The sequence below is a fragment of the Pseudomonas sp. P4_D7 genome, assembly GCF_056401755.1.
The window spans coordinates 1-57,671 of record NZ_JBFUIR010000026.1; the positions used below are offsets into that span (position 1 = coordinate 1).

The window sequence follows — 57,671 nt, forward strand, 5'->3', positions numbered from 1 at the left end:
GCCCTCTCCCCCAGGGGGGCGAGGGGGAAAGGGAGCCGACCGCATGCAGTTCAAAACCTGAGTTCGACTGAAGTCCGACAGTCCCCTCTCCCCAACGGGTCGAAGGGCAAAGGGAGCCGATCTCTATGCTCTTCAAAACCTGAGTTCGGCTCGGTATTGCAAGTCGGCGTACCTCGAACATCCACCACGGTCAGTCCCCTCTCCCCCTGGGAGAGGGTTAGGGTGAGGGGCTCTTGACCTTAGTGCCCGGAAGCCGCTGGCCCTGCCTTGGCAGCAAACGGCGGCTTCGCCAGCCACACAATCAGAATCAACCCCATAAACCCCCAGCCCAGCAGCGTGAAGTAATCCACGGTGGAGAGCATGTACGCCTGACTGGTGAGGATCTGATCCATCTGCGCATAAGCCGACTGACTCGCCCCGCCCAAATGATTCAAGGTCTCGCGAGTCGCCGGCTCGAAGGTGCTGATGCTCTCACTCATATACGCATGATGCTGATCCGCCCGACGAATCCAGATCCACGTGGTCAGCGACGCCGCAAAGCTACCGCCCAACGTCCGCAGGAAAGTCGCAAGACCAGCACCATCGGCAATCTGGCTCGGCGGCAAGTCCGACATGAGGATGCTCAACGTCGGCATGAAGAACAGCGCCACGCCAATACCCATGAACAACTGCACCAAAGCAATGTGCTGGAAGTCCACCTCATTGGTGAAACCCGCCCGCATGAAGCAGCTCAAGCCAATCGCCAGAAACGCCAGCCCGGCCAGTAACCGCAGGTCGAACTTGTTCGCGTACTTGCCGACAAACGGCGACAGCAGCACCGGCAGAATGCCGATCGGCGCCACGGCCAGACCGGCCCAGGTCGCGGTGTAGCCCATTTGCGTCTGCAACCACTGCGGCAGGATCAGGTTGATGCCGAAGAACCCGGCGTAACCGAGCACCAACACTAGCGTGCCGATGCGGAAGTTGCGGTAGGCGAACAGCCGCAGGTTGACCACCGGATGCTGGTCGGTCATTTCCCAGATAACGAACACCGCCAGCGCGATCACCGAAATCGCCGCGCCGATGATGATGAAGTTCGACTCGAACCAATCCAGGTCATTGCCCTTATCGAGGATCACCTGCAACGCACCGACGCCGATGATCAGCGTGATCAGTCCGACGTAATCCATCGGCTGACGGCTGGTTTCCACCGGACGTTTGGCCAGTTGCGAACGCACCACCATCACCGCAAAGATGCCGATCGGTACGTTGATAAAGAAGATCCACGGCCAGCTATAGCTGTCAGTAATCCAGCCGCCGAGAATCGGCCCGGCAATTGGCGCAACCACCGTGACCATCGCCAGTAACGCCAGGGCCATGCCTCGCCTCGCGGGCGGATAGACCGCGATCAACAGGGTTTGCGTCATCGGGTACAGCGGCCCGGCGACCAGACCTTGCAGGACGCGGAAGCCGATCAGTTCCGGCATCGATGTGGAGATACCGCAGAGGAACGAGGCCAGCACGAACAGAATGGTGGCCCAGAGAAACAGCTTCACCTCACCGAAGCGGCGGCTGAGCCAACCGGTCAGCGGCAGCGCAATCGCGTTACTCACGGCGAACGAAGTGATCACCCAGGTGCCCTGCTCCGAACTCACCCCGAGGTTGCCGGAAATCGTCGGCAGCGCCACGTTGGCAATGGTGGTGTCGAGCACTTGCATGAACGTCGCCAGCGACAGGCCGATAGTGCTGAGCAACAGGCTGGGCGGCGTGAAAGAGGCGTTATTGCTCATTGTGAATCCTATGAAACCAGGTTGACGCCTTGCCCCCTGTGGGAGCGAGCTTGCTCGCGAAGGCGGTCAGTCAGACACAGTAGTGCTGAATGACACACCGCTTTCGCGAGCAAGCTCGCTCCCACAGGGTCAGGTGTGATCTCAGCGTTGCGCGGTTTTGCTCACCGCGGCGCTGTTGTCGTGGATCAGCTGCGCAATCATCGCGTCGGCTTCGGCCAGTTGGCGGTCGTAAACATTGGTGCTGAACGAGGCCTTCTGCGGCGGCTGCTGGGCCAATACCGGACCGCTCTGGTCATGCAGATTCACTTCAACATTGGTCGACAGACCGACGCGCAGCGGATGCTTGGCCAATTCTTCGGCGTTGATGTGAATGCGCACCGGCACACGCTGAACGATCTTGATCCAGTTACCGGTGGCGTTCTGCGCTGGCAGCAGAGCGAACGCGCTACCGGTGCCGGCACCGAGGCTGTCGACGGTGCCGCTGTATTTCACGTCGCTGCCGTAGATATCGGATTCGATATCGACCGGCTGACCGATGCGCATGTCACGCAATTGGGTTTCCTTGAAGTTGGCGTCGATCCACAGTTGATCCAGCGGAATCACCGCCATCAACGCCGTGCCCGGTTGCACACGCTGACCGAGTTGCACGGTGCGTTTGGCGACGTAACCGGTGACCGGCGCGATCAAAGTGCTGCGGGCATTGGTCAGGTAAGCCTGACGCAGATCGGCAGCGGCCGACATCACGTCCGGATGCGACGACACCACGGTGTCATCGACCAGCGCGCTGGTGGTTTTCAATTGTTGCTTGGCGTTGGCCAGGGCGTTTTGTGCCGAGGTCAGGTCGTCGCGAGCGTGGGACAGTTCTTCCTGGGAAATCGCGCCGCCCTGCGCCAGGTTCTTCCGGCGGTTGTAGTTGTCCTGGGCTTTCTGCACTTCGGCCTGTTGCGCGTTGACCTGGGCTTTCATGCCGTCAACGTTGCTGTACAGACCACGCACCTGACGCACGGTGCGCGCCAGTTTCGCCTGGGCGCTTTGCAGACCGACTTCAGCGTCGTTCGGGTCGAAGTTGATCAGCACCTGACCTTCGTGAACCAGATCACCATCGTCAGCACCGATGCTGACCACAGTGCCGGTCACCAGCGGGGTGATTTCGACGACGTTGCCGTTGACGTAGGCATCGTCGGTGCTTTCGTTAAAGCGCCCGATGAATTCGTGATACGCCCAGACGCCGGCGCAGGCGAGTGCAACCACAACGGCGAGCACCAGCAGCATGACTTTGCGTTTGCGCGGGTTGCCGGTGTCCGGGGTGTTGCCTTGAGCTTGGGTATTTTCGGCAGTGGCCATGACAAGTACCTTGAATTAGTTGTGCGGCGTGGCTGGGGTGGCGTTGGCTGCGGTCAGGGTGTCACCCTGGAAGCCGCCGCCCAGCGCTTGCATCAGTTGAATCGACAGGTCGATCTGCTCGGCATTGAGGTTGGCCAGTTGACGCTGGGCCTGCAGCAATTGCTGCTCGATGCTGAGCACGTCCAGGTAGTTGCCGATGCCGGAACCGTAACGCTGGACGACGGTGTTGTAAGAATCCTGAGCAATGTCGGTGGCGTGTTGCTGCGCACCGATCTGCCGGCCGATGTCACGCAACTGGTTGACCGTGTCGCTGACATCGCCCAGTGCTTTCACCAGACTTTTGTTGTACTGCGCCACCGCCAGATCGTAATCGGCGTCGCGCGCATCGAGGTTGGCGCGCAGGCGTCCGCCGTCGAAGATCGGCACCGAGATGGTCGGGGCAATGTTGAAGAAGCGACTGGCCGAACCGAACATCGCGTCACCCAACAAAGATTCGGCACCGGCCGAGGCCGTGAGGTTCAAGTTGGGATAAAAGCGGGTTTTCGCCGAGTCGATGTCTTTGCTCGCGGCTTCTACCCGCCAGCGTGCAGCAACCAGATCGGGCCGACGACCGAGCAGTTCCGCCGGCAACACTGACGGCACGGCGACAGCGCTGGCTTGCAGGACGTTCGGTCGGGCAATTTCGTTGCCGCGATCCGGGCCTTTGCCGAGCAGCACGGCCAGGGCGATCTTGGCGCTGTTCAGGCGTTTTTCCGCATCGATCAGGCTGGCTTCGGAACTGGCTTCCAGACTTTGTGTTTGCTGGAACTGGTACTGACTGTCGATCCCGGAACTCAGGCGACGCTGGCTCAGGTCGAGCATCTGTTTGGTGCGCTTGAGGTCTTCGTTCGCCAGGTCATAAACGATGTGCGCCTGACCGAGATCACTGTAGGCACGGGCGACATCGGCAGCAAGCGTCAACTGCGCAGCCTGACGATCAACTTCAGCCGCGCGGGCCTGACCGAGTGCAGCTTCCCAGGCGTCACGCTGGCCGCCCCAGAGGTCGAAGTTGTAATTGAAACCGGCGCTGACGTTACGCACGGTGGCGTAGGCATCACCCTGCCCTCGCGGGTCCTGATCCTTGGCCAGACGCGAACGGCTGATGCCGGCGCTGGCGTCGAGGGTCGGATAGCGTTCGGCGTCGGCGGCATACGCGGCGGCGCTGGCCTGATGCGCGCGGGCTTCAGCGATTTGCATGTCCGGGCTGTCGTGCAGCGCTTCGCGGATCAGGCCGTCGAGTTGCGGATCGCCGAGGCTGGTCCACCAGTCGCTCTTCGGCCATGCGGCCGGCGACAGGGTCACGCCGTTGAGGGATTGGCTGGCGTTGAGGCTTTTCGCATCAAGGCTTTTGCCTTGAGTGTCGAGGCCGCTGTAGTTGGCGCAGCCGGCGAGGATCATCGCCGACAGCACCAGCGTCAGGCTGCTGCGCAAGGTTTTACCGCTCATTGTGTTCACCTAACCGCTGGATGGTGATCGGGTCACCGGCTGCCAGCAGGATTTTCTTGAGGATGTATTCCAGGGTCTTCAACTCGTCCGGAGTGACGGCGCCGGCCAGTTCATTCATTGCGTCGGCGCCGATGTGCGGCAGGCGATCGGCCAGTTGCTGGCCTTGTTCGGTCAGCTTGAGTTGCACCTGACGGCGATCGCCTTCGCTGCGCTGGCGAGCCAGAAAGCCTTTCTGCTCCAGACGATCGAGCATGCGCGTCATCGAACCGCTGTCGAGCGACAGGTGCCGGCAAAGCTCGGCCGGGGTATCGACGCCGAACTGGGCCATGATGATCAACACCTTGAACTGCGCGGCGGTAATGCCGTGGGGTTCCATGTGGGTGTCGATGATCCGGTCCTTGAGCAGCGCAGCACGGCCAAGCAACAGGCCGAGATGGCAATGTTTGAATTCGTCCGGGGTGAAATGCTTCATTTGCTCACCTAATAACTGCCTAGGCAGTGAATGTATGTCGAGATGTTACTGCCTAGGCAGCGAATGTCAACGTAATAGTTAGGAGGCTTGGTAATTAGTTGACCAATGGAGTTGGTTTTTGCGGCGCCCACGCGGACGCTTTCGCGAGCAAGCTCGCTCCCACAGGGTCTTGCGTCAGCCAAACAATATTGGCAACGACACAAAACCTGTGGGAGCGAGCTTGCTCGCGAAGGCCGCGACTCGGTGTGAAGCCAGTCAGGATTCGTCGGAAGGATGCACAGGTGGCGGCTGCACCGGATGCACCTCACGCCCGCGCAACGCAGTGGCCACATACCCAAGCGCACGCTTGCTCACCGCATAAATGCTGTGCCAGCCCGGCGGCGCCGGCTCGATCGCAGCATGCAACGCTCGCGCATAGTCGAGCACCAGTCCGGGCGTCCAGGCCATCGCCTCGGCGCGTTTGCGCACTTGCGCGGCAACCCAGAACTCGGGGCTGAAAATGATTCGAGCGAAATCGAGCATGCTCGAATGCCCCCGGTTCATCGCCCCTTCCAAGGCCGCTTCGAGACTATGGGCGACGGCACTGGAACAGTTGCGACTGGTCAGGTTGTACGTGCTGTTCTGCCGATACTCCGTCCAGAATGCATGCAGACGCCGGGGGTCGTAATGGGCAAAACTGACTTGCACCGAAGACGGACACCAGTCCGCCACCTCACCGGCATAGTCGGGCAGAAACCGGCCGGCAACATCGTTGTTCGGCGTCGCCCGCAGCAAGCGCACAAAATCTCCCGCCGAACGATCGATGTCGTCCTGCGGGTAATGGCTGATGTAAATGTCCGGGCCGCATTCCAGTGCCGCATGGCCGGCGGAGATAACGCCGTTGATGTCGACTGCTGCGATGTAGCGGTTAAGTAGCCGATTGCGCACCAGGGTGTCATCGACGGTGCCGCTGGGGGTCCAGACATGAATCACCAACGCGTCGCTGCTGGCCGGCGCACTCACTGCAGCAGGACTGGTCAACGGCAACTGGTTTTTGAAGCGCACGGATTGCCGCAACAACGCGCAGCCCGAAAGAAACAGGCTCATGCCAATGCAAAACGGCACCGTGCCCTTATACAGCGTCGGATACGGCTCAAGGATAAACACGCCAAAGCCGATTTCGAACAGCCCCGCCAGCAGCGACACTCGCCAACCGACAAAGCGCACCACCAGCGCAGCCGCTAGCCTGAAGCCCCCATCAATGATGAAAGCCCCGCCAAACAGCACTGCCAGAATCAGCCCGGCAGCATGTTGCCGGTCGACGATCAGCAGCCCCAACAAGAGAAAAGCCAGTCCGCGCGCTCTGCGCAGGGCCGCAGCGGTCCCGGCTTGCGGTGCCGGCACCAGCAGCAGGATCAGCGCTTCGAGCAACAACAGATAACCGAAAAGATGCAGCGGGAAATACAGAACACCGTCCAGCGCATCAATGAAGATGCCCACACCGGCCGCGCCCCAGACAATGCCCGTCAACGCCAGCGCGGACCAACGCTTGCGGACAAAGTCGTGACCGAGCAAGACCATACTCAAGCGGACCATATGACCTCTCTGGTAAACCGGGGGACGCACAATCTGCACGGTTTTCAGGCTCAGGTGAGTCTAATACATCGTTGCGTTTGCAGATTCGCGCGAGGGTGTTCTAAGAATCGCCTGATGTCCATCGGTATACACCGCGTTTAACGTACGCCGCTCTTTGGCCAATTACGTAAATCCTCTTCATGAAGCGTTTCAAAGTCCAGCGCCCGCTCCTGTTCTGTATCGCAGCCACCTTGTTTGCCTGCGCCTCGAACGTGATGGCCGGCAGCTGTGTTGCAGTCGACTCAAAGACTGAAACCCTCAATTTTGGCGCCAGTCTCGCCAGTTCCAGTCTGACCATTCCTGCCGACACACCCAATGGCACCGTGGTCTATCAGGACACCGTGCAGTCAACCGCCCATGTCTGGAGTTGCTCGAAGATTTCCCTGTTTGGCATTCAGATGAATCCGAAACTGGGCACTGCCACCGGTACGGACAGTATTTTTCCGCTGGGCAAGAGCGGACTGTCCTACCGCGTCTGGTTCCAAGCCCTGAGCCGTTACGAAACAGCTTTGCAAGCCATCGCCGCCAACTCCGCCTATGGCTTCGGCGCGAACTTCGTGCGTCTGGAAATCATCAAGACCGGCGAGCTGACGTCAAAAGTCAACATCGACGCGGGGTATCTGGGCAGCCTGCAGGACGATGATCTGATCCTGAAGAAACTTAACCTGATGAACCCCATCGTGCTGAACGCCGCCTCCTGCCAGACCCCTTCCGTCCCGGTCGCGATGGGCGATGACTATCAACTCCTGGAGTTTAGCGACGCGGGCGCCAAACCCCGCACCGTGCGCTTCGACATTGCCCTGAATCAGTGCCAGACCGGCATCAAGAAAGTCACCTATTCACTCAAAGCCACCACGCCCGTCATCGACGCGACCAAGGGCATCGTCGCCCTCAACAGCACCTCCACCGCCAGCGGCATCGGCCTGCAATTGATGAACGATGTCGGGCAGCCGATTTCCTTCGATACCACCTACCCGTTCAACGCCTTCACCACCACCGGCACCGATTTCAAGATCCCGTTAACCGCCGCGTACTACCGTCTGCCCACGGGCGAACTCAAGGCCGGCAGCGCCAACACCGAAGTCACCTTCATCGTCAACTACCTATAGCATTCTAAGGATCGTCTGATTTTCCCCGCTCCCGGCCCTGCCTAGAGTGCCGGGATGAGATTGAAGAACTACCTCCATCAGATCAGCCCGCTCCTGTCCTCGCCCGATGCGGCGCGGCGCCTGCTGCGCATTTTTGCCCTGGTGCTGCTGGTGGGCATTCTCGGCGGCGTCTACAGCTTCCTGCTGTTTACCTTCAACAATGAGATTTCTCAGCGGCGCAGCTACATGAGCAGCGCCATCGCCGAAGCGCACACCTTTTTCACCACCCGCGAAGCACTGCTGGAAAGCCTGAGCCTGTCGGCCACGCGCAAGGCGAAAATAAACGTGCCGGTGTCCGAGGAGGAAATCCGTCTGCTGCTGGGGCAAACGCCGGGCAAACAGTGGAGCATCTGGCTGACCCAGCGCATGCGCGATTACCTGAAAGCCAAGCAGCTCAATCTGCTGTATGTCAGCAATGGCGGTCATGTATTGCGGCTATACAACGCGACGCCGCTGGTCGTCGGATTGCCACAGGCCACGCTGGATCAACTGGAGTCGCTCAAGCTCACAGCGACATTATCGGAACTGTGGCTGACCCATGCTGCAGACGGCCACTCGCGGCTGTACATCTTCATCCGCCTGGATGAACGCGACGTCCACTCCGGCTGGCTCGGCCTGGAAATGGACGACCGTGAAGTCTCCAGCGCCTTGAACGACCACAGCGCCGGCGAGTTCACCATGTTCAACTCACAAGGCAAACCGCTGTTCAGCAACAGCCACAAACCACCGCCCGAACAGAACCTGCCATTGCTGCGACAACAGGATTTCTTCGGCTTCGTCGGCAATGGCTGGCTGCCCGAGCAATTGGTGTTGCGCAAGCAGCTGAAATCCTCGGACTGGCAGCTGACTTACTCCATCGACTTGCTGGCGGTACTGCGCGCCCTGTGGCCACAAATGCTCGGCACGCTGCTGTTCTGTGTGTTGAGTATCAGCCTGGTGTGCCTGTTGGTCCGCCGTCTGGAGCATCGTTTCATCACCCCGGCAATCCAGCGCATTCAGGCGCTGGTGGAAAGCGAGCTGTTCAGCCGCGACGTGATTCAGACTGCGCCCGTGGCGTTGTGCGTACTGCGCCGCAGTGACGGCCAAGTGGTGCTGGACAACACCCTCGCGCGGCAATGGCTGGGCCAGTGCAGCGAGCAACTGGGCGCGGGCTGGATCCGTGATGCATTTGACGAAACCACGCCATGCCTGACCGATTACTTCGAGACCGCCGACGGTCGTCACCTATACCTGAGCTGTGCGCCGACCCGCTACAAGGGTGAAGACGTGTTGCTCTGTGCATTTAGCGATATCAGCGCACGGCGACAGATCGAAGCAGCGCTGGAACAGGCACGCCAATCGGCCGATGCTGCCAACGAAGCCAAGACCTTGTTTCTGGCGACCATGAGCCACGAAATCCGCACCCCGCTCTACGGTGTGCTGGGCACGCTGGAACTGCTCGCGCGAACACAGTTGGACACTCAGCAGAAAAGTTACCTGCGGGCGATCGAGGGATCATCGGCGACGTTGCTGCAGTTGATTTGCGACGTGCTCGATGTGTCGAAGATCGAGGCCGGGCAACTGGCGCTGGAGTTGAGCGAGTTTTCCGTCCCGGAACTGGTGCACGAAGTGGTGCAAGGCTATGCCGCCGCCGCGCAAAGCAAAGGCCTGCAACTCTATGCCTGCCTCGATCCGCAACTGCCCGATTGCCTGCTGGGCGATGTCAGCCGCGTACGGCAGATCCTCAATAATCTGCTGAGCAACGCGGTCAAGTTCACCGATTCCGGGCGCGTGGTGTTGCGGGTCAGACTGATCGCTCGCGAAGGCGAACGCGTGTGCCTGCAATGGCAGGTTTCGGACACCGGCAAAGGCATCGCCCATGACGATCAGGCGTTCATTTTCGAGCCGTTCTACCAGACCGCCGGCAACACCAATGTGGTCGCCGGCACGGGCCTCGGTCTGCCCATTTGCCAACGTCTGACGCATTTGATGAACGGCACTCTGCGCATGGTCAGCGAGCCGGGCCTGGGCAGCAGTTTTTCCCTGAGCGTGCCGCTGGAGCAACGTTCCTGCGAGGCGCCAGCCGCCGCTTCGCCACCATTGGCAGCGGATATCGTTTATGTGGTCTCACCGATCCGCGAACTGGCCGACAGCATCAGCGGCTGGCTGCGGCGTTGGGGCGCCCGCCCGCATATCGGCGCACCTGACGGTAGGGAGCCCGATGCGACGGCTGTGCTGCTGGAACTGTACCCCGCAGCCTTCGGACAGCGCCCGAACCTGGCATGGCGTGGCCCGCGTGTACTGGCCAGCGGTGACGGTGCCCATGAGCCGCAGTTCAGCGGCGACGGCTGGCAGGTCAACCTGAATGATCTGCTGGCGATTCAACGCGCCGTGCGCCAGGCCCAGAGCGGCCAGATCGTTCACCGCCCGCAAGACAGTGAACCCCACGCGATGCGTCCGTTGCGCCTGCACATTCTGGTGGCCGAAGACAACGTCATCAATCAGTTGATCCTGCGCGATCAGCTCGAAGAACTGGGCTGCACCGTAGCGCTGGCCAGCGATGGCGAAGAGGCCTTGTCGCTGTGGCCCGACGCTGCGTTCGACATCGTCCTGACTGACGTCAACATGCCCCGCCTCAACGGTTACGAACTGGCCAAAGCGCTGCGGCGCCTCGGTTGCAGCATTCCGATCATCGGCGCGACCGCCAACGCCCTTCGTGGTGAGGATGCGCTGTGTCTGGCTGCGGGCATGAATCACTGCCTGGTCAAACCTTTTACGCTACGAGCCTTGTTCGCTGTCCTGGCTCCCTACGAACGAGTCGCCCATGAAGCCCTGTAGCATTCTGATTGTCGAAGATCACCCCTTCCAGCACCTGTACTTGCAGAACCTGTTCAGCGAGTTGGGCGACTTCGATCTGGCGTGCGCCAAGGACGGAGAAGAAGCACTGGACTGCCTGAAACAACGCGACTTCGATCTGGTGCTCACCGACCTGCTGATGCCGGGCATGGACGGCGTGCAATTCATTCAGGGCCTTGCCGCCCAACGTTCGCGCCCGGCATTGGCGATCATGAGCGCCGCCTCACGGCGCATGTTGATGGGCGCGAGCCTGGTGGCGAGCAACCTGCAAGTGAAAGTCATCGGGCTGATTTCCAAACCAGTGAACGCCGCCGCCCTGCGCTGCCTGATCGATCAATTGCAGGCGCTGCGCCAGAGCGTCCCGGCGGCGATCCATCCCGGCATCGATCGCCAGAGTATTTGCAACGCCCTCGACAACGGTGAACTGCAAGCCTGGTTTCAACCGAAGAAGGCTTTGAACAATGGCCGGATCGTAGCCGCCGAAGCGCTGGTACGCTGGAATCACCCCGAACATGGCACGCTGCTGCCCGGTGTGTTTTTGCCAGCGTTGATTGCGTTCGGTCTCGAAGAGCCGTTGCTCTGGTGCGTGCTGAAACAAGCGATTGCCGCCCAAGCGACCTGGCGCGAACAGGGCTATGACATTCCGGTTTCGGTCAACCTTCCCACGCACCTGCTCAACAGCCACGACCTGCCCGACCGCATTCTCGCCTTCGTTCTCGCCCATCAAGGCCTGCCCGCGCGGATCTGTTTCGAGTTGATGGAGTGCTCGGTGCCCGATGACATCAGCAATTTCTACGCCGGCGCGTGCCGCTTGCGGATCAAGGGGTTCGGTCTGTCGCAGGACGATTTCGGCAAGGGCTACAGCTCATACATGAACCTGGTGTCGGCGCCGTTCACCGAACTGAAAATCGACCGTGCTCTGGTACAAGGCTGCAATGCCAACGCCGAACTCGCGCAAGCACTGACCAGCATTGTCAGCCTCGGTCGCCAATTGGGTCTGACCGTGGTGGCCGAAGGCGTAGAAACCGCACAAGAACTTGCTCTGTTGCGTAAGATCGACTGCACTCAGGTTCAGGGTTTCCTGATTTCCCACGCCGTTTCAGCCGATCAGTTCCAGCACTTGCTGACCCACGACGGGCCGGCGACTGCCTATTGAGCGGCACGTGGCTGTTGTTGAACGTCGCTCGCTACCGAGGTCACTGTGTCCCAAGGCTGTCCCATCACCGCTGGCCAGGCGCTGTAATGCCGCATACCAATGCATTTCTGGACAAACTGGCCAGCAGTTCGCTGCGTTTGAACAAAAGTCTGCTGCTACTCGGCGCCCTGGTGTTGCTGCTGTTGGGCATCAGCTATCTGGGGGTGCAGCGCATGCTCGAAGAGCAGCGCGACACCCTGCAGTTTCACTTCGCCCGGTTGATGGAAAATATCCATGAGCAGGAAGTGTTTCTGCGCGATATCTCCCAGGCCAGTGCCAAGGGCCAATATTTTCCTTTGGTGGTGTTGCCCACTTATTCGCAAAAACCCCTGCCCGAGGAAGGCCCGAATATCTATGAAGGTCGCGGCTTGCCGTTTTCACTGCCGTTCAGTGTAAAGATCGATCCGAACAGAATCGCCGCCGACCAATACCCCAAGGTTTTCGCGCTGGGCAGTTATCTGGCCGCCTACTACAGCGCATTCTGGGCGGCGTCACACTATCAGTCGCCGCAAGTGATCCTGCTCAATGGCCCCGACAACTTCGACGTGGCCGTGCCCTCCGCCGGGCGCTTGCGCGGTGCCGGCCCGATGCAGATCGGCGCGTTTGCCCACGTCATGAGCCAGGTGAACCAGCATGCACGCGAGCAGCCGTCATCAGTCCCGGATCATCAAGTGCATTGGGTGCCCTACCCGCCCACTCAGGACAGCGAGGCAACACCGACGCTGCTGGCCTACGTCAGGATCAATCTGCTGCAGCCAACGCTTACCATTGAGGGCGCCGATTCCTGGGTGGTGGTCGGCACGTTGCTGAAACTGTCTCAGGTCAACAATATCGAGCGCTTGATGGAGTGGTCGATTTACGATGACTTCACCTTGATCACCCCGGCCGGCGTGGTCTTGACCGGCGCACAGAGATCCGACCAGGTACTGGATGAGGGGATAAATTTCGACCGTGACGGTCTGGTGTTCAAGCTCAGCAGCCCCGGCGCACAGCACTGGACCGCGATCTACGTCATCAGCCTGCGCAGTTTTCTCAGCTATGCGCTGTGGCCATTGCTGTGCCTCGTGGCGGTGGTGCTGGCGTTGCTCGGTTGCGGTCGGGTCATCAATCGCTGGTACACCGCGCGCGTGATCATCCCCGCGCAAAGTGCGCACGCGAGCATCGCCGAAAGCGAGGCTTTCAGCCGTGCGGTGATCGACACCGCACCGACCGGCCTCTGTGTGATTCGCCGCAGCGATCACCACGTGCTCCTGGAAAACCAGCGCGCCCAGCAATGGCACGACAGCAGCCGTTTGATGAGCCTGCTCAAGTCACACAGCGAGTCCGGCCATGCTGATCTGGAGATCGACGGGCGTCATCTGCATCTGGCTTTCGTCTCGACGCGCTATCAAGGCCAGGATGCCTGGTTGTGTGCGTTGCATGACGTGACCCGGCATATCGAAGACGCTGCCGCCCTGGAAGAAGCCCGTCAGGCCGCCGACTCGGCCAACCAGGCCAAGAGCCGCTTCCTCGCCACCATGAGCCATGAAATTCGTACCCCGCTCTACGGCGTGCTGGGCACCCTCGAATTGCTCGGCCTGACGCCGCTCGCGCCGCGTCAGCAGGATTATCTGGACACCATCCAGCGTTCCTCCGCCAGCCTGTTCAAGCTGATCAGCGATGTGCTAGATGTGTCGAAGATTGAGGCCGGGCAAATGACCCTTGAGCTTCAGGACTTCTGCCCGCTGGAGCTGACTGAAGATGTCGTGCGTACTTACAGCGCATTTGCCCGCGCCAAAGGCCTGCAACTGTATGCCTGCATCGATTCGACGTTGCCGGACCGACTGCGCGGTGACCCGTTGCGCATCCGCCAGATCCTCAACAACCTGCTGAGCAACGCGATCAAGTTCACCGACAACGGCCGCGTGGTATTGCGCGTGCGGGTGTTGCAAAACGCCGCTGGCAACGCCCAAGTGCAGTGGCAGGTCAGCGATTCGGGCGTGGGGATTTCCCTGGCGCAACAAGCGCAATTGTTCGACCCTTTCTATCAGGTCAACGATGCCGACAGTCAGGCCGGCGCGGGTCTGGGCCTGGCCATTTGCAAATGGTTGTGCGAGTTGATGCACGGCCAGTTGAGCGTTGTCAGTGAACCCGGACTGGGCAGCAGTTTTACCCTGCAACTGGAGTTGGAGAACGTGCTGGGCGCATTGGCCGACTGCCCCGCGTTCGTGGAAGGCAGCGCCGCCGTTTATGTACGTGCGCCGGTCAGCGAACTGGCACTGCACCTCATTGCCTGGCTCAAACGTTTTGGTCTGGATTGCCGCTTGGTGACGACCGAGATGCCACCCTCCTCGGCGCTGCTGGTGGACCTCACCCCTCTCGACAACGCCCCGCACTGGAGCGGGCCTCGGATCGTAGCCGTAGCGGGCGGCCCCAACCCGGCGCAATCAAATGGCTCTGACTGCACGGTCGACGCCGACGATGTGCGCGCGATTGCCTGGGCGATTGATCTGGCACAACACGGCACCAATGCGCAGCGCCCAGCCTCGTTGCAGGCAAAGACCCGCCCACTGAATCTGCAGGTGCTGGTGGCCGAAGACAACGTGATCAACGCTGCGATCATCAAGGAACAACTGGAAGCACTGGGCTGCGCGGTGGTCGTCGTCGCGAACGGCGAACAGGCTCTGGCGCAGTGGGCGCCCGGCCGTTTCGATCTGCTGCTGACCGACGTCAACATGCCGGTCATGAACGGTTACCGACTCGCCGAGGCGGTACGCCAACAGGATGCGATGTTGCCCATTATCGGCGTCACCGCCAACGCCCTGCGCGAAGAAGGCGAACGCTGTGCCGCCGTCGGCATGAACGCGTGGATGGTCAAGCCGCTGAACCTCGCGACGTTGCGCGCGCAACTGGAACAGCATTGCAAAATCGCCCTGGCGCCGGCTATCGACGCCCCGCCGACGCTTTCAGCGAAAATGCGCGAGTTGTTTGTCACCACCCTGCGCCAGGATATTCAGACCACCCTGGCAGCACTGGATGCGGCCGACGCCAACAGCGTGGCGCAGCAACTGCACAGCATGGCGGGAGCGCTGGGTGCGGTGCAGATCAATGCCTTGGCCAGCGCGTTTGTCGAGCTGGAATGTCGCTTGACCGGCATGGCAGTGACGCCCGCTCTGGCCGTGGCGGTGCGACAAAATCTGACGCGGCTGCAAGATCTGCTCGACTCCCTCGAATAACTTCACTCTGGATAAATCACTCATGGAAACCTTCAACGTTGTCATTGCCGATGATCATCCCATCGTGCTGCTGGGGGTACGGGAACTGGTCGAGCGCGACCAACGCTTTCGCGTGGTGGGCGAAGCCGTTGGCTCCGATGAGCTGATCCAACTGCTGGAGACCAAGCCCGTAGATTTGTTGATCACCGACTTCAACATGCCTGCCGATTCGACCTACGGTGACGGCCTGAAACTGGTGGAGTACCTGATAAGGCACTTTCCCAAGGTTCGAGTGCTGGTACTGACCATGATCTCCAACCCCTTGATCCTGACGCGCCTGCAGGAACTGGGTGTGCTGGCAGTCATTCAGAAAAACCAGTTGCACGACGAAATCGAGACCGCACTCAAAGCCATCGCCAAAGGCAACCCGGTGCGCTGGCAGGCACCCGCGCCGACATCGGTAGTGAACGACGGCGCTGATCTGGATGAACGGTTTTCCCGGTTGTCGCCCAAGGAACATGAAATCCTGCGTTTGTTCGTTCAGGGCCAAGGCGTCAACGACATTGCCCGTTACTTGAACAGAAGTGCAAAGACCATCAGTACGCAGAAAATTTCGGCGATGCGCAAACTGGAAGTCGGCAGTGATCAGGAGTTATTGACTTATTGCATCGAGCGCAACTTGTTCAGCTAATAAAACCTGACACTTTTCGACAACTTCCCAACTTCTAGGAATCGTCTGATGTTCCGTCGATAACCCGCGTTTTATTGTGTTGCTTTAACCCCACCAATGGAAAAAGCAACATGAAAAAGTTGTCCCAAACACTTCTCGCCCTTTCGATGTTCGCTGCCGCAGGTAACGCCCTGGCCGCTGACCCGGTCGTGCCAACCAAGGCCGGCAGCGGCACCATCAACTTCACCGGCACCATCAACAATGACGCCTGCTCCGTCGAAGGCGCTGGCAGCAACAAAACCATTTCGGTCAACATGGGCGAAGTGTCGATCAAGGACATGGGCACCGCCACTGCACCTAAAGGCAACGGCACCCTGAGCGCCGAAAACTTCGACATGAAGATCAACTGCAACGCCGGCACAAAAGTGGCGATGATCTTCGAACCGACCAAAGGCGCAGGCTCGGGCATCGTGGCCGGGACCAAAGTGCTGAAGCTGATCGACGGCCTGGGCGCTGCGAAGAACATCGGTATCGCCTTGCTCGACTCCAATGGCGCGTTGATCGACCTGAGCTCGCCATCCACCGCGAAGATCGAAAACACCCTGCAAGACAGCAACACCACGCTGAAATTCTCGGCCGCCTACGTCACCACCGCCGACGTGGCAACTGCCGTTGCCGGTCGCGGCGATGCCACCCTGCCGTTCACCCTGCAATACGAATAACCCGCGCGAATGCTCGAGCCCGGTGCGGGGCCACGCGGCCCCGCGCTTTCAATCACTTGCGCGGTAACCATCATGTTTTATCGTCACTCATTGTCCTTTTGCGCAGGCCTGCTGGGCCTGTTCGTGGTCAATCAGGCCACCGCCGGCATTTCCTTGAGCAGCACCCGCCTGGTCTTCGACGGCCAGCACAAGGAAGCCGGCATCACCGTACGTAACAGCGGTGCAGATGTCCTGGTCCAGTCGTGGATCGACACCGACGCCAGCGAATCCGCTTCCGTGCCGTTTGCGGTTACGCCGCCGTTGGTGCGCGTCAGCGGCGACGAACAGCAAATACTGCGGGTCATCTACGAAGGCACCGGCATGCCGAGCGACCGCGAATCGGTGGTCTGGCTCAACGTGCAGGAAATCCCCCAGAACGCGAAGACCCAGAACACTTTGCAGCTCGCTGTGCGCCAGCGCATCAAGGTGTTCTTCCGCCCGGCCGGTCTGAAAAAAAACGCCTATCTGGCACCGAGCGAATTGACCTGGCGCCTGGCCGAGCGCGCCGGCAAAAGCGTGCTGGTGGTGAACAATCCCGGCCTGTATCACGTGTCGATTGCCGATATCACCTTGCAATCCGGCGCACTCAGCGAGCACCCGTTTGATTCGATGATGATCGCCCCCGGCGAACGCAAAGAGTTCGCCCTCAAGCAACTTCATTCAACTAATGCGGCAAATTTGTTGTTCAGCAGCATTAACGACTATGGAGCCCAAGATCCTTATACCGCGCAACTTTCCAACAGCGCTGACACCAGCGCCAGTCCAAAGAAAGAAACGCCATAACTCGCGAATCGCTCTGATCGCACACTTTCACTGTATTTCTCTTCGCTCCGTTAGTTCGTATCGGAGGTGATATAGGGTTCCTGCATGTTTTTACTCAAACGCGACGGCCTGGCATCGTTGTTGATCGCCTCGGCTATCAGCACGGCGTGCCAGGCTGACGGCGATGAACAGTTCAACACGTCGTTTCTGCAAGGCGCCGCGTCGACCGTTGATGTGCAATCGCTGCTCGCCAGCAACAGCGTCCTCCCTGGCAACTACCGGGTTGACCTCTACAGCAACGACACGCTGGTCGGTCGTCGCGACATCGACTTCCGCCGCCACCCCGGCAATGGCAAGATCCAGGCCTGCCTGACCCTGGAAATGGTCCAGCAGTTGGGCGTCGACATCGCCAAGTTGCATGCCAGCGGCAAACTCAACGCTGACGACCCGAACGCCTGCCTCGACCTGCCGGCATTGATCGAACATGCCAGCGTGCGTTACGACGTGCCGCGCCTGCGCCTGTTGGTCAGCGTGCCGCAAAGTGCCATGGAACGCGGTCGACGGGGTTACGTTGACCCGGCGCTGTGGGACGAAGGCGTGCCTGCTGCATTCATCAACTATCAACTGAGCAGCAACCGTAACAGCACGCAAACGGCCAATACGATTTCCAATAACGTCGGCTTGCGCAACGGTATCAACCTGGGCGGCTGGCGCTTGCGCAACGAGTCGAACTTCAACAGCAGCACCGGTCAGCCGAGCACCTTCAAAAGCAACCGCAGCTATCTGCAACATGACCTGACCGCATTGAAAGGCCAGTTCAGTGCCGGGGATATTTTCTCCGACGCCGACCTGTTCGACAGCGTGCGCTATCGCGGCTTGAAACTGGCCTCCGATGACGGCATGCGCGCCGACAGCGAGCGCGGCTATGCGCCAGTGATTCGCGGGATTGCCCAGTCCAGCGCCACGGTGGAAATTCGTCAGAACAACTACATGCTCTACAGCGCCAACGTGCCACCGGGCCCGTTCGAGATCAGCGATATTTATCCGAGCGGTTCCAACGGCGATTTGGAGGTGACGATTATCGAAGCCGACGGTCAGCGTCGGGTGACGGTGCAGGCGTTTTCCAGCCTGCCGATCATGGTGCGCCAGGGGCAGTTGAAGTACAGCGTCTCGGCCGGCCGCTACAACAGCAACAGCGATGATCAGCAATCGCCGCAGTTCGTCAGCAGCACACTGGCCTATGGCATCAGCAGCAACTTGTCCGGCATCGTCGGCGTGCAAGCGACCGAGAATTTTCAGGCGCTGTCCGTGGGCGCGGGGCGTAATACGCCGATTGGTGCCGTATCGCTCGACGTGACGCATTCCGCCAGCCGCACCTTTGGCCAAGTGGTCAAAGGCAACAGTTTGCGCGCGCTGTACGCCAAGACATTTACCGGCACCGACACCAGCTTCACCCTCGCCGCCTATCGCTATTCGACCGAGGGTTATCGCACCCTCACCGACCACGTCGAGGAACTGAGCCACGAGGGCGAAAAACGCACGGGCAACTCGAAAACCCGCACCGACCTGACCATCAACCAGAGCCTGGGGACGAACCAGCAATATGGCAGCGTTTACCTCAACGCCAGTGACCAGCGTTATTGGGGACGCGGCGGATCGCAAAGCCTGTCGGCGGGTTACAGCAATTACTGGGGCGATGTCAGCTACAACCTCGGCGCGACCTACACCAAAGACGTCGGCAACTATGGGCCGGCGAACAATGACACTCTGGTCAACCTGTCGCTGTCATTCCCGCTGGGTTCGAAACCCCGTGCGCCGAGGGCGTTCGTTTCCGCGAGCACGCAGAAAGCCACCGACAGCACCCAGGTCGGAATCAACGGTTACCTGACGGAAGACAGCGACACTTATTATTCGGTGCAAGGCGGCAACAGCGGCACTGGTGGCAGCAGCGGTTCGGCCAATATCAGCACGCGAACATCGGTGATGGATATCAGCGCCGGTTACAGCCAGGGCCGCGGCTACAACTCGCAGAATCTCAATCTGGCCGGCTCGATCGTCGGCCACGGCGGCGGGATCAACCTCGGGCAAACCGTGGGTGAGACATTTGCGCTGGCGCAGGTCGAAGGGGTTTCCGGGGTGAAAATCGGCAGCTTCTCCGGGGCGAAAACCGGACGTAACGGCTATGCCGTGGTGCCCAATGCGCAGCCCTATCGCGTGAACTGGATCAACCTCGACACCCGCGATCTGGGCGCCGATATCGAAATCGATAATGCGACCCGGCAAGTGGTGCCGCGCCGTGGTGCGGTGGTGCTGGCGCGCTATGCGAGCAAGACTGGGCGGCGGGTGCAATTCGCCTTGTTCGATGCGCAGCACAAGCCGATTCCCTTCGGTGCTTCGCTCGAAGATGGCGCGGGTAAGCAACTGGCGATCTCCGACCCGAGCGGCAAGGCACTGGCGTTGGTCGAGGATGACGCCGGCACGCTGACCATCAACTGGCAGGGCCAGCGTTGTGAAGCACCGTATGCGTTACCTGAACGTGACAAGGCGTTGAACTATGAACGGGCCTCGCTGGTGTGCCGCCCGTCCCCAGTTAATTTGCCGTAAGAAAAAATCCTTGCCCGCCACAGATCAGTGTAGGAGTGAGCCTGCTCGCGATAAGGCCATCAGCCGCACCATTGATATCGACTGAAAAAACGCCATCGCGAGCAGGCTCACTCCTACAGGGGAACGCATTCCAAATGTAGGGGTGAGCCTGCTCGCGATTGAAGCGGCTCGGTTCAGGAGAAAGCGCGATCTAGAAATCGCGCTTGTAGAAGATATCCAGCGAACTCGCGACGCCACTGGCCGCCTCGACATACACCTTCTTGCTCAGCTTATAGCGCAGCGCAATGGTGCTGGCCGGTTCAAACACGCCCACGCCATAACGCAGACTGAGCTTCTCGGTAATATTGCCGCTGGCCACAACACTGGTGGCATCGCCGCTGCCCGCCGTGTCGAGCTGAAAGTCCTGAATGCCCAGATCCTTGGCCAGGCTGCTGGTGACCCCGGAGCTGCCCATCAAGCCCAGACCCAACGCCGCTTGCGCGAGCATGTTGTTGTCTTCGCCGTTGGTGCTCAGCGGGCGACCCAAGACCAGATAGGACAACGCCTGCTCCTGGCTCATCGCCGGCTCGGAGAAGATCTGCGTAGTCGGCTGCTCGGCACTGCCGCTCAGGCGAATACCGGCGATCACGTCGTCGGTCTGGCGGATCGCTTCGATGTCCAGATACGGCTGATCGAGGGGGCCGGCGAACAACAGACGCGCACGGCGCACTTGCAGGCGCTGACCGTAGGCACTGTAGCGACCGTCGTTGAGCCACAGTTCGCCACGGGTGTCCATGTTGTCGCCGATGTGCACATGGCCTTTCACGTTGGCGGTCAGGCCGAAACCGGCGAAAGCCAGTTTGTCTTCGCCGACCACCACGTCGATGTCCATTTTCATCGCCATCGGCGGTTTGCCCTCTTCGGTCTGCGCACCGACGATGATCGTGTCATCGGAGACTTTCACCGTTGATGGCGGCAATTCGCGCACGGTGATTTCGCCTCGCGGAACCTGCACCTTACCGGCAATCGCCAACTCATCGCCGGCCATGGAAATCTTCAGATCCGGGGCCACTTCCAGCTTGGCATACGGCTCGACCGTGACTGGCAATTGCGTGCCCTTGAGCGCCAGATCGACCATCAGTGCCTGGCCCCAGGCGACGTTCCCCGTCAGGCTGCCCTGCCCGGCCTTGCCACTTTTCCAGCCGCCGTCGAGGCGTACCGATTCGCCGGCAATCACAGCGGTGAGTTGCAGATTCTGCAGCTCCATCGGCAACTCGGCGCCGGACACTTCGCCATCGCTGAGCTGCACCGTGCCGTTGACCAGCGGCGCCAGCAGTCCGCCGGAAATCGTCCCGCTGCCGTTCAGGCGCCCGGTGAGTTTTTCAACCATCGGCACAAACGGCCGCGCCACCGACAGGTCCAGCCCGCTGAGGCGGAACGAGCCGCTCAACGGTTTGTTTTTCGGCAGCGGGTTGAGCTGCGCCTGCACCATCAATTCGCCGAGTTTGCCGCCGACGAAATTCAGCTCGGTGTCGACGCGTTTTGGCGTGAGTTTACTGGTGAGTTTCAGGGTCTGGTACGGGAAGTCCAGCCACTGATCCTTTTCCTTCATGCGCAAGGTGCCGCCGCTGGCGTCAATGCTGACAACACCGTTCGGGCCGCTCGCTGGCAGATCCAGTTGCAGATCGGCGTTGAGCTTACCCTTCCAGGCAAAGTCTTTCGGCAACCACTGCGCGAGGCTTTCGATCGGGAATTGCTTGAGGTGGTAGCGCAGTTTCGGCTCCGGCATCAGCCGTTGATCTTCACCGCACAGGCTGGCGTCGCCGGACATCCAGCAATGCGCGCCAAAGTTGATTTTGCCGTCTGCCAGACGTTCGAGCTTGGCCGGGCTTTGCAGTTTCCAGTCCTGGCCACCGGCCTGAATATCGCCACTGCCCAGACGACCACGCCAGTTGCCCTTGTCCAGATTGCCATCCAGACCGAGGGCCAGTTTCAGCTTCGGCCCGATCAGATCGAGGTCGAGTTTCTGCTTTTTGATGTCGCCTTGAGCGCTGGCGGTCAAAACGCCCAAGTTAGTGTCGCCGGCCTGAATGCCGCTGCCTTTCAGATCGATCTTTGCCCGCTGTGCGCTGTCGAGAGTCGCATCGAGGTTGAGGCTTTGCAGGCGATTGTCCTGGAAGGCCAATTGCGAACCTTGCAGATCGAGTTTGCCCTGCGGCGCTTGCAGCGTGCCGGCGACATTGACCTGACCGTTGACCTGCCCGCGCAATTGCGGCCAGAGCTGGGCCAGTCGCGACAGCTTGATATCGATCTGCCCGGTGAGCTTCTGTTGCAGGCTACCCTTGCCGCTGATGCTGTTGTCGCCGAGGCGGATTTGCAGGGCATTCAGATTCCACTGTTCGCCAGCACCGTCAGCCTTGGCCTGGAGGATCGCCGGTTGCCCGCGCAGTTTGCCTTTCAAGTCGAGATCAGCGGTCAGGCTCAGGCGCTCGTTCTTCATTTCGCCTTGGCTTTTCAGCGGCCCGGCCAAGGTGCCCGGCAACTCGGCGACCCAGTACGCCGGATTCAGCGCCGACAGCTCTAGCGCGGTGTCCCAGGCGATGCCATCGGCGAACTGCACATTGACGTGCCCTTCAGCCTTGCCCTGCCCGGCTTGCATTTTCAATTGCGGCAAAGCGATCTGTTTAAGGCTTCCGCTGAACGGACTGCTCAGGGTAAACGCGCCCGCCGGGCCATCCAGTGCGGCGGCGAAGTTGCCGAGGTACTGACCGTCGGTGTAGGAGACTTCGCCCGTGAAGGTACGCAAAGCGACCTCAGGTTCGTCGATTTCGTTGTAGAGCCGATGCCACGGAAAGTCCTGCCAGTTGATGTTGGCTTGGGCGCTGAGGCCTTTGCTCCAGTCAACACTGCCGGTCAGTTTCAGGCTTTGCTTGTCGTTGGCCGTCAGGTCGAGGCCGGCAATCTGCGCGCCACTGGCATCGACTTTGCCTTGCAGCAACAGCGCGACCGGACCTCTGTCGGCAGGCAGCGTGGCGTTGCCGTTGAGCTGGTAACCGCTTTTCAGGTCACCCTCACCGGTCAGCACCAGTTGGTTGAGTTGCAGGGTGTCCGGCAGGTCGGCGCTCGGTTTGAACGCCTCGCTAGTGATGCGCACTTTGGCCGGCAGGTTTTCCGCCAGCGGTTGCAATTCACCACTCAACTGGCCGTCGAGGTAACCCCGGCTGTCGGCGTGCAGGTTGAGGGTTTTCAACAGGTCACCGTCGATCTTCAACGCCAGCGTCCACGGCTCCGTACCCGGCGACGGCAACGTCAGGTCGCCGCTGATGTTCAGCGGCCAGTTGCCGGTCGGCGCGAGTGTGCCGGACAGGTTCAGGCTGAGGTCGTCGCGCTGCAATTTGATGCTTTCAATCTGCATGCCCTGGGCAGTCCAGTGCGCTGCCAGTTGCAAACCCTTGAGCTGTTCGCTGCCGTTGAACAACAGGCTGCCGACCTGCACGTCGCCCAGCTCGATGGCCACCGGCAATTGCAGGTCCGGCAGTTTGATCGGGCCGCTTTCGGTGGTTTCTTCGCTCGGCGGGAATTGCAGAATGACCTGATCAGCCTTGAGCTGTTCGATGCACAGGGTCATGCGCGTCAGGCACAGCGGCGACCAGGCGAAGATTGCCTGGTTCAGTTCGACGCGACTGCTGTCCTGCTGCCACAACAGATGATCGGCGCTCCATTGCCCGCCAAGGCGCCCCTGGAAATTCTCGACGCTGAGCCCCGGCACAAGGCCCAGTACCCAACGGCTGCCAGCCGCCGTGCCGAGTACGGCGGTGACGCTCAATACAATCAACAACACCAGCGCCAGCACCGCCAGCGCCGTAATTTTCAAACCACGCTTCACAGCTCAGGCCCCATGGAAAAGTGCAGCCGGATGCCGCCATCGTCGTCGAGTGCGTGGGCCAGGTCGAGGCGGATCGGCCCCACCGGCGAGACCCAGCGCACACCAATGCCGACCCCGGTCTTGAGGTTCGGCAGTTCGAGTTTATTGAAGGAGTTGCCTTGGTCGACGAAGGTCGCCACGCGCCATTTTTCGGCGATCGAGTATTGATACTCGACGCTGCCGGCGACCATGTAGCGGCCACCGATGCGATCGCCTTTGGAGTTTTCCGGGGACAGGCTCTGGTAGTCGTAACCGCGCACACTTTGATCGCCACCGGCAAAGAAGCGCAGCGACGGCGGCACCGAGTTGTAGCCGTTGGTGGCGCTGCCACCGACCTGCACGCGACCAAGGAAGCGGTGTTTGTCGAACACGGTGGTCAGGCCTTTGACCAGCGCCGTGCCATACAGCAGGTTGTTGTCCGAACCGAGGCCTTCCTTCGCCACTTTGCTTTCGAAGCTCAGGCGATAGCCGTTGTGCGGGTCGATGCGGTTGTCGCTTTTCAGGTACGAGTAACTGATGCCGGGCATCAGCAAGGTACTCAGGCCGGAGTCATCGCCGAGTTCATATTCTTCACGCTGCCATTTCAGCGAGATCACCCGCTGCCAGCCGCTCGGTAATTTGCTGTGCCATTCCGGGCCGAAGGTCAGCAGTTTGCTCAGGGTGTCGGAGCCGTCGATGTCTTCGAACTGATAACCGCCGGCCCAACGCAGTTTGTCGGTCAGTGGCGGGTCGAGCGGGATGTCGTAGAACAGCCCGACGTTTTGCCGGGGCGCCGAGAGTTCGGCTTCCCAGCCATAGCTGTCGCCCTGCGGGTTGACCCAGTGGCGCGTCCAGTTGGCTTTGATGCGCGGGCCGACGTCGGTCGAATAACCGAGGCCCAGGCCCATGGTCCGTGGTTTGCGCGTGTCGAGTTTGACGTCGACCGGGATCACATCGTTCTTCGCGGCGGTCGGTGCGGCATCGACGCGTATGCCTTCGAAATAACCGCTCGATTGCAAATCACGATTCAGCTCTGCGATCAGCTCGGAATCGTACGGCTCGCCTTCCTTGAACGGCACCATGCGTTGCAGCAGGTCTTCGTCGAACGGCGTGTCACCTTCGAATTTGACTTTGCCCAGCGCATAACGCGGGCCGCTGTCGTAGATCAGTTCGATGTCAGCCACCCCGGCGCGCGGGTCGACCATGAGTTTTTGACGGGTGAAATGGCCACTGAAGAAACCGAAGCGCGAGGCCTGATTCTGAATAAGTCTTTTGGCGTCTTCGTAACGCCCATGGTTGAGCACCGCACCGGACTTGAGCGCGTCGCTTTTCGGTACACGAAAGGATTTGAGGGAGGCAGCCGGGCCGTCGACACGAATGGTGACGTTGCGCAGATGAATCGGCTCGCCGGGATCGATGTTCAACACCAGGCGCGGCTTGTCGCCGCCCTTGACGTCACTTTCGATCTGCGGCTGGTAGTAGCCCAACGCCTGAGCCGCTTTGCGCGCCTGCTCTTCGGCACCGCGACTGAAGCGCTGCAGGGCTTCTTCGTCACGGTCGCCGAGACTGCCGATATAGCCTTCTATATTGGCCTTGAGTTCATCGTTGGACGGTTTGATCCGCACATCCAATTCACTTTGCGCCAGTGCCGCACAGCTGGATAACAGCAAGAGCACGCCACTGGTAAATCTTCCTGGAAACTTCATAGGCGCGGATGCTATCACGGGCTTGGGAGCGTGATAGAACAGGAAATTTCCCAAGAAGTTCGATTGTCATGCTGTTGCAGTTTGTAACACCTGCGGATTGGCGTGGAAAAATACGTGTTCGCGCACCGGCCCGACGGCAACTTCGCCGATCTCTTCGTAACCCTGTCTTTTATAGAATTCCAGGTAACGCGGGTTGCCGGTGTCGAGCACCACGCCTTGCGAGGTTTCGTCAACGGCGCACCAGTTGTGTACGGCGGTCAGCAATTGTTCACCGAAGTGTTTGCCCTGGAACTGCGGATGAATTCCCAGCAATGGCAGCATGTGCACCGAATCGCTGGGTACACAGGCAGCAACGGCATCGTGGTACTCCAGATAGCGCCGAGTGCAGCGGAAACCGGTGCTGAGCACCATGCGCAGGCGCCACGTCCAGCTTTCGGTGATGCCCAGGCGTCGTTGCGGTGGCGCGATCAAGGCGATGCCGATCAGACGGTCGTTGACCAGCAGGCCGATGGCCGGCAGATCCTGCAGAAAGTGTTGCTTGACCAGTTCCCGCACCGTCGCCCGCACCCGTTGCTCATAGCCGGGACGCTCGGCTTCGAACAGGTAGCCGAAGGTCGGCTCGTGGCGATAAGCCTGATAGAGCAGCGAGCGGGCTTCGCGGGAATAGCCGCGGTCGAGCATATGAATGTCGGCGATGGCGGTCTGGGTTTCAGGCATGACAGTGACTCTCCCCGGGGCGCGTTCAAATGGCGGCGCTCTTGTTGGTACGAACCCTGTAGTGGTGGCGTGGTTCCCCACAGGTATAGACCAACCTTGGATCTTCATCGACTGGGCGGACGCTATCGCGAGCAGGCTCACTCCTACATTTGGAATGCGTTCCCCCTGTAGGAGTGAGCCTGCTCGCGATGGCGCCATTGCTGACAACACAAATCCCACAGACAAAAGTGATTTCTCCTACCCCACACTGGCCCATCTCCCCCATGTCAGCTAGCATCGCCCTTTTGCCAGGACTGCCGACCATGAAGATCGTTTCCTTCAACATCAACGGACTGCGCGCCCGTCCGCATCAGCTGGCAGCGCTGATCGAAAAACACCAGCCGGACGTGATCGGTCTGCAGGAAACCAAGGTCCACGACGATCAGTTCCCGCTCGAAGAAGTCCGCGCCCTCGGCTACCACGTGTATTTCCACGGCCAGAAAGGCCATTACGGCGTGGCCATGCTCTCGCGCAAGGAGCCGATCGCCATCCATAAAGGTTTCGCCACCGACGAAGAAGACGCTCAGCGTCGCTTTATCTGGGGCACGTTCGCCGACGCCAATGGCGTACCGGTGACCATCATGAACGGCTATTTCCCTCAGGGTGAAAGCCGCGACCACCCAACCAAATTCCCCGCCAAGCAGCGTTTCTACAGCGATCTGCAAGCGCTGCTGGAAAGCCAGTTCCACAACGAACAGCCGCTGGTGGTGATGGGCGATGTGAACATTTCCCCGGAGGACTGCGACATCGGCATCGGCCCGGACAACATGAAGCGTTGGCTGAAAACCGGCAAATGCAGCTTCCTGCCGGAAGAGCGCGAGTGGATGGCACGCCTGAAAAACTGGGGTTTGACCGACAGCTATCGCCACTTGAACCCGGATGTGACCGACATGTTCAGCTGGTTCGATTACCGCAGCCGTGGTTTCGAGGATGAACCGAAGCGCGGGCTGCGCATCGATGTGATTCTGGCGTCCCATGGTTTGTTGCCGCGGGTGAAGGCAGCGGGTGTCGACTATGAATTGCGCGGGATGGAAAAACCGTCCGATCATGCGCCGATCTGGTTGGAACTCAGCTGATCCCTAGCCTTACGCAATACCTGTAGGAGTGAGCCTGCTCGCGATAGCGGTGAATCAGACGACATAAATGTTGACCGGTACACCGCTATCGCGAGCAGGCTCACTCCTACATTGAATCGGTGTCATCTTTCGGTCATGCGCCTGACTTAATCTCCCCGGCAATCCCCTTGGCTTGATTCGGTGCCGGCATGACCCTGCGTGTTTTGTGCGTGTTTCTCTTGAGTGCATGGCTGACGGTTTCTGCCGCCGCCCTGCCCCTCCCTGAAAACGGCCCGGCGCTGCGCATTCAAGGTTCCAACACGATCGGCGCCGAACTCGGCCCGGCACTCGTTGAGGGCCTGCTGCAAGAGCAAGGCCTGCTGAAAATCCACCGCGAAACCCCGGACACCGCCAACGAACTGCGCATCGTCGGCCAGACCAGCGAAGGTAAACGCGTGGTCGTTGAAGTCGCCGCCCACGGTTCCAGCACCGGTTTCACCGCGTTGAAAAATGCCAGCGCCGACCTCGCCGCGTCTTCCCGCGAGATCAAGGACAGTGAGTTACAGACCCTGCAATCACTGGGCGACCTGAAAAGTCCTGCCGCTGAACAAGTCATCGCCATTGATGGCCTGGCGATCATCCTTCATCCCGACAATCCGCTGCAGCAACTGGACACCGAGCAACTGGCGCGGATCTTCGCCGGCGTGGTGAAAACCTGGGAAGACCTCGGCGGGCGTGGTGGTGCTATTCATTTATATGCGCGCGATGATCAGTCCGGCACTTACGACACGTTTAAGGAGTTGGTCCTGAGTCGTCGTGGGAAAAGTCTGAGCAACGCGGCGAAAAGGTTTGAGTCCAGCGAACAGTTGTCCGACGCGGTGAGTAGCGATCCGCAAGGCATCGGTTTCATCGGTTTGCCCTACGTGCGTCAGGCCAAAGCCGTGGCCATTGCTGATGGCGCATCGCAGTCGATGCTGCCGCTCAACAGCCTGATCGCTACCGAAGACTATCCACTGTCGCGGCGGTTGTTCTTCTATCTACCGCCCGAAAGCAACAATCCTTGGGCGAAAGCCTTGGTGACGTTTGCGCAGAGCCGTCAGGGCCAGGCGATTGTCGCGGCCAACGGTTTTATCAGCCAGACCGTGCATGCGATGAGCGTCGCGCCGAATGCACTGATGCCCGAGGGCTATCAATCCCTCAGCCGTCACGCCCAGCGTCTGACGGTGAATTTCCGCTTTGAAGAAGGCAGTGCGAAGCTGGATAACAAGGCGCATCAGGATCTGGCGCGAGTGTTCGACTATATAAAGCGTCATGACAAGACTGAACGCGCGGTGACCTTGGTCGGGTTTGGTGATGCCAAGGACGACCCGGCACGCGCGGATCTGCTGTCAAAGCTGCGGGCGATGGCGGTACGACGGGAGTTGGTGAAGAACGGCGTGGTGTTGCGCGAGGTTCGCGGGTTTGGCGCGTTGATGCCGGTGGCGGCGAACAATGTCGATGAGGGGCGGATCAAGAATCGGCGGGTTGAGGTTTGGGTGTATTAGCCCTACCCGATCGTTCCCACGCTCTGCGTGGTAACGCCGCCATGGACGCTCCGCGTCCACTGTGACGCAGAGCGTCACAGGATGCATTCCCACGCAGAGCGTGGGAACGATCAGGTGGATCAGCGCTCGCTACGCAACATTTCCTTCGGCACATACTTGCCGATCTCGAATTTGCCGATCGCCGCGCGGTGCACTTCGTCCGGGCCGTCGGCCAGGCGTAATGTGCGTTGCATGGCGTACATGTAGGCCAGCGGGAAATCGTTCGACACCCCGGCCCCACCATGCATCTGAATCGCTCGATCGATCACCCGCAGTGCGACGTTCGGCGCAACGACTTTGATCTGCGCGATCTCGCTTTTCGCCACTTTGTTACCGACGGTGTCCATCATGTACGCCGCTTTCAGCGTCAGCAGACGTGCCATGTCGATTTCCATCCGCGAGTCGGCGATCTTGTCGACGTTACCGCCCAGGCGCGCCAGCGGTTTGCCGAATGCAGTGCGGCTCACCGCCCGTTTGCACATCAATTCCAGGGCCCGTTCAGCCATGCCGATCGAGCGCATGCAGTGGTGAATCCGGCCTGGGCCAAGGCGACCTTGAGCGATTTCGAAGCCACGGCCTTCACCGAGCAAAACGTTTTCGTACGGCACACGCACGTTGTCGAACAGCACTTCGGCGTGGCCGTGCGGAGCGTCGTCGTAGCCAAACACCGGTAGCGGACGGACGATTTTCACCCCGGGGGTGTCGACCGGCACGAGGATCATCGAGTGCTGCGCATGGCGCGGCGCTTCAGGATTGCTCAGGCCCATGAAGATCAGGATCTTGCAGCGCGGGTCGCAGGCGCCGGAGGTCCACCATTTTTTACCGTTGATCACCCACTCGTCACCATCACGCACGGCGCGGGCGGCCATGTTGGTCGCGTCCGAAGAGGCAACGTCCGGTTCGGTCATGGCGAATGCCGAGCGGATTTCACCGCGCAACAGCGGTTCGAGCCAGCGCTGTTTCTGCTCTTCGTTGGCGTAGCGCACCAGCACTTCCATGTTGCCGGTGTCCGGCGCCGAGCAGTTGAACGGCTCCGGGCCGAGCAGCGAGCGGCCCATGATTTCCGCCAATGGCGCGTATTCGAGATTGGTCAGGCCGGCACCAAGCTCCGACTCAGGCAGAAACAAATTCCACAGACCTTCGGCCTTGGCCTTGGCTTTGAGCTCTTCCATGATCGCCGTCGGCTGCCAGCGATCGCCTTCGGCAACCTGGCGTTCGAACACCGCCTCGGCCGGGTAAACGTAAGTGTCCATGAACGCGGTCACGCGCTCACGCAGTTCTTGCACCTTGGGCGAATAAGCGAAATCCATGATCAATTACCTTCTTGGGCAGAGGTTGTTTAAGTCATGCAATCGATGCTAGAACAGCGTTGATAATTTACCTAGCCTATTCTCGGCGTGTATAAACATTCATCACCGATATATGATCGGCTGATTGCCAGCCCTTAAAACACTGCCCTAAATAACAAGAGAAGCCGCGTTATGAATCTGAGTAAGGTCGACCTCAACCTTTTCATCGTCTTCGACGCGATCTACACCGAAGCCAACCTGACCCGCGCCGGGCAGATTGTCGGTATCACCCAGCCGGCGGTGTCCAACGCCTTGGCGCGGTTGCGCRAAACCTTCAACGATCCGCTGTTCGTGCGCACGGCTCAGGGCATGGTGCCGACGCCGATGGCGCAGAACATCATCGGCCCGGTGCGCAACGCTTTGTCGCTGCTGCGTGTGTCGGTTCAGGAAAGTCGCATCTTCAATCCGGCGCAAGCGGTCAAGACCTACCGCATCAGCATGACCGACCTCACCGAAGCGGTGATTCTGCCGCCGCTGTTCCAGCGCCTTCGCCGTCTGGCGCCGACCGTGATTATCGAAAGCTTTCTGTCCAAGCGCCGCGAGACCACCAAAGAGCTGGCCGCCGGACGTCTGGATTTCGCCGTGGATGCGCCACTCAACACCGACCCGCAGGTGCGCCACGTCAAGCTGATGGAAGACCGTTACGTCTGCGCGATGCGCAAGGGGCATCCGATGGCAGGCAAGGAAAAGCTCTCGCTGGATGATTACTTGTCGCTGACCCATATCCATATTTCCAGCCGTCGCAGTGGTCTGGGTTATGTCGATCTGGCGCTGGGCAAAATGGGCATTCAGCGCAAGATTGCCCTGCGCTCGCAGCATTATCTGATGGCGTCGCAAGTGATGCAGCAGACCGACATGGTCATGACGGTGCCGGAGCGCTTCGCCCGTCGGCATGAGCTGCAGGCGTTTAACCTGCCAGTGAATGATGTGCCGCCAGTGGAGACGCACTTGTACTGGCATGAAAGCACGGACCAGGATCCGGCGAATCGCTGGATGCGCGAGCAGATGATCGAGTTGTGCCAGCAGGTGACGGCGCAGGAGAAGAAGCTGGATAAGGTGTAAGACTTCTTACCGCGGCGCTGCCATAGCGAGCAGGCTCACTCCTGCAATTGGTTGCATTTCTTCAGATGAAACACGGTCAACTGTAGGAGTGAGCCTGCTCGCGATGAGGCCAGCATGAACACCACAGATCATCCTGCTTGACGTAAACGTCAACCTGCCATTAGCTTAGCGCCAAGACCTTTTTTCGAGCGCTTCCATGAGCAGCCAGACTTACAGCATCTCCGACCTCGCCCGCGAGCTGGACATCACCACCCGGGCGATCCGCTTTTATGAAGAGCAAGGCCTGCTCAGCCCTGAGCGCCGTGGCCAGGAACGTATCTATTCGCCACGCGACAAGGTCAGTCTGAAGCTGATCCTGCGCGGCAAGCGCATCGGTTTCTCGCTGGCCGAATGCCGTGAACTGATCGAGCTTTACGACCCTTCCAGCGGTAACACCAAACAGCTCAACAGCATGCTGGCGAAAATCACTGAGCGCCGCGAGCAGTTGGAACAGCAGTTGCTGGATATCGAACAGATGAAACTGGAACTCGATACCGCTGAAGAGCGCTGTGTGCAGGCACTGGAGCAGACGCTCAAGAGCCAGCAGGCCATTCAGTAACAACCCCATTCCCTGTGGGAGCGAGCTTGCTCGCGAATACGGTCTGACATTCAAATGTTTGTCGACTGATGCGCCGCTTTCGCGAGCAAGCTCGCTCCCACAGGGTTCTCCACGAATTCAAAAGAGCAGGTCAACCGCCATGTCCCTCCCCTCCCAAGTACGCCTGATCGAAGTCGGCCCGCGCGATGGCCTGCAGAATGAAGCCCAACCGATCAGCGTCGCCGACAAGGTGCAACTGGTCGATGCACTCAGCGCTGCCGGTCTTGGCTATATAGAAGTCGGCAGTTTCGTTTCACCGAAATGGGTCCCGCAGATGGCGGGTTCGGCCGAAGTGTTTGCACAGATCCAGCGCAAACCCGGCGTGACCTACGGCGCACTGGCGCCGAACCTGCGTGGCTTCGAAGATGCCATCGCCGCTGGGGTCAAGGAAGTCGCCGTGTTCGCTGCCGCCTCCGAAGCCTTCTCGCAGCGCAACATCAACTGCTCGATCAGCGAAAGCCTGGCGCGCTTCGCACCGATCATGGAGGCGGCGCAACAGCACGGCGTTACCGTGCGCGGTTACGTGTCCTGCGTGCTCGGTTGCCCATATGAAGGCACGGTCGCGCCGGAACAAGTGGCGATGGTCGCGCGCGAGTTGTATGCGATGGGCTGCTACGAGGTTTCGCTGGGCGACACCATTGGCACTGGCACTGCGGGCGCGACTCGCCGCTTGTTCGAAGTGGTGTCGGCGCAGGTACCACGGGACAAACTGGCCGGGCACTTCCACGACACCTATGGGCAGGCCATGGCCAATATCTACGCCAGCCTGCTCGAGGGCATCTCGGTGTTCGACAGCTCTATCGCGGGCCTCGGCGGCTGCCCGTACGCCAAAGGCGCGAGCGGTAACGTTGCTACTGAAGATGTGGTGTACCTGCTCAACGGCCTGGGTATCGAGACCGGTATCAACCTGGACGCCTTGATTGCTGCGGGTCAGCAGATCAGTGCGGTGCTGGGTCGCCCGAGCGGTTCGCGCGTGGCCAAGGCTCGTAGCGCACAGTGAGGGGGGAAGGTGTTACCGCTGTGTCCGGAATGTGGGTTCAAGCGAGTAACACGGAAACAAATTGTCTGGTTTCGCTAGAGTGAAAATTTTCTGAAATTCTCAAGACATTGATTTATAAGGCTTTTTAAAAGTTGGCACGGCTTCTGCTATCTCTATGGCATAACAAGAATAAAAAGCAGCAACCAATAAAAATAAGACGTACCGACTCTGACATAACAAAAACAACACGGCAGAGACGCAGCTAACAGATTTTTTTGGAGAAGGTGTGCTTTTCAGGGTGCTCTCAGGAGTGACCCGCAACCGGGCAGAGAACAATAAAACTACCTTCAGGTAGCCCCCGAATCGGTTGGATCGCTTAGCGAGAAAGTAGATCAGCGCTCAAAAAAATACGTTTGCTCTTGACCCCGGATGGGGGTCGCCAAAAACAGCGGTAAAGGGCCACGGTTGCCAAAAACAACAACAGACCGACCCTCAATAATAAAAAAGAGCACGCGACGACAAAATTAAAGGGGAGCTTCGGCTCCCCTTTGTGCTTTCTGTGATTTGTGTTTTCCTCAACACCTATCTCCTGTGGGAGCGAGCTTGCTCGCGAATGCGGTGTGTCATCAACAAAGATATTGGCTGACCTGACGCCTTCGCGAGCAAGCTCGTTCCCACAGAGGTTGCGGTTACCGCTCGATTGTTTTCAGTTCTTCGATACTGATCTCACGCATCCTGAACTTCTGGATCTTGCCCGTCACCGTCATCGGAAACTCTTCAACGAACTTGAAGTGCCGAGGCGTCTTGAAGTGCGCGATACGTTCCTTGCACCAGGTTTGCAGCTCCAGCTCCGAGGCGCTGTGGCCGGGGTGGAACTTGATCCAGGCAACAATCTCCTCACCGTAACGCGAGCACGGAATGCCGATCACCTGCACGTCCGCCACGGCCGGATGGGTGAAGAAAAACTCCTCCAGCTCACGCGGGTAAATATTCTCGCCGCCACGAATGATCATGTCCTTGTTGCGCCCGGCGATGTTGACGTAACCCTCCTCGTTCATGCTCGCCAGGTCGCCGGTGTGCATCCAGCCCGCGTCATCGATGGCTTCGGCGGTGGCCTGCGGGTTGTTCCAGTAACCGAGCATCACGCTGTAGCCACGAGTGCACAGTTCGCCGATGGTGCCGCGCGTCACGAGGTTGCCGGCTTCGTCGATGATCTTGCTTTCCAGCTGTGGCTGGGTGCGGCCGACGGTGGTCACGCGCAATTCCAGCTCATCGGTCGGCCCGGTTTGCAGCGACACCGGGCTGGTTTCGGTCATGCCGTAAGCGATCTGCACTTCGCTCATGTGCATCTCGCTGATGACCCGGCGCATCACTTCGATCGGGCACGTCGCACCGGCCATGATCCCGGTACGCAGGCTCGACAGGTCGAACTCTGCGCGTTGTGGCTGATCGAGCATGGCGATGAACATGGTCGGTACGCCGTAGAGGCCGGTGGCTTTTTCTTCGGCGACGGTTTGCAAGGTCAACAACGGGTCGAACGCGTCGTTGGGGTAAATCATCGTGCTGCCGTGGGTGATGCAGCCGAGGTTGCCCATGACCATGCCGAAGCAGTGGTAGAGCGGCACCGGGATCACCAGACGATCGCGCGGGGTCAGGCCGATGCTTTCACCGACCATGTAGCCGTTATTGAGGATGTTGTAGTGGCTGAGGGTCGCACCCTTGGGGAAACCGGTGGTGCCGGAGGTGTACTGGATGTTCACCGGTTGATCGAAGTGCAGGCTGTCGCTGCGTTCGCGCAGTTGATCGGGAGAGATGCTGGTGGCCAGATCGGCCAGTTGCGACCACGGCAGAAAACCTGACGGTGGTTGCGCGTCAAGGCTGATTACCCCGCGCAGTCCGGGGAGGCTTTCGCTGCGCAGTTGGCCGATGGATTGCTCGGCCAGTTCCGGCACCAACCCTTGCAACATGGCGTGGTAGTTGGAGGACTTGAACGCCCCTGCGCAGACAAGCCATTGGCAGCCGGATTGCTTGAGCACGTATTCGAGTTCGGAGCTGCGATAGGCCGGGTTGATGTTGACCAGGATCACGCCGATTTTTGCCGTTGCAACTTGGGTGATGCACCACTGCGCGCAATTCGGCGCCCAGATACCGAGGCGATCGCCGGCCTGCAAACCCAGGGCGAGCAGCGCTCTGGCGTGCAGGTCCACCGCATCGGCCAGTTGTCGCCAGGAGTAACGCAGTTGCTGATGGCGCACGACGAGCGCTTCACCGTCAGGGTATTGCGCGGCGGTGTGATCGAACTTCTGCCCGATGGTCAGTGCCAGCAAGGCTTTGTCCTGTGAGCCACGGGTGTAGCTGCGCTGCGGGTTTGCACTGGGTTGATCCATGACGACCCCTATTGTCTTTATTAGTGGGTTTTGCCGGATTTAACCCCTGTGGGAGCGAGCTTGCTCGCGAAGAGGCCAGCAGATTCAACATCCGTGTTGACTGATCTGACGCTTTCGCGAGCAAGCTCGCTCCCACAAGGTCCGCTCCGTTTCAATCTTGAACTGCCCCTACTCTCGCCTAAGTTGACGTTAACGTAAAGGGTGATTGACAGCCATCCATCGCAGGCTTACGTTAACGTAAAGGTGAGAGCTGAGTAACAGCCCTCCCCACCCTACAAAAAAGCCAAAAGGTGACCCATGAGCTATCCCTCCCTGAACTTCGCCCTCGGTGAAACCATCGACATGTTGCGCGATCAGGTTCAGTCCTTTGTCGCCAAGGAGATCGCTCCGCGCGCCGCGCAGATCGACAGCGACAACCTGTTCCCCGCCGACATGTGGCGCAAATTCGGTGACATGGGCCTGCTCGGCATCACCGTGCCGGAAGAGTACGGCGGCGCTGGCCTGGGTTACCTGGCGCACGTGGTGGCGATGGAAGAAATCAGCCGTGGTTCGGCCTCTGTAGCGCTGTCCTATGGCGCGCATTCCAACCTTTGCGTCAACCAGATCAACCGCAACGGCAACCACGAACAGAAAAGCAAATACCTGCCGAAGCTGATCAGTGGCGAACACGTCGGCGCGCTGGCGATGAGCGAACCGAATGCCGGTTCCGACGTGGTCTCGATGAAACTGCGCGCCGACAAACGCGGCGACCGCTTCGTCCTCAACGGCAGCAAGACCTGGATCACCAACGGCCCCGACGCCAACACTTACGTGATCTACGCCAAGACCGATCTGGAAAAAGGCCCGCACGGCATCACAGCGTTCATCGTCGAACGCGACTGGAAAGGCTTCAGCCGCAGCAACAAATTCGACAAGCTCGGCATGCGCGGCTCCAACACCTGCGAGCTGTTTTTCGATGACGTCGAAGTGCCGGAAGAAAACATCCTCGGCGTGCTCAACGGCGGCGTCAAAGTGTTGATGAGCGGCCTCGATTACGAACGCGTCGTGCTCTCCGGCGGCCCGACCGGGATCATGCAGTCGTGCATGGACCTGATCGTTCCATACATCCACGACCGCAAACAGTTCGGCCAGAGCATCGGCGAGTTCCAGCTGATCCAGGGCAAAGTGGCCGACATGTACACCCAGCTCAACGCCAGTCGCGCCTACCTCTACGCCGTGGCCCAGGCCTGCGAGCGCGGCGAAACCACCCGCAAGGATGCCGCCGGGGTAATCCTCTACACCGCCGAGCGCGCGACGCAAATGGCCCTCGACGCGATCCAGATTCTCGGTGGTAACGGTTACATCAACGAATTCCCGGCGGGCCGCTTGCTGCGTGACGCCAAGCTGTACGAAATCGGCGCCGGTACGAGTGAGATCCGTCGCATGCTGATCGGTCGCGAACTGTTCAACGAAACCCGCTAAACGGAGCTGGCCATGGCTACCCTGCACACTCAGCTCAACCCTCGTTCAGCGGAGTTCGCCGCCAACAGCGCGGCGATGCTCAAACAGGTCGACGCCCTGCACACCCTGCTCGCCCAAGTGGCGCAGGGCGGCGGCGCGAAAGCCCAGGAACGCCACACCTCACGCGGCAAACTGTTGCCTCGTGAACGCATCAACCGCTTGCTTGATCCAGGTTCGCCATTTCTGGAAATCAGCCAACTGGCCGCCCACGCCGTGTATGGCGAAGACGTTCCGGCCGCTGGTGTGATTGCCGGGATCGGCCGGGTTGAAGGCGTCGAATGCATGATCGTCGCCAACGACGCGACGGTTAAGGGCGGTTCGTACTACCCGCTGACCGTGAAAAAACATCTACGCGCACAAACCATCGCGCAACAGAATCGTCTGCCGTGTATCTATCTGGTCGATTCGGGCGGCGCCAACCTGCCGCGTCAGGACGAGGTGTTTCCGGATCGTGAGCACTTCGGGCGGATCTTCTTCAATCAGGCCAACATGAGCGCGATGGGCATCCCGCAGATCGCTGTGGTCATGGGTTCGTGCACTGCCGGCGGCGCCTATGTGCCGGCGATGGCGGACGAAGCGATCATGGTGCGCAATCAGGCGACGATTTTCCTCGCCGGCCCGCCGCTGGTGAAGGCCGCGACCGGTGAAGTGGTCAGCGCCGAAGATCTGGGCGGCGCCGATGTGCACTGCAAGATTTCCGGGGTCGCCGACCATTACGCCGAGAGCGACGAACACGCCCTCGCCCTCGCCCGCCGCAGTATCGCCAACCTTAACTGGCGCAAACTCGGTGACGTGCAGCAACGCGCGCCGATTGCGCCGCTGTACGCCAGCGATGAGTTGTATGGCGTGGTCTCCGCTGACGCCAAGCAGCCGTTCGACGTGCGCGAAGTGATTGCGCGACTGGTCGACGGTTCGGTGTTCGATGAATTCAAGGCTTTGTTCGGCACCACCCTGGTGTGTGGCTTTGCGCATCTGCACGGTTACCCGATCGCGATTCTGGCGAACAACGGCATCCTCTTCGCCGAAGCCGCGCAGAAAGGTGCGCACTTTATTGAACTGGCCTGCCAGCGCGGTATTCCGCTGCTGTTTTTGCAGAACATCACCGGTTTCATGGTCGGTCAGAAATACGAGGCCGGCGGCATCGCCAAACATGGCGCGAAACTGGTCACGGCCGTGGCTTGCGCGAAAGTGCCGAAATTCACCGTGATCATCGGCGGCAGCTTCGGCGCCGGTAACTACGGCATGTGCGGCCGCGCTTATGACCCGCGTTTCCTGTGGATGTGGCCGAACGCGCGGATCGGCGTGATGGGCGCCGAGCAGGCGGCGGGCGTGTTGGTGCAGGTCAAACGCGAACAGGCTGAACGCAGTGGCCAGGCCTTCAGTGCCGAACAGGAAGCCGAGATCAAGCAACCGATCCTCGACCAGTATGAAGAGCAGGGTCACCCCTACTATTCCAGCGCACGGCTGTGGGACGACGGCGTCATCGACCCGGCGCAGACCCGCGATGTGCTGGCCCTGGCCTTGTCCGCGTCGCTGAACGCGCCTATCGAACCGAGCCGCTTCGGCGTGTTCCGGATGTGATTTTTTGTGGGAGCGAGCCTGCTCGCGAATACGGTTTGTCAGCTAGCGGATAGGTCGACTGATACAACGCTTTCGCGAGCAGGCTCGCTCCCACAAGAACCGTGGAGACGGATGAATATGAGTGATTTCAACACCCTCGAACTGCAGAGCGACCCACGCGGCTTCGCGACGCTGTGGCTCAACCGTGCAGAAAAGAACAACGCCTTCAACGCCGAGATGATCCGCGAGCTGATCCTCGCGCTGGACAAAGTCGCCAGCGACGCCAGCCTGCGTTTCCTGCTGGTGCGTGGTCGTGGCAAGCACTTCAGTGCCGGCGCTGATCTGGCGTGGATGCAGCAATCGGCCGAACTCGATTACCACACCAACCTCGACGACGCCCGTGAACTGGCAGAGCTGATGTACAACCTCGCCAAGCTGAAGATCCCCACAGTGGCCGTGGTGCAAGGCGCGGCGTTCGGTGGCGCGCTGGGGTTGATCAGTTGCTGTGACATGGCGATTGGCGCCGATGACGCACAGTTCTGCCTGTCGGAAGTGCGCATCGGTCTGGCGCCGGCGGTGATCAGTCCGTTCGTGGTGCAGGCCATCGGCGAACGCGCTGCGCGTCGATATGCCCTGACCGCCGAGCGTTTCGGCGGACAACGTGCGCGCGAAATCGGTTTGTTGTCCGAGAGCTATCCGGCGGCAGAACTTGATCAGCAAGTCGAACAGTGGATCAACAATTTACTGCTCAACAGCCCCGCCGCCATGCGTGCCAGCAAGGACTTGCTGCGTGAAGTCGGTAACGGCGCGCTGACCCCGGCGCTGCGCCGCTACACCGAAAATGCCATCGCCCGTATCCGCGTCAGCCCTGAAGGTCAGGAAGGCTTGCGCGCCTTTCTGCAAAAACGTCCGCCGAGCTGGCAAGCCGCAACCACCACCAAGGAGCCGCGTTGATGAGCGCACCTGTTCTCACCATCCTGCTGGTGGCCAACCGTGGCGAAATTGCCTGCCGCGTGATGCGCACCGCCAAAGCCTTGGGCCTGACCACGGTTGCCGTGCACAGCGCCACCGACCGTGAGGCGCGGCACAGCCGGGAAGCGGATATTCGCGTGGACCTGGGCGGCAGCAAAGCCGCCGACAGTTATCTGCAAATCGACAAGCTGATCGCAGCGGCCAAGGCCAGTGGCGCGCAGGCGATTCATCCGGGTTACGGGTTTCTCTCGGAAAACGCCGGGTTCGCTCGTGCCATCGAAGCGGCCGGGCTGATTTTCCTCGGCCCGCCCGCCTCGGCCATCGATGCCATGGGCAGCAAATCCGCCGCCAAAGCACTGATGGAAACCGCCGGTGTGCCACTGGTGCCGGGTTATCACGGCGAAGCGCAGGATCTCGACACCTTCCGCGATGCCTGCGAACGCATCGGTTATCCAGTGCTGCTCAAAGCCACGGCCGGCGGTGGTGGCAAAGGCATGAAAGTGGTCGAGGACGTCAGCCAGTTGGCCGAAGCCCTCGCCTCGGCTCAGCGTGAAGCGCAGTCGTCGTTCGGCGATTCGCGCATGCTGGTGGAGAAATACCTGCTCAAGCCACGTCACGTGGAAATCCAGGTGTTCGCCGATCAGCATGGCAACTGCCTGTACCTCAATGAACGGGATTGCTCGATTCAACGGCGCCATCAGAAAGTCGTCGAAGAAGCGCCGGCACCCGGTCTGTCCACGCAACTGCGGCGGGCGATGGGTGAAGCAGCGGTGCGTTCGGCACAGGCGATCGGTTACGTCGGCGCCGGTACGGTGGAGTTCCTGCTGGATGCGCGCGGTGAATTCTTCTTTATGGAGATGAACACGCGGTTGCAGGTCGAGCACCCGGTGACAGAAGCCATCACTGGCCTGGATCTGGTCGCCTGGCAGATCCGCGTCGCTCGTGGTGAAGCACTGCCGATCACTCAGGAACAAGTGCCGTTGAATGGCCATGCGATTGAAGTGCGCTTGTACGCCGAGGATCCTGCGAATGACTTCCTGCCGGCGACCGGACGTCTGGCGTTGTATCGCGAATCGGCCGAAGGGCCAGGGCGTCGGGTGGATAGCGGGGTTGAAGAAGGCGATGAAATTTCGCCGTTCTACGACCCGATGCTCGGCAAGCTGATTGCCTGGGGCGAGGATCGCGAACAGGCTCGATTGCGCTTGTTGAGCATGCTCGACGAGTTTGCGATTGGCGGTTTGAAAACCAACATCAACTTCTTGCGGCGGATCATTGCGCACCCGGCGTTCGCGGCGGCGGAACTGGATACCGGGTTTATTCCGCGTTACCAGGAGCAATTGCTGCCTGCACCGGGCACGCTGAGCGATGCGTTCTGGGCGGCGGCAGCTCATGCGGTGGCGCAGAGCCTGCCACAACTCGCACGCCAGGATGACCCTGCTTCGCCTTGGTCACTCAATAGCGGTTTGCGTGCGGGGCTGCCGCCGGAAATCACCCTGCATTTGAGTTGCGAGGGGCAGGATCGCGCCTTGACGCTGAATGCTGCCGACCACGCCAGACTGTCCGGCGAAGCACTTATCGTCGAGCACGAAGGCGTTCGTCGTACGTTGCGTGCGATTCGCCAGGGCGATGCGCTGTACCTGCAATGGGAAGGTGAGTTGCGCCGTATCGAAACATACGATCCGATCAGCGCCATCGAAGCCAGCCACAGTCATCAGGGCGGCCTGACCGCGCCGATGAACGGCAGCATCGTCCGCGTGTTGGTGGAGGCCGGGCAATCGGTTGCGGCCGGTGCGCAACTGGTGGTGCTGGAAGCGATGAAGATGGAACACAGCATCCGCGCGCCGCATGCCGGGGTGATCAAAGCGCTGTATTGCCAGGAAGGTGAAATGGTTGGCGAAGGCAGCGCTTTGGTTGAGCTGGAAGAAGTATGAACGGGAGGATCGATCCTGCGCCTGGCGAGGATCGATCTGACTAGTAACGCGCCGTTGCCTGCACCACAACACCGATGATTCGACACTCATCGGTCAGCAGGGCTTTCGGCCACGTCGGATTGAGCGGCACCAGGTAACGCTGGCCGCCCTCTTCGTCGAGTTTGCGAAAAATCGCCTCCGTACTGTCGGGCCACTGGGCGATCACCAGTTTACCGGGCAGCGCTTCGGCGGCCGGGTCGACCAGAATCAGCATGCCTTCGGCAATGCTCTGGCCACTGGGTGCGGTCATTGAATCTCCCGTCACCGTCAACCAGAACGCCGGGCCTCGCGCGTGGTAATCCGTCAACTCGAAGCGCTGCTTGCCTGCTGCCTTGTCGTAGGACGCCGGATCGCTTTCACGCACTTCGCACGTCGTCTGCCAATCGCTGACCGGGTAACGGAAGTACGGGTTGTACTTCTGCGCCAGCGGCATCTCGTCCTCGGACGTGGGTTGCGGTTCACGGATCACCAGCACCACTTCGAGGAAATCCATGCCCAGCGCTTGCAGCACCCGGTTCATTTCAGTGATACCGGGTTCGCGACGCTTGTTCAGCCAATGGCCGATCCCGCCCTGGGACATGCCGACGCGCTCTCCGAGCTCTGTTTGAGTGATTTTGAGTTCACTCATCTTGGCCTTGACCAACTCAATCCATTTATCCATGTGCAGCACCTTACGTGGACGCCTTCGGCCAGCAAAACACATATTGTAGTATTTAAATTCTCGTCACAACTACACAGAGTACTATTCTGAAGGCACGGATTTTCAATCGACCAAGGAGTGCCCCCTCATCATGAATATCAGCAGCAAAGACTTGCCCGATCTGCAAATGGACACCACCTTCACCTCGCCCCAAGGCAATGCGGCGGCGCAACGAGCGCTGGACTATTACTTGAAACCAGCTGTGTCAGAACCTGAGGTCGACGAGCGCTTTTTCGATGTCAGGCGCCATCTCAGTGGCGAGGAAGCCCTGGTGCACGCCTCGGACCTGTTGCGCTGCGCGGCAGCCACGGCGTTCAAGGCAGCCGAAAACCTGCAAGGCGCGAGTCGCGATCTGGCATTTTCAGTGGTGCATATGGTGGATATGGCGCGGGCGATGGTCGACCATTCACTCGATGGCGATGAAGCCTGAGAAACGGAAGTGCGGGCGGACGGGAAAGAATTTTCCAATCGAGCAGGTAAAAACATTTGACTTGCAAATGATAATTATTATTAATGCAAGCAGCTGGTCGCGAGATCAGTCGATGGACCAGAGACCTTAGGTCGGTCTTCTGGACTATCTCCTCATCAGGCTAATCACGGTTTTTGACCCGGCTTTTTGCCGGGTCTTTTTTTTGCCCGTTTTTCAGGCTTATGGCTTCAGGCTAATGAAGTCTTTAGGTGCTGCAAATTCGATGGCGCGGATAATATCAAAAGAATATTGGTTGGCAAGCGAAGCCCGGCCGCATTGGGGCAAACTAATGCCAATTAGCACTTGAGAATCAATCGCACAGTCTCTAAGCTGCTTGCGCGTCATGGAGGACGCCCCCCGCCACACACCGCAATTCCCCTCGGTTTCAGCCCTGCCTGCGTGTACAGTAACGGCCATAAAAATCATATTCAGGAATCGATTATGACCGTGGCCAAATCTTCGTTCGACATCAGCGCCAACTTCGACAGCGGCAACATCCAAGTCATCGACATCAGCAATCCACTCAATCCGGTTCTGGCCATTCGTCCAGATACTCGCAGCGCGCATTTCCAGTGGTTTCACTTCAAGGCCAGCGGCCTGCATGTCGGCCAGGAACACTGGTTCCGCCTGAACAATGCCAGCCAATCCACGTACAGCAAGGGCTGGCCCGGTTATCAGGCCGTAGCGTCCTACGATCACGTCAACTGGTTCCGCGTGCCGACTATTTACGAGGGCGACTGCCTGCGCTTTTGCCTCGAGGCCACGCAGACCCATGCCTGGTTCGCCTACTTCGAACCCTATAGCCGTGGCCGTCACGACTGGCTGATCGAGCAGGCGCTAAGCAAGGCCGGCACCGAATTACTGGCGACCGGTAAAAGTGTCGAAGGTCGCGACATTCAATTGCTGCGCAAAGGCACTGGCGCTGAAGGCCAGCGCAAGATCTGGATAATCGCTCAGCAACATCCCGGCGAGCACATGGCCGAATGGTTCGTGGAAGGCGTGATCGAGCGCCTGGAAAGGCACGATGATCCGGTGCTGAACAAGCTGCTCGCCAGTGCCGATCTGTACCTGGTGCCGAATATGAATCCGGACGGCGCGTTCCATGGCCATCTGCGCACCAACGCCATGGGCCAGGATTTGAACCGGGCCTGGCAGAACGCCAACCAGGAGATCAGTCCCGAGGTGCTCTTCGTCCAGCAGCAAATGGAAAAGTACGGCGTCGATCTGTTCCTGGACGCCCATGGCGATGAAACCATTCCTCACGTATTCACCGCCGGCTGCGAAGGCAATCCGGGCTACACGCCGCGTATCGAGAAGCTCGAAGAGCATTTCCGCAATCACCTGAAACACACCACCAAAGATTTCCAGACCAAGTACGGCTACACCCGCGACGAACCGGGTCAGGCCAACATGACCCTGGCGTGCAACAGCGTCGGCCAGAAATACGACTGCCTGTCGCTGACCCTGGAAATGCCGTTCAAGGATCACGACGACCATCCCGACAAGGTCACCGGCTGGTCGGGTAAACGCTCCAAACAGCTGGGCAAAGACGTGCTGACCACCATCGCTGACATGGTTGATACCCTGCGCTGATCCCCTCCTCCGTTCTGTAAAAGATCGCAGCTTGTCTGCGATCTTTTGCTTTCCGCCATTCGCCATCTCGCGCAAACAGGTTGCAAAATAAAACCCGAATCAATACGGTACCAAAGGTTTTATTTTGAAACCTAAAAGGATGCGGGAAATGAAACCTCTAAAGAGCAGTGCCGTTTTGCTTTTCTCCGTGGCCTGCGGTCTGGCCGTGGGCAATGTGTATTACGCCCAGCCATTGCTGGACGCGATGGCCGAGGCGTTCGCGATGTCGCCGGCGACCATCGGCATCGTCATCACCCTGACGCAAATCGGCTACGGCATCGGACTGGTGCTACTGGTCCCTCTCGGTGATCTGCTCAATCGACGCCGATTAATCGTTACTCAAACCCTGCTGTCGGCAGCGGCGCTGTTGATGATCGCGCTGGCGCCCAACAGTGCGTGGCTGCTGCTTGGCATGACCTTGACAGGGCTGCTCGCGGTAGTGACGCAGGTCTTGGTAGCTTATGCCGCGACGCTGGCAATCCCGGCCCAACGCGGGCGCGTGGTCGGGGTGGTCACCAGCGGCATCGTTGTCGGCATCTTGCTGGCACGCACGGTTGCCGGCGGTATGGCCGATTTGGCTGGGTGGCGAGCGATTTACGTTCTGTCAGCCGGGCTGACACTGTTGATGGCGTTGCTGCTGTTGCGTGTTCTGCCGAAGGATGAGGTCCCGCAACCGATTACGACTTACGCCGCCCTGATCGCCTCAGTATTCAGCCTGTTCAAAGAAGAACCGGTACTGCGCCAACGCGCGATCCTCGCATTGCTGACTTTTGCCAGTGCGATGGTGCTGTGGACGCCGATGGTGCTGCCGCTGGCCGCGCCACCGTTGTCGTTGTCGCACAGTGAAATCGGGCTGTTCGGACTGGCCGGCGCTGCGGGTGCGCTGGCAGCCGCACGGGCCGGGCATCTGGCTGATCGTGGTCTGGGGCAATGGGTCAGCGGTCTTTCGCTGTTGCTGATGCTCGCCTCATGGTTGCCGATCGCCCTGACTCAATCCTCGCTGTGGGCATTGCTGCTCGGCGTAATCACCCTGGATCTGGGTCTGCAAGCCGTGCACGTCACCAGCCAGAGCATGATCTACAGCGTGCGCCCCGAAGCGCAAAGCCGTCTCACCGCCGGTTACATGCTGTTCTACTCGATCGGCAGCGCGCTCGGTTCTATCGGCTCGACCGCGATGTACGCGTGGGCCGGCTGGATCGGCGTGTGCCTGCTCGGCGCCAGCATCAACGCCGTGGCGCTGGCGTACTGGTGGCTGACCCTGAAACGCGGCGCATCGCTACGATGCGCCACGCAAACGGGTTAGCTGCGATCGCGACCACGCAACATGCTGTCGAGCACCTCGTCGCGGCGGACCCAGCCATGAAACAACGCCGCCGCCAGGTGCAGCAGCACCGTCAGGAACAGCAGATAGGCCAGATACCCGTGAGCCTTGCGCAGAAACGCGAACAACTGCGCATCGGCCGGAACGATCGCTGGCAACTGCAACGTTGTGCTGAGCATCACCGGTTCACCAGAAGCGCTGATCATCGCCCAACCGAGCAACGGCAACACCAGCATCAACGCGTAAAGCAGCAGATGGGACGCCTTGGCCGCCAGTACTTGCCAGCCCGGCAGATCGGCGGGCAACGGTGGCTGGCGCGTGGTGAGCCGCACCAGCAAACGCACGATCACCAGCGCCAGAATCGCGATGCCCAGCGGTTTGTGCAGATGGATCAACCATTCATGCCGCTCGGACACCGAGGTGACCATGCCGGCGCCGATAAACAGCATGGCGATGATCATCAGCGCCATCAGCCAGTGCAGCAGGCGCGCCAACAGGGCGAAATGCGTCGGTTGAGTGCTCATGGACGAGCCTCCTGTTTGGCGGCGGGCAACTGACTGACTTCGCTGGTGCGACGCAAGTAGGAATTGGCGTAACCGGCGGAACGCGCCGCGAGCAACGGGTCGTCGGAACCTTGAATCCCGGCCGGCAGCACCAGCGGGTCATAGTTGATGTCCCGGCATTCGCCGCTCAATTGCGGCTGGGTCTTTTCCAGCACCAGCGTACCGGCGTTCAACACTTTGCGCCCCTCGGGCCAGGTCTTGCTGGCGTCGTTCACCGGATCCTCGGGATTGGCCAGAGTGATATTCAACTGAAAACGCAGCGGTGCAGACGACAACCGCTGCACCAGATCTTTCTCGAGAAAATCACCGCCCTCAGGTGCACTGGCGCCCGCAGCATCGCGCGCCAACGGTGTCATGCTCCAGCGCACGGCCTGTTTTTTACCGCTGGCGTCGACCAGATAAAACGCGTTGACGCTGTTATAGGTTTCGGTGGCATAACTGGTCGACGGTTTGGCTGTCTTCACCCACGTCAAAAACGGCACGGTTTCCGGGTGCGCGGCAAAGAACGCCGGAACCTTCGCCGGATCAGGTTTACCGGTGGCCGGATCTGGCGATTGCGCCTGCTGCAATTGATAAAACGCCTCAGGCGTACCGACCGGGAACACCGGCATGCTGTTCATCCCGGTGCGCCATTGCTGCCCGTTAGCCTGGGTGAACCGCAACGCCAGACTGCGAATCGGCACGCTGCTGTCCGGTGCATAGGGATTGCCCGCCGGCAGCGCAAAGCGCCCGACGACTGGAGTCTGCGGCTCGTTGAACACCTGCGCAGTGGAGAATGTCCGTGCCTCACCACTGCTTTCGAAATGCCCGATCACGCACACGCCTTTGGCGTGATTACGACGAAACCCGGGATGCACGCCATTGTTCTTCTCCAGCACATCGACCAGCGCCTTTGGCGTCAGGCGTTGTGGGTCGAAGTTACCGTGAACGTAGGCAAACGCCCCGGCCACCGCAGCGACTACCACGGCAATGCCGCCCAGACGCAATATCAGGCTCGCGACACTCAGTGGCGGGCGCTGCGGCCCGCCAGGCGGTGAAGCGTTGGGTGAGGTGCGATCAACCATGAAGGACTCCAGGGCCAATGGCCACAAGTAGGAAGAATCAGCAAGACGCGCCTCATCCGGGTTTATTCCACACAACGGTATTTATTTTTCCGAACGTGGAATAACCTCCAACGGCGGGCGTCTCCCTAGTCCACAGCGTAGTGACTAGCAGAATTTCATGAGCGAATTCGACGAACAGTTGAGAGAAATCATTCCCAGATTGCGCCGCTTTGCCGTGTCGTTGACGCGCAACAGCAGCAGTGCTGACGATCTGGTGCAGGCCTGTCTGGAGCGTGCCCTGTCGAGTTGGGGCGACAAACGCGCCGACGGCGACTTGCGTGCCTGGCTGTTCGCGATCCTCTATCGGCAGTTTCTCGACGCCCACCGGCGCTCGCGGCGTTATGCGCGAATGCTCGAATTCTTCACCGGTCGCGACGATGCCGAACCCTCGGTGGAGCGCACCGTTATCGCTCAGTCAACCCTGCAAGCCTTCGACCGACTGCCCAGCGAACAGCGCGCGCTGTTGCTCATGGTTTCAGTGGAAGGCCTTTCCTATAAAGAGGTCGCCGAGATTCTCGGCGCCCCGATCGGCACCGTGATGTCGCGCCTGTCCCGCGCCCGCCAGGCCTTGCGCCAACTCAGCGACGGCGAAATCAGCAGCCCTTCTTTGCGGATACTCAAATGATCAGCCTGCCTCCCACCGAGCGTGATCTGCACGCCTATGTCGACCACCAGCTCAGCGACGCCGACCGGCGTGTGCTGGACACCTGGCTGGCCAGTCACCCGAACGAAGCGGCGCAGGTTCGCGCCTGGCAACAGGATGCCCAGCAATTGCGCGCGGCACTCAGCGGCGCGTTGCAGCAACCGGCCAACTCAGCGCTTGACCCAGCGATGATTCGCCAGCGCCGTCAGCGCCAGTCGCGTCGTCATCTGGCCAGTGCTGCGGTGTTGCTGATCGCGGTCAGCCTCGGCGGTTTCAGTGGCTGGCAGGCCCGGGAAATGACCCTTGCGCGCCCGGCCATGTTGCCAATGACCGACGCCCTGCAAGCCTATCGCCTGATTGCCCAGCAAGGCATGTTGCCAGCCGATTACAAGGTCGACAGTGATGGCGACATGCAGCGCTGGCTCGATCGTTATTTCACTCGGGCCACTCGTTTACCAGATCTGAAGGCGGCCGGGTTTGAACCGGTCAGTGGACGCCTGCTCAGCACCGACGAAGGCCCGGCAGCGATGGTGATGTATGAGGATGGCAGTGGCCACAAGGTGAGTTTCTACGTGCGCCCGCCGGGGCCGAAGAACACCTTTTTGCCGCGTGGCACGCGCAGTGACGGAGATTTGCAGGCCCAGTACTGGTCAGGTGGTGGCTATAACTACGCGATGGTCAGCCCGGTCGATACACCGGCGGCGCAACAGCTCAAGCAATCACTGCCATTCTGAGAACACCACCTTTCCCCTGTGGGAGCGAGCTTGCTCCCACGAGGGATCAGCGTCAGGCTCAGAAACCTACGTCGAGCACCACATTGTCCAGATAAGTACCCGCAGGCGGCGTGGTCTGGTCGGTGTAGATCTTTGCGTTGTAGTTGAAAATCTGGCTGCCCGTGCCCAAGCCGTTTCCCGGATTGACCTCGGCATCGCTACTCGCCCGCCGCGCCGCGCCGACGCTGCCCCAGCGCGTGGTGCCGGCACTTTTGAAAATGTCGTAGGCCAGATAATTGCTCCCGGAAATCATCCGTCGCCGGCCGCCGAAACTCACCGCGTTCTGCCCGTCGCTCAGCCCCACGGTATAGGCACTGCCCTTGGTGCAGGCCAGATTGATGGTTTGCCCGGTCACCGGGGTGAACGCGCTGATCACCGGAGCGCTGCCGAACGCAATGTTCGGCGCAGTAATCGTGCAGTCGTTGGACACCGTCATGTTCACCGTCAACGAGGTCGTGCCACTGGCGATGTCGCGCCCAAGACAGACAGAACCAATACCAATCCCCGAGCAGTAATTCCAGTTCCAGAAAATGCTCAGGGTCTCGGTGTACACCCCGGCGGCGACGTTGCTGCCAATGGTTGTGCCGAGATACAGCGGCACGGTTTTCGGCGTTGTACCGTTGAGCAGGCCCAAGGCATCGATGATGCCGTTGCGCGCAAAGTCGTAGGCCGTGCCACGCGTCAGCGGGTAGCTGGTGCTGTTGTTGGCGTAGACCGTGTAACTGATGACATCGCCGGTCGGCCCGACCAGACCACTTTGAGTCGAAGAAACGGTGCCCCAGAAGTGGTCGTTGCTGGTCAGCAGGGACAGCAGCGAACCGGTACAGCTCAAACCTGCATTCAGCGTGGAGCTGGGCTGCGACGTCGTGCGCACGGCGATCGAACTGAGCGTACCGAATGCTGCCGGCGTGGTGCTGACCACCGAGCACGCAGCCTGCGCCGCCCCCGGCAGCATCAGCGCCAGCAACAGAAGCAAGCGTGCGCCGATCATTGACACACCAACGGGCCAATCAGCGGCACCTGGTCCTGATTCATATCGACGCTGAACTGCGCCTGACAGGTCTTGCCGTCGGCCAGCGTGACCTGCAGCGAGTTCTGCGCCTGCAGGTTTTCCAGATACACCAGCCCATCCCAACCGACCACCGTCCGCGTACCGCTCTGCTCATGCAACACACCCGCGCCCAGCGGCAGTTCGCGCTGTTGCGCGTCGACCAGCACGATGCTCGCGGCAATCACTCGGGCCAGCGGAAACTCCAGCAGATATCCGCTACCGCGCCTTACAGCGATGCGTTGTTCGACATTGGGACTGCGCACATTGGCCGGCAGATTCAGTGGGTCGATTTCATACTTGCCCCGGTAATAGGCGCTGCTCCACGGCACCAGCAGATGACCGTTCTTGTCGGTCTGACCGACCTGCTGGTTTTCGTAGCGCACCGGAATGTCGGCAAAACCATCGGTGCTGACCACTACAAACGCGTCGTCAATGCGGTTGGCGGCGAACACCTGACGGTCCATCCACACCAGCGAACCACTGGCGTCGGCCCAACGGGTTTCGGCCTCGGAAGTGCCGTAGACACCAGCCTGCAACTGCACCGATTGCAACCGCCAGGTGACGTCGGCCTGGCGATAATCGGCGCCATCACCCTTGGCGTAGCCGAGGTTGAAACCCACGCCGCCCTCAGTCGGCACCGCACGACTGTAGTTGACCCGTTGCTGGCTCTGCCCGGTTTTACTGCGATCGCTGCTGATCGCCAGGCTGCCACGCAGATCGAAGGGAATCACCAGTTGCGCCTGCACCGCCCAGTTGCTGTCGCCGATTTCGCGGTTGGCCGACAGGTAAAAACTGCTGTTGCGCCACAGCGGTTTGCTCCAGCTGAGATTGAGCAGCCGCGTGCGCGAGTCGTCCGCCGCACGAACATCGAAATAACCGGCGCCGAGGCTGCCCCAACGCTCAAGGTTAAGGCTTAAGGTCGCCTGTTCGCTGCGTCGACTGAGGCTGATGTAGGGGCTGTCAACCACGGTCAGGTCGGCATATTGATCGTGACGTTGCAGGCGTTGGTACGAAAAGCTGAAGCGCTGATTGCTGTACTGGTAGCCCAGGCTCAATTGCTGACCGTCATCGCCGTCGAAGCGGCTTTGACTCAGGGCACTATTGAGTACACCGAAATTACCCAGCCGCAGGTTGCCGCCGAGGCCGCCCAGTGTCAGCGAATCGGCCGCTTCGGCGTGGCTCTCCAGAGTAAAACTGTCGCTGACGCCGTAACGCAGGCTGCCGGAGGTGACACCTGGGCCATAACTGAAGTCCTTCAAGCCGTAGTCGCTGCGCAACGTACCGGCCGCCACGGAAAAATCGCTCAAGCCTTTTTGCAACAACGTGCTGGTGACATAGAACGGCACCGTGGTCGACACCTGCCGACCCAGTGCATCGGTGGTCACCACCACCGCTTCGCCCGCACCGTTGATGAACGGAATATTGGTCAGTGTGTACGGCCCCGGCTGCAAGTCTGCGCTGCTGGACTTGTAGCCATTGATGAACAGATCCACCGAGGACGGCACCGCCGCTTCACCGGCAAATTGCGGCAGCGGATAGGTCACCAGATCCGGGCGTACGGCAAAGTCCCGCGAGAACTGCACGCCGCCCAGACGCACCGAACTGCTCCACGGCAAAGCGCCGCTGATCACGTCACCGGCCTCGTAGGTGAGCATTCGCTCATCGTCGGAGTAACGCCAGGTGGTGTCGTAACGCAGGTAACCGTTGTCCAGCGTGTTGAGCGAGTCACCGGACAGGGTGCGCCGGTATTGTCCGGTGTTGGACAGCGTGCCCCAGCTGTCGAACAGCCGCACTTCGTTCCACGCCGCCAGATAAGTGCCGGAATCGTCGGTGTCGTTGAGGTACAGGTCATAGTTGAACAGCGCGCCGAAACTGCTCAGCGCCGGAGTGCGCGGGTAAGCCTGGCGATTGCCGATGAACTGTTCCGGCAGCCAGTCCGGCGGCACGTCCAGCAGCAGGCGCTGACCGACACTGTCGTAATCACTGTGCAGCCCCGTCAGACTGTCGAGATCGACCTCGGCGCCGAGGTTGTCGGGCAGTTTCATGCCGGTCTCGCGCAACGCGGTCACTGGCACGAACAAGCGCCCGTCGCGCTGCTGCACCGCCACCACGCGTCCGGTATTCATCTGGTTGACCACCAGTTCCAGAAACAACTGTGCATCACTCACGGCCTCCATGCCGCTCGGTGGCGGCGGCAGATCGCCGGCCCCGGATGGTTGAACGAACATCAGGCAACACGCGCCGGTGATGAGCCACAACGGACGCTGAATACGACGAACCCGTCCTGGGCTCATACACGTTTTACGTCCGTCAATGGACTGAATCCTCCCTGATACCGCTTTAGCCGACGACAGATAACTGCGCTACGACTCACTCACTTGGCAGGTGTAATGCTCTGCACCTGCGGCGCGCCGTTCACCCGCACCTGCAACGCCGAATCACCGGCCAACGGCCCCGGTGCCGGCCAGCGCATTACCGCCCCCGGCAGCACGTACCCCAGCAGCCCTTCGGCAAGCGGTCTGCTCTGCCCTGCCTGTTTGATTGCCACGTCAGTCAGTCGCGCATGCACCGCGCCCTGATTACGCACTTCGACATAGGGCTTGCCGTCCACGGCCACCGTGCGCCAGCTCAATTGCGGCAGGCCGACACCCTTGGGATCACGCGCGCGGCTGCTATCTTCCTTGCTCCACAGCCCGGCGCCATAGGCAAACAGCGGCACCGAATAACGCATCTGGAAGCGGATCGCTGCGGCGGTTTTGCCTCCGTCAGCGGTCGCGGGTTGTGCGGAAGGAATTTCGTCAATGATGATCCGATAGGCCAGTTCCTGCCCCGGTGGCACTTCCTTGGTTCGGGTCAGACGCACCAATTGTTTCTGTCCCGGCTCGATTTTCGCCACCGGCGGGCTGCCGATCACGTCGCGCTGGTTCTGGTATTGCTCGGCGAAACCACTCTGGCTCCAGCCGAACACGCGGATCTGCAGATTGGCGGTTTCACTGCCGCGATTCTCCAGCCACAGCGCACTGGCCTGCTGATCAGCCTCCAGCACCGGATCGATCGGCCAGATCAGCACCGAACTCGCCGCGTGTGCCTGACTTGCCCCAAGCATGACCAGCGTCCACATCGCACAGCGCACGAACGAATGCCGTGACGTAACTGACCCCATAAACCTGCTCCTTGTCGGCCATTCAACTTCGCCTTACCACGACAGTTGCACCTGCAACACGTCGCTGTACGTCCCCCCAGGCTGATTGCCCGGCAATTGCACCTGACCGTAAATCGGCAGGCTGATGTTGTTCGCATCGCTGTAGGCCACCGCCACACTCTGGCCGATGCCCAGGCTCTGGCTGTATGCCGCATCACTAAACAGCGCATACGCCACCCGCGCATTACCGCTGTTGACCTGCATGTGCCGGCCACTGTTGTTGTACTGGCCGCCATCAACGCTCATGTTCAGCGTCACGCCCGGCGTGCATTGCAATTGCACCCCACCCGTCAGCGCGACCTGCACGGTGCCAGTGGCCAGTGCCGAACGCGAACCGAAATTCAGCCCGCCATAGTTCGACACCCCGCCCACCACCAGACACCCGGCAGTGACCGTGGCACTGACCTGAAAGCTCTGGCTCGTCGCCGCTGTCAGCGGCAGCGGCGCACTGCCTGCGCAGAGCAGGAGCAGCGCGGCACAGCCATGGCGGCGCATGGCATCAGAACGTCAGTTCGACGGCGACAGTATCGGTGTATGTCCCCGCCGGCAAACCGGCCTTGCCGACCGCTTGACCGTAGATGTTCACTGTCTGCGCCACACCAGTACTGGCGGCGAGGTTGATCGTCCCGTCAATCGCCAGCAGTTGCGAATGTCCGGCATCGGTGTACAAGTCGTACGGCACGTAATTGGCAACGCCGTCGTACAGCGCCCGCGTGCCACCCGGTGACATTCCGTCGTGGGAGCCCGCGCGTACCTTGACCGTCGGCGTGGTGCCGCTGGAGCAGAGAATCGACAACGCCCCGCCGCCGCCGCCCAACACCTGCCCGGTGGCGGTGGTGAACAGGCTGTTGGCAGTGCCGAAGTTCAACGCACCGAAGTTCAGCCCGGTGGAACCGCCAGCACCGTTGACCTGACAGCTGCTGATCAGAATCAGGCTGGAGGTGATCTGGCCGGTGACCGTGGTGGCGGCGTTGGCACTGGAAACCAGCGCCAGGCCAAGCAACGACAAACCTATCCTTGATGCAAACATACGCATGGTGTCCGTCCTCTACGGGGTTACCAGTCGAGCGTCACCGTCAGGGTGTCGGTATAGACCCCTGCCGGTACCGCACGGGTATTCGCCACCACCGTGCCAAATACCGGAATGGGTATCTGCGCACCGCTGGTGACAGCGAAATTGTGTTGCTGGCCGATGCTGTAACTCCGGACGCCGGAGGGATCGACAAACAGCTGATAAGGGAGGGTCTGGCGACCGTTGCTCAGGCGCCGGGTATTGCCGTCACCGTGGGTGCCGCCGTCGATGGTGACGGTGAAACCGGTGACCGAGGGATTGCAGGCGACGTTGAGTTTGCCGCTGCTGTCGCCGTCCAGACTGGCCTTGATCGGTGCGTTCCAGGTGGGCCCCTGAAGGCCGAAGTCGAGGGTGCCGAGGGCGCTGAGCGGATTTTCGGGTGTGCTGGTATTGGTGACTTCGCAGCCGGCAATCAGGATCAGCCGCGCATTGATCTGCCCGCTGACCGCCGCTTGCGCCTCGTCTGCGAGCAATGCCAGCGTACCTGCTGCCACCACCATCCAGTGTTTACCTGTCATTGCGCCCGTCCCTGCTCCTTTACGCTGATTCGATCACCGCGCTCATCATCGAACGCCTTCCTTGCGCACCCGCGTCCAGCGACTGCCTTGAAACCACACTCACCAGGTGACCGTCACCTTGACCAGATCCGAATAACGGCTGACCTGCGGCACCTCAGCCAGGCGCTCGATCCGCGCGTACAGTGGCAACTCCACCGTGCCGCTGTCCGGCACCCGCCCACTGACCGGAACATCCACCACCAGCGGCACCCGGCGCGCCGCGTCCTGATACAAGCGGTACGGAATCGGTTTACTGCCGACCGAACCGGCCATGTAACGGACTTCGCCGACACCGCCATGCAAACCGCCGTCGACACGCATCTGGTACGGCGTGTCAGGGTTGCACTCCAGCCGTGGCAGGCGTTGATTGGTCAGCGCCGCTGCCAACGGCCCGGCCGGGTCATCGAGGCGCGCGGTGCTGCCGAAATCGAGCACACCCAATTGCTCGATACCAGCCTGCCGCTGCTGGCCGATCAACTGGCAGCCGCGTTGCACATCGACGCGCACTTCGACCTGAAGATCCGCCGAATAGGCAGGCGCAGCGAGCACACCCAACAGCCCCATGACCCCATATACATTCACTGCGCCATTCCTTGTCAGTGATCGCTTGCGACGTCGTTTCTGTGATTGAGGTTAGCAACGGTCGACGATTCCGCCAGTCGATTGGATCCATGGATCGGCCGGGATATGTTTCGAAAGATTGACAACGGGGCGAGTAATGTCGCTAAAAATGGCTGTACGTGCCGCACAAATTTGTTCAATAACCGCCCACTGTCGACACGTCGCGGTGGCTGGTCATCTCGGCGTCTGGTTACACTACATCGCCGCGCTCCCGGGAGCCGGTTTTGACGAACACGGAGACGCCGACAGTGCCTGCCCACCCGCCGAAACGATCGCGACTGATCCAGCGCTGGCCGGCGTTGCGCCGCTGGTTCGGCAAGGGTTTGCCGGCCGGCGCCGGGCATGACGCCAGCGCCCAGTCGATCCGCGATTACTTCCGACACAAGGCCAGCGGTCAGGGCTACACCCTCAGCCACAGCCAGCAGCGCGTCATCGAGTGCATGGCGCAGCAGGCCAGTCTGCTGTTGGCCGCCAACAGCCGAACCGCGCCAAGCCTGTATCTGTTCGGCGCCGTCGGGCGTGGCAAGAGCTGGCTGCTCGACGGCTTCTTCCAGGCGCTGCCGATCACTCAGAAACGACGCTTGCATTTCCATCAGTTTTTCGCGCAATTGCATCAGGGCATGTTCAGCCATCGCCTGCAGGACGATGCCCTCGAAGTGACTCTCGACGAACTGCTGCAAGATTGTCGGGTGCTGTGTTTCGACGAGTTTCATGTGCATGACATCGGCGATGCCATGCTGATCACCCGGCTGTTCAAGGCGTTGTTCAAACGACGGATTCTGCTGCTGGTGACCTCCAACTATGCGCCTGAAGGTTTGCTGCCCAATCCGCTTTATCACGCCCGCTTCAAACCGGTGATCGAACTGATCAATACGCACATGCAGGTGATGGAAGTCGGCGGCCCGCACGATTACCGCAGCCAGACGCGTCACTCTGCACACCAGATATTCACCCAGGGACATTACGTGTGGCCGGCCACGCCAGCACAACGCACGGCCCTGGATCTGCCACCTGCAGAGGCACCGGCCGTTGCGCTAACGGTCGGCACCCGGCAGTTTCAGGCGCGGTTTTTTGAGAAGCGGCGGGTCGGTTTTACCTTCAACGATCTGTGCGAACAGCCAACGGCGGTGATGGATTACCTGGAACTGTGTCGCCGTTTCGACCGCTGGATCATCGATGATCTGCCGGAACTGGCGGAGTGCTCGATCGCCGCGCAACAACGCTTCATCAACCTGATCGACGTGCTTTACGACCAGGACAAGTACCTGACGCTACTCGGTCGTTTGCCCTTGCGTGAAAGCCTGGACGGCCAGGCCATTGACCTGGCGCGCACGCGCAGTCGGTTGGGGCAGTTGCAAGAGATACACAACAGCGACTGAGCACGCCGGCCCTGTGGGAGCGAGCCTGCTCGCGAAAGCGCCCTGTCAGTCACATCTCAGCGGCCGACACTCCGCCTTCGCGAGCAAGCTCGCTCCCACAGGGTTCCATGGCGCTTGCAGCATTCCGCTCAAGCCCGGAACCCGCTTTGCCGTTATCATGTCGCCCATTCCCGGCGCCCCAGCGGCGCGCACCTGATCAATAGCGAACCCCAACATGCACACCCTTGCTCAATTGCGTGCCGGCGAGTTGTCGGGCATCACTCGGCTGGATCTGTCTTGTGGCCTGACCGAATTCCCGCGCGAGATTTTCGATCTGGCCGACACCCTGGAAATCCTCAATCTCAGCGGCAACGCCCTGAGCCGCCTGCCGGATGACTTGCACCGTCTGACGCGCCTGCGGGTGCTGTTCTGCTCCGACAACCCGTTTACCGAACTGCCGACCTGCCTCGGCCAGTGCGCGGCGCTGACGATGATCGGCTTCAGAGCCAATCGCATCGTCAACGTACCCGCTGCAGCCCTGCCACCGCAGCTGCGCTGGCTGATTCTGACCGACAACTGCCTTGAAAGCCTGCCGAGCGAACTCGGTGAGCGCCCTGCCCTGCAAAAGCTCATGCTGTCCGGCAACCGTCTGCAAGCGCTGCCACCCTCGCTGAGCAACTGCCATCGTCTGGAGCTGTTGCGCATCTCCGCCAACCGCCTGACCGAGCTGCCGCAGTGGCTGCTCGCGCTGCCGAGCCTGACCTGGCTGGCCTACGCCGGTAACCCGCTGGAAACCGAGGCGGACGCTGCCGCGCTCGACGCGACGGCACAGATCCCCTGGTCTGCGCTAAGTCTGGAGCAACGCTTGGGTGAAGGCGCCTCGGGGGTGATTTCCCGGGCGAACTGGCAACGCGACGATGGTTCGGTGATACCGGTTGCGGTGAAGTTGTACAAAGGTGAAATGACCAGCGACGGCTCGCCGCTGCACGAAATGAATGCGTGTATCACCGCCGGCCTGCATCCCAATCTGATCCGCGTCGAGGGACGCATCAGTGGCCATCCCGACGGCCAGCAAGGATTGGTGATGCAATTGATCGATCCGTCGTTCCGCAACCTCGCCGACCTGCCCAGCCTGGCGTCCTGCTCGCGGGATGTGTACGCCGATGATTGCCGGTTCAGTGCCGAGGTCGCGCTGAACATTGCCAAAGGCATCGCTTCGGCAGCCGAACACTTGCATCAGCAAGGCATCACCCACGGCGATCTCTACGGGCACAACATTCTGTTGAACGAGCGCGGCGATTGCCTGCTCGGGGATTTTGGCGGGGCGTCGTTCCATGCTGTCGATGACACGCTG

At 60.3% G+C, this 57,671-nt stretch carries 45 protein-coding genes (1 of these 45 running past the window's edge); 24 read left to right on the top strand and 21 right to left on the bottom strand.

Annotated features, from left to right (window positions below; all coding sequences use genetic code 11):
* Positions 1 to 239: 239 nt before the first annotated feature.
* From AC1DVF_RS17415 to AC1DVF_RS17435, 5 genes are all read right to left on the bottom strand, one after another.
* A complete protein-coding gene (locus tag AC1DVF_RS17415) occupies positions 240 to 1,769 on the bottom strand; it encodes a DHA2 family efflux MFS transporter permease subunit (RefSeq protein WP_016986555.1) in 1,530 nt (509 codons plus the stop codon).
* 141 nt (positions 1,770 to 1,910) lie between these two features.
* The gene (locus AC1DVF_RS17420; RefSeq protein ID WP_008082123.1) at positions 1,911 to 3,113 is read right to left on the bottom strand and encodes an HlyD/EmrA/EmrK family protein; all 1,203 of its coding nucleotides are present in this window, start codon (positions 3,111 to 3,113) and stop codon (positions 1,911 to 1,913) included.
* 15 nt (positions 3,114 to 3,128) lie between these two features.
* Entirely contained in the window at positions 3,129 to 4,598 is a 1,470-nt protein-coding gene (locus AC1DVF_RS17425) for an efflux transporter outer membrane subunit (protein ID WP_477782858.1), read from the bottom strand.
* Positions 4,588 to 5,070 carry a MarR family winged helix-turn-helix transcriptional regulator gene (locus AC1DVF_RS17430; RefSeq protein WP_077573642.1) on the bottom strand — a complete coding sequence of 161 codons (483 nt, stop codon included), beginning with the start codon at positions 5,068 to 5,070 and terminating at the stop codon, positions 4,588 to 4,590. Before AC1DVF_RS17430 ends, AC1DVF_RS17425 begins: the two co-directional genes overlap by 11 nt.
* A gap of 255 nt (positions 5,071 to 5,325) precedes the next feature.
* Entirely contained in the window at positions 5,326 to 6,645 is a 1,320-nt protein-coding gene (locus AC1DVF_RS17435) for a hypothetical protein (RefSeq protein WP_477782859.1), read from the bottom strand.
* Between the two features lie 179 nt (positions 6,646 to 6,824).
* Here AC1DVF_RS17435 and AC1DVF_RS17440 point away from each other — a divergent pair, with 179 nt between their 5' ends.
* The 8 genes from AC1DVF_RS17440 to AC1DVF_RS17475 all read left to right on the top strand — a co-directional run bounded on the left by AC1DVF_RS17440 (position 6,825) and on the right by AC1DVF_RS17475 (position 19,853).
* Entirely contained in the window at positions 6,825 to 7,793 is a 969-nt protein-coding gene (locus AC1DVF_RS17440; protein WP_477782860.1) for a fimbrial protein, read from the top strand.
* Between the two features lie 54 nt (positions 7,794 to 7,847).
* Positions 7,848 to 10,649 (top strand): ATP-binding protein, encoded by a 2,802-nt coding sequence (locus AC1DVF_RS17445; RefSeq protein WP_477782861.1) that lies wholly within the window; start codon positions 7,848 to 7,850, stop codon positions 10,647 to 10,649.
* Positions 10,636 to 11,823, top strand: coding sequence for a response regulator cyclic di-GMP phosphodiesterase PvrR (pvrR, locus tag AC1DVF_RS17450; RefSeq protein ID WP_477782862.1), 1,188 nt, complete (start codon positions 10,636 to 10,638; stop codon positions 11,821 to 11,823). The genes AC1DVF_RS17445 and pvrR overlap by 14 nt, the downstream gene beginning before the upstream one ends.
* An 86-nt stretch (positions 11,824 to 11,909) precedes the next feature.
* Entirely contained in the window at positions 11,910 to 15,077 is a 3,168-nt protein-coding gene (locus AC1DVF_RS17455; RefSeq protein ID WP_477782863.1) for a hybrid sensor histidine kinase/response regulator, read from the top strand.
* A 22-nt stretch (positions 15,078 to 15,099) separates the two neighbouring features.
* Positions 15,100 to 15,747 (top strand): response regulator, encoded by a 648-nt coding sequence (locus AC1DVF_RS17460; RefSeq protein ID WP_477782864.1) that lies wholly within the window; start codon positions 15,100 to 15,102, stop codon positions 15,745 to 15,747.
* A gap of 110 nt (positions 15,748 to 15,857) precedes the next feature.
* Entirely contained in the window at positions 15,858 to 16,448 is a 591-nt protein-coding gene (locus tag AC1DVF_RS17465) for a fimbrial protein (RefSeq protein WP_477782865.1), read from the top strand.
* Positions 16,449 to 16,520: 72 nt separating this feature from the next.
* Complete coding sequence (locus AC1DVF_RS17470) at positions 16,521 to 17,270, top strand: fimbrial biogenesis chaperone (RefSeq protein WP_477782866.1); 750 nt, start codon at positions 16,521 to 16,523, stop codon at positions 17,268 to 17,270.
* Positions 17,271 to 17,354: 84 nt separating this feature from the next.
* On the top strand, positions 17,355 to 19,853 hold the full coding sequence (locus tag AC1DVF_RS17475; protein WP_477782867.1) for a fimbria/pilus outer membrane usher protein: 2,499 nt from the start codon (positions 17,355 to 17,357) through the stop codon (positions 19,851 to 19,853).
* Between the two features lie 190 nt (positions 19,854 to 20,043).
* Here AC1DVF_RS17475 and AC1DVF_RS17480 read toward each other — a convergent pair whose 3' ends face one another.
* The 3 genes from AC1DVF_RS17480 to AC1DVF_RS17490 all read right to left on the bottom strand — a co-directional run bounded on the left by AC1DVF_RS17480 (position 20,044) and on the right by AC1DVF_RS17490 (position 26,159).
* Positions 20,044 to 23,718 (bottom strand): translocation/assembly module TamB domain-containing protein, encoded by a 3,675-nt coding sequence (locus AC1DVF_RS17480; protein ID WP_477782868.1) that lies wholly within the window; start codon positions 23,716 to 23,718, stop codon positions 20,044 to 20,046.
* A complete protein-coding gene (locus tag AC1DVF_RS17485) occupies positions 23,715 to 25,442 on the bottom strand; it encodes an autotransporter assembly complex protein TamA (protein ID WP_194935626.1) in 1,728 nt (575 codons plus the stop codon). The genes AC1DVF_RS17480 and AC1DVF_RS17485 overlap by 4 nt, the downstream gene beginning before the upstream one ends.
* Before the next feature lie 66 nt (positions 25,443 to 25,508).
* Entirely contained in the window at positions 25,509 to 26,159 is a 651-nt protein-coding gene (locus tag AC1DVF_RS17490; protein WP_460091463.1) for a GNAT family N-acetyltransferase, read from the bottom strand.
* A 302-nt stretch (positions 26,160 to 26,461) separates the two neighbouring features.
* On the opposite strand from AC1DVF_RS17490, the gene xthA reads away from it, so the two are divergent.
* Positions 26,462 to 27,274 carry an exodeoxyribonuclease III gene (gene xthA / locus AC1DVF_RS17495; RefSeq protein WP_064389273.1) on the top strand — a complete coding sequence of 271 codons (813 nt, stop codon included), beginning with the start codon at positions 26,462 to 26,464 and terminating at the stop codon, positions 27,272 to 27,274.
* A gap of 188 nt (positions 27,275 to 27,462) precedes the next feature.
* Positions 27,463 to 28,797, top strand: coding sequence for a substrate-binding domain-containing protein (locus tag AC1DVF_RS17500; protein WP_477782869.1), 1,335 nt, complete (start codon positions 27,463 to 27,465; stop codon positions 28,795 to 28,797).
* 119 nt (positions 28,798 to 28,916) lie between these two features.
* On the opposite strand, the gene AC1DVF_RS17505 is transcribed toward AC1DVF_RS17500, so the two are convergent.
* Complete coding sequence (locus tag AC1DVF_RS17505) at positions 28,917 to 30,146, bottom strand: acyl-CoA dehydrogenase (RefSeq protein ID WP_477782870.1); 1,230 nt, start codon at positions 30,144 to 30,146, stop codon at positions 28,917 to 28,919.
* Positions 30,147 to 30,317: 171 nt separating this feature from the next.
* On the opposite strand from AC1DVF_RS17505, the gene AC1DVF_RS17510 reads away from it, so the two are divergent.
* From AC1DVF_RS17510 to AC1DVF_RS17520, 3 genes are all read left to right on the top strand, one after another.
* Complete coding sequence (locus AC1DVF_RS17510) at positions 30,318 to 31,247, top strand: LysR family transcriptional regulator (protein ID WP_477782871.1); 930 nt, start codon at positions 30,318 to 30,320, stop codon at positions 31,245 to 31,247.
* 196 nt (positions 31,248 to 31,443) lie between these two features.
* Positions 31,444 to 31,845 (top strand): MerR family transcriptional regulator, encoded by a 402-nt coding sequence (locus tag AC1DVF_RS17515; RefSeq protein ID WP_093434160.1) that lies wholly within the window; start codon positions 31,444 to 31,446, stop codon positions 31,843 to 31,845.
* Between the two features lie 139 nt (positions 31,846 to 31,984).
* Positions 31,985 to 32,884 carry a hydroxymethylglutaryl-CoA lyase gene (locus tag AC1DVF_RS17520; RefSeq protein WP_093434157.1) on the top strand — a complete coding sequence of 300 codons (900 nt, stop codon included), beginning with the start codon at positions 31,985 to 31,987 and terminating at the stop codon, positions 32,882 to 32,884.
* A 668-nt stretch (positions 32,885 to 33,552) separates the two neighbouring features.
* Here AC1DVF_RS17520 and AC1DVF_RS17525 read toward each other — a convergent pair.
* A complete protein-coding gene (locus AC1DVF_RS17525) occupies positions 33,553 to 35,250 on the bottom strand; it encodes an AMP-binding protein (RefSeq protein ID WP_477782872.1) in 1,698 nt (565 codons plus the stop codon).
* 297 nt (positions 35,251 to 35,547) lie between these two features.
* Here AC1DVF_RS17525 and AC1DVF_RS17530 point away from each other — a divergent pair, with 297 nt between their 5' ends.
* From AC1DVF_RS17530 to AC1DVF_RS17545, 4 genes are all read left to right on the top strand, one after another.
* Positions 35,548 to 36,711, top strand: coding sequence for an isovaleryl-CoA dehydrogenase (locus AC1DVF_RS17530; protein WP_007917237.1), 1,164 nt, complete (start codon positions 35,548 to 35,550; stop codon positions 36,709 to 36,711).
* A gap of 12 nt (positions 36,712 to 36,723) precedes the next feature.
* On the top strand, positions 36,724 to 38,331 hold the full coding sequence (locus AC1DVF_RS17535; protein ID WP_414926371.1) for a carboxyl transferase domain-containing protein: 1,608 nt from the start codon (positions 36,724 to 36,726) through the stop codon (positions 38,329 to 38,331).
* A 117-nt stretch (positions 38,332 to 38,448) separates the two neighbouring features.
* Positions 38,449 to 39,264, top strand: coding sequence for a gamma-carboxygeranoyl-CoA hydratase (locus tag AC1DVF_RS17540; protein WP_099756674.1), 816 nt, complete (start codon positions 38,449 to 38,451; stop codon positions 39,262 to 39,264).
* The gene (locus AC1DVF_RS17545) at positions 39,264 to 41,213 is read left to right on the top strand and encodes an acetyl/propionyl/methylcrotonyl-CoA carboxylase subunit alpha (RefSeq protein ID WP_477782873.1); all 1,950 of its coding nucleotides are present in this window, start codon (positions 39,264 to 39,266) and stop codon (positions 41,211 to 41,213) included. Before AC1DVF_RS17540 ends, AC1DVF_RS17545 begins: the two co-directional genes overlap by 1 nt.
* 40 nt (positions 41,214 to 41,253) lie before the next feature.
* On the opposite strand, the gene AC1DVF_RS17550 is transcribed toward AC1DVF_RS17545, so the two are convergent.
* Complete coding sequence (locus AC1DVF_RS17550; protein ID WP_093434139.1) at positions 41,254 to 41,913, bottom strand: LexA family protein; 660 nt, start codon at positions 41,911 to 41,913, stop codon at positions 41,254 to 41,256.
* A gap of 130 nt (positions 41,914 to 42,043) precedes the next feature.
* On the opposite strand from AC1DVF_RS17550, the gene AC1DVF_RS17555 reads away from it, so the two are divergent.
* On the top strand, positions 42,044 to 42,382 hold the full coding sequence (locus AC1DVF_RS17555; protein WP_093434137.1) for a DUF6124 family protein: 339 nt from the start codon (positions 42,044 to 42,046) through the stop codon (positions 42,380 to 42,382).
* Between the two features lie 219 nt (positions 42,383 to 42,601).
* Here the strand turns inward: AC1DVF_RS17555 and AC1DVF_RS17560 are convergent, their stop codons facing one another.
* Positions 42,602 to 42,766, bottom strand: coding sequence for a hypothetical protein (locus AC1DVF_RS17560; RefSeq protein WP_156685516.1), 165 nt, complete (start codon positions 42,764 to 42,766; stop codon positions 42,602 to 42,604).
* 96 nt (positions 42,767 to 42,862) lie between these two features.
* Between AC1DVF_RS17560 and AC1DVF_RS17565 the strand changes: the two genes are divergently transcribed.
* Together AC1DVF_RS17565 and AC1DVF_RS17570 are read left to right on the top strand one after the other, a co-directional pair.
* The gene (locus AC1DVF_RS17565) at positions 42,863 to 44,014 is read left to right on the top strand and encodes a M14 family metallopeptidase (protein WP_477782874.1); all 1,152 of its coding nucleotides are present in this window, start codon (positions 42,863 to 42,865) and stop codon (positions 44,012 to 44,014) included.
* Between the two features lie 148 nt (positions 44,015 to 44,162).
* Entirely contained in the window at positions 44,163 to 45,356 is a 1,194-nt protein-coding gene (locus AC1DVF_RS17570; RefSeq protein WP_116256048.1) for an MFS transporter, read from the top strand.
* Here AC1DVF_RS17570 and AC1DVF_RS17575 read toward each other — a convergent pair.
* Both AC1DVF_RS17575 and AC1DVF_RS17580 read right to left on the bottom strand, forming a co-directional pair.
* Positions 45,353 to 45,898, bottom strand: coding sequence for a cytochrome b (locus AC1DVF_RS17575; protein ID WP_093434126.1), 546 nt, complete (start codon positions 45,896 to 45,898; stop codon positions 45,353 to 45,355). The genes AC1DVF_RS17570 and AC1DVF_RS17575 overlap by 4 nt on opposite strands.
* Positions 45,895 to 47,001 carry a catalase family peroxidase gene (locus AC1DVF_RS17580; protein WP_477782875.1) on the bottom strand — a complete coding sequence of 369 codons (1,107 nt, stop codon included), beginning with the start codon at positions 46,999 to 47,001 and terminating at the stop codon, positions 45,895 to 45,897. The genes AC1DVF_RS17575 and AC1DVF_RS17580 overlap by 4 nt, the downstream gene beginning before the upstream one ends.
* Before the next feature lie 157 nt (positions 47,002 to 47,158).
* Between AC1DVF_RS17580 and AC1DVF_RS17585 the strand changes: the two genes are divergently transcribed.
* Both AC1DVF_RS17585 and AC1DVF_RS17590 read left to right on the top strand, forming a co-directional pair.
* Complete coding sequence (locus tag AC1DVF_RS17585; RefSeq protein WP_007917263.1) at positions 47,159 to 47,665, top strand: sigma-70 family RNA polymerase sigma factor; 507 nt, start codon at positions 47,159 to 47,161, stop codon at positions 47,663 to 47,665.
* Positions 47,662 to 48,417: an anti-sigma factor family protein gene (locus AC1DVF_RS17590; protein WP_477782876.1), complete on the top strand. Its 756-nt coding sequence runs from the start codon at positions 47,662 to 47,664 to the stop codon at positions 48,415 to 48,417. The genes AC1DVF_RS17585 and AC1DVF_RS17590 overlap by 4 nt, the downstream gene beginning before the upstream one ends.
* Positions 48,418 to 48,475: 58 nt before the next feature.
* Here the strand turns inward: AC1DVF_RS17590 and AC1DVF_RS17595 are convergent, their stop codons facing one another.
* From AC1DVF_RS17595 to AC1DVF_RS17625, 7 genes are all read right to left on the bottom strand, one after another.
* Positions 48,476 to 49,447 carry a Csu type fimbrial protein gene (locus AC1DVF_RS17595; RefSeq protein ID WP_477782877.1) on the bottom strand — a complete coding sequence of 324 codons (972 nt, stop codon included), beginning with the start codon at positions 49,445 to 49,447 and terminating at the stop codon, positions 48,476 to 48,478.
* Complete coding sequence (locus AC1DVF_RS17600; RefSeq protein WP_477782878.1) at positions 49,444 to 51,801, bottom strand: fimbria/pilus outer membrane usher protein; 2,358 nt, start codon at positions 51,799 to 51,801, stop codon at positions 49,444 to 49,446. Before AC1DVF_RS17600 ends, AC1DVF_RS17595 begins: the two co-directional genes overlap by 4 nt.
* 80 nt (positions 51,802 to 51,881) lie before the next feature.
* Positions 51,882 to 52,670, bottom strand: coding sequence for a fimbrial biogenesis chaperone (locus AC1DVF_RS17605; protein ID WP_099756682.1), 789 nt, complete (start codon positions 52,668 to 52,670; stop codon positions 51,882 to 51,884).
* Positions 52,671 to 52,703: 33 nt separating this feature from the next.
* Positions 52,704 to 53,204, bottom strand: coding sequence for a Csu type fimbrial protein (locus AC1DVF_RS17610; RefSeq protein ID WP_414926366.1), 501 nt, complete (start codon positions 53,202 to 53,204; stop codon positions 52,704 to 52,706).
* A gap of 4 nt (positions 53,205 to 53,208) precedes the next feature.
* Positions 53,209 to 53,745 (bottom strand): Csu type fimbrial protein, encoded by a 537-nt coding sequence (locus AC1DVF_RS17615; RefSeq protein WP_064389251.1) that lies wholly within the window; start codon positions 53,743 to 53,745, stop codon positions 53,209 to 53,211.
* Positions 53,746 to 53,765: 20 nt separating this feature from the next.
* The gene (locus AC1DVF_RS17620) at positions 53,766 to 54,299 is read right to left on the bottom strand and encodes a Csu type fimbrial protein (RefSeq protein ID WP_477782879.1); all 534 of its coding nucleotides are present in this window, start codon (positions 54,297 to 54,299) and stop codon (positions 53,766 to 53,768) included.
* A gap of 99 nt (positions 54,300 to 54,398) precedes the next feature.
* Entirely contained in the window at positions 54,399 to 54,902 is a 504-nt protein-coding gene (locus AC1DVF_RS17625; RefSeq protein ID WP_460131163.1) for a Csu type fimbrial protein, read from the bottom strand.
* A gap of 305 nt (positions 54,903 to 55,207) precedes the next feature.
* Here AC1DVF_RS17625 and zapE point away from each other — a divergent pair, with 305 nt between their 5' ends.
* Positions 55,208 to 56,338 carry a cell division protein ZapE gene (gene zapE / locus AC1DVF_RS17630; protein ID WP_477782880.1) on the top strand — a complete coding sequence of 377 codons (1,131 nt, stop codon included), beginning with the start codon at positions 55,208 to 55,210 and terminating at the stop codon, positions 56,336 to 56,338.
* Between the two features lie 214 nt (positions 56,339 to 56,552).
* Positions 56,553 to 57,671, top strand: partial view of a leucine-rich repeat-containing protein kinase family protein gene (locus tag AC1DVF_RS17635; RefSeq protein WP_116256041.1) — the 5' portion only. It continues 195 nt past the right edge of the window; the window shows 1,119 of its 1,314 coding nt (coding positions 1-1,119); its start codon is at positions 56,553 to 56,555; the stop codon falls past the right edge of the window.

What these genes read in the sequence shown, in the direction of transcription:
- AC1DVF_RS17570 (WP_116256048.1), top strand. Translation starts at nt 44,163, where the DNA reads ATGAAACCTCTAAAGAGCAGTGCCGTTTTGCTTTTCTCCGTGGCCTGC.
- AC1DVF_RS17590 (WP_477782876.1), top strand. Translation starts at nt 47,662, where the DNA reads ATGATCAGCCTGCCTCCCACCGAGCGTGATCTGCACGCCTATGTCGAC.
- AC1DVF_RS17500 (WP_477782869.1), top strand. Translation starts at nt 27,463, where the DNA reads ATGACCCTGCGTGTTTTGTGCGTGTTTCTCTTGAGTGCATGGCTGACG.
- AC1DVF_RS17485 (WP_194935626.1), bottom strand. Translation starts at nt 25,442, where the DNA reads ATGAAGTTTCCAGGAAGATTTACCAGTGGCGTGCTCTTGCTGTTATCC.
- AC1DVF_RS17610 (WP_414926366.1), bottom strand. Translation starts at nt 53,204, where the DNA reads ATGCGCCGCCATGGCTGTGCCGCGCTGCTCCTGCTCTGCGCAGGCAGT.
- AC1DVF_RS17580 (WP_477782875.1), bottom strand. Translation starts at nt 47,001, where the DNA reads ATGGTTGATCGCACCTCACCCAACGCTTCACCGCCTGGCGGGCCGCAG.
- AC1DVF_RS17415 (WP_016986555.1), bottom strand. Translation starts at nt 1,769, where the DNA reads ATGAGCAATAACGCCTCTTTCACGCCGCCCAGCCTGTTGCTCAGCACT.
- pvrR (WP_477782862.1), top strand. Translation starts at nt 10,636, where the DNA reads ATGAAGCCCTGTAGCATTCTGATTGTCGAAGATCACCCCTTCCAGCAC.
- AC1DVF_RS17515 (WP_093434160.1), top strand. Translation starts at nt 31,444, where the DNA reads ATGAGCAGCCAGACTTACAGCATCTCCGACCTCGCCCGCGAGCTGGAC.
- AC1DVF_RS17560 (WP_156685516.1), bottom strand. Translation starts at nt 42,766, where the DNA reads ATGACGCGCAAGCAGCTTAGAGACTGTGCGATTGATTCTCAAGTGCTA.
- AC1DVF_RS17535 (WP_414926371.1), top strand. Translation starts at nt 36,724, where the DNA reads ATGGCTACCCTGCACACTCAGCTCAACCCTCGTTCAGCGGAGTTCGCC.
- xthA (WP_064389273.1), top strand. Translation starts at nt 26,462, where the DNA reads ATGAAGATCGTTTCCTTCAACATCAACGGACTGCGCGCCCGTCCGCAT.
- AC1DVF_RS17455 (WP_477782863.1), top strand. Translation starts at nt 11,910, where the DNA reads ATGCCGCATACCAATGCATTTCTGGACAAACTGGCCAGCAGTTCGCTG.
- AC1DVF_RS17445 (WP_477782861.1), top strand. Translation starts at nt 7,848, where the DNA reads ATGAGATTGAAGAACTACCTCCATCAGATCAGCCCGCTCCTGTCCTCG.
- AC1DVF_RS17615 (WP_064389251.1), bottom strand. Translation starts at nt 53,745, where the DNA reads ATGCGTATGTTTGCATCAAGGATAGGTTTGTCGTTGCTTGGCCTGGCG.
- AC1DVF_RS17550 (WP_093434139.1), bottom strand. Translation starts at nt 41,913, where the DNA reads ATGGATAAATGGATTGAGTTGGTCAAGGCCAAGATGAGTGAACTCAAA.
- AC1DVF_RS17505 (WP_477782870.1), bottom strand. Translation starts at nt 30,146, where the DNA reads ATGGATTTCGCTTATTCGCCCAAGGTGCAAGAACTGCGTGAGCGCGTG.
- AC1DVF_RS17565 (WP_477782874.1), top strand. Translation starts at nt 42,863, where the DNA reads ATGACCGTGGCCAAATCTTCGTTCGACATCAGCGCCAACTTCGACAGC.
- AC1DVF_RS17545 (WP_477782873.1), top strand. Translation starts at nt 39,264, where the DNA reads ATGAGCGCACCTGTTCTCACCATCCTGCTGGTGGCCAACCGTGGCGAA.
- AC1DVF_RS17585 (WP_007917263.1), top strand. Translation starts at nt 47,159, where the DNA reads ATGAGCGAATTCGACGAACAGTTGAGAGAAATCATTCCCAGATTGCGC.
- AC1DVF_RS17525 (WP_477782872.1), bottom strand. Translation starts at nt 35,250, where the DNA reads ATGGATCAACCCAGTGCAAACCCGCAGCGCAGCTACACCCGTGGCTCA.
- AC1DVF_RS17520 (WP_093434157.1), top strand. Translation starts at nt 31,985, where the DNA reads ATGTCCCTCCCCTCCCAAGTACGCCTGATCGAAGTCGGCCCGCGCGAT.
- AC1DVF_RS17620 (WP_477782879.1), bottom strand. Translation starts at nt 54,299, where the DNA reads ATGACAGGTAAACACTGGATGGTGGTGGCAGCAGGTACGCTGGCATTG.
- AC1DVF_RS17430 (WP_077573642.1), bottom strand. Translation starts at nt 5,070, where the DNA reads ATGAAGCATTTCACCCCGGACGAATTCAAACATTGCCATCTCGGCCTG.
- AC1DVF_RS17465 (WP_477782865.1), top strand. Translation starts at nt 15,858, where the DNA reads ATGAAAAAGTTGTCCCAAACACTTCTCGCCCTTTCGATGTTCGCTGCC.
- AC1DVF_RS17575 (WP_093434126.1), bottom strand. Translation starts at nt 45,898, where the DNA reads ATGAGCACTCAACCGACGCATTTCGCCCTGTTGGCGCGCCTGCTGCAC.
- AC1DVF_RS17605 (WP_099756682.1), bottom strand. Translation starts at nt 52,670, where the DNA reads ATGGGGTCAGTTACGTCACGGCATTCGTTCGTGCGCTGTGCGATGTGG.
- AC1DVF_RS17420 (WP_008082123.1), bottom strand. Translation starts at nt 3,113, where the DNA reads ATGGCCACTGCCGAAAATACCCAAGCTCAAGGCAACACCCCGGACACC.
- AC1DVF_RS17530 (WP_007917237.1), top strand. Translation starts at nt 35,548, where the DNA reads ATGAGCTATCCCTCCCTGAACTTCGCCCTCGGTGAAACCATCGACATG.
- AC1DVF_RS17470 (WP_477782866.1), top strand. Translation starts at nt 16,521, where the DNA reads ATGTTTTATCGTCACTCATTGTCCTTTTGCGCAGGCCTGCTGGGCCTG.
- AC1DVF_RS17460 (WP_477782864.1), top strand. Translation starts at nt 15,100, where the DNA reads ATGGAAACCTTCAACGTTGTCATTGCCGATGATCATCCCATCGTGCTG.
- AC1DVF_RS17475 (WP_477782867.1), top strand. Translation starts at nt 17,355, where the DNA reads ATGTTTTTACTCAAACGCGACGGCCTGGCATCGTTGTTGATCGCCTCG.
- AC1DVF_RS17595 (WP_477782877.1), bottom strand. Translation starts at nt 49,447, where the DNA reads ATGATCGGCGCACGCTTGCTTCTGTTGCTGGCGCTGATGCTGCCGGGG.
- AC1DVF_RS17435 (WP_477782859.1), bottom strand. Translation starts at nt 6,645, where the DNA reads ATGGTCCGCTTGAGTATGGTCTTGCTCGGTCACGACTTTGTCCGCAAG.
- AC1DVF_RS17490 (WP_460091463.1), bottom strand. Translation starts at nt 26,159, where the DNA reads ATGCCTGAAACCCAGACCGCCATCGCCGACATTCATATGCTCGACCGC.
- AC1DVF_RS17540 (WP_099756674.1), top strand. Translation starts at nt 38,449, where the DNA reads ATGAGTGATTTCAACACCCTCGAACTGCAGAGCGACCCACGCGGCTTC.
- AC1DVF_RS17425 (WP_477782858.1), bottom strand. Translation starts at nt 4,598, where the DNA reads ATGAGCGGTAAAACCTTGCGCAGCAGCCTGACGCTGGTGCTGTCGGCG.
- AC1DVF_RS17625 (WP_460131163.1), bottom strand. Translation starts at nt 54,902, where the DNA reads ATGGGGCTGTTGGGTGTGCTCGCTGCGCCTGCCTATTCGGCGGATCTT.
- AC1DVF_RS17440 (WP_477782860.1), top strand. Translation starts at nt 6,825, where the DNA reads ATGAAGCGTTTCAAAGTCCAGCGCCCGCTCCTGTTCTGTATCGCAGCC.
- AC1DVF_RS17555 (WP_093434137.1), top strand. Translation starts at nt 42,044, where the DNA reads ATGAATATCAGCAGCAAAGACTTGCCCGATCTGCAAATGGACACCACC.
- AC1DVF_RS17600 (WP_477782878.1), bottom strand. Translation starts at nt 51,801, where the DNA reads ATGAGCCCAGGACGGGTTCGTCGTATTCAGCGTCCGTTGTGGCTCATC.